The sequence below is a fragment of the Azospirillum picis genome (genome assembly GCF_017876115.1).
In the GTDB taxonomy this organism is placed as follows: Bacteria; Pseudomonadota; Alphaproteobacteria; order Azospirillales; family Azospirillaceae; genus Azospirillum; species Azospirillum picis.
The window spans coordinates 1-57,671 of record NZ_JAGINO010000028.1; the positions used below are offsets into that span (position 1 = coordinate 1).

The 57,671-nt window shown below is 66.4% G+C and carries 42 protein-coding genes and 1 pseudogene (1 of these 43 running past the window's edge); 24 read left to right on the plus strand and 19 right to left on the minus strand.

The window, feature by feature from the left end:
• From J2850_RS27225 to J2850_RS27245, 5 genes are all read left to right on the plus strand, one after another.
• Positions 1–185, plus strand: a 185-nt coding sequence (locus J2850_RS27225; protein WP_209989265.1) for a hypothetical protein, incomplete at its 5' end; no start/stop codon positions are given.
• Positions 186–574: 389 nt separating this feature from the next.
• A complete protein-coding gene (locus tag J2850_RS27230; protein WP_209989268.1) occupies positions 575–2,272 on the plus strand; it encodes a monovalent cation:proton antiporter-2 (CPA2) family protein in 1,698 nt (565 codons plus the stop codon).
• 197 nt (positions 2,273–2,469) lie between these two features.
• On the plus strand, positions 2,470–2,610 hold the full coding sequence (locus J2850_RS27235; RefSeq protein ID WP_209989270.1) for a hypothetical protein: 141 nt from the start codon (positions 2,470–2,472) through the stop codon (positions 2,608–2,610).
• A gap of 38 nt (positions 2,611–2,648) precedes the next feature.
• On the plus strand, positions 2,649–4,466 hold the full coding sequence (locus J2850_RS27240) for a hypothetical protein (protein WP_209989273.1): 1,818 nt from the start codon (positions 2,649–2,651) through the stop codon (positions 4,464–4,466).
• 141 nt (positions 4,467–4,607) lie between these two features.
• Entirely contained in the window at positions 4,608–5,459 is an 852-nt protein-coding gene (locus tag J2850_RS27245) for a DUF3891 family protein (RefSeq protein WP_209989276.1), read from the plus strand.
• Positions 5,460–5,508: 49 nt separating this feature from the next.
• Here J2850_RS27245 and J2850_RS27250 read toward each other — a convergent pair whose 3' ends face one another.
• A complete protein-coding gene (locus J2850_RS27250) occupies positions 5,509–8,880 on the minus strand; it encodes a PAS domain S-box protein (RefSeq protein WP_209989278.1) in 3,372 nt (1,123 codons plus the stop codon).
• A gap of 385 nt (positions 8,881–9,265) precedes the next feature.
• On the opposite strand from J2850_RS27250, the gene J2850_RS27255 reads away from it, so the two are divergent.
• The 4 genes from J2850_RS27255 to J2850_RS27270 all read left to right on the plus strand — a co-directional run bounded on the left by J2850_RS27255 (position 9,266) and on the right by J2850_RS27270 (position 13,726).
• Complete coding sequence (locus tag J2850_RS27255) at positions 9,266–9,931, plus strand: HAD family hydrolase (RefSeq protein WP_209989282.1); 666 nt, start codon at positions 9,266–9,268, stop codon at positions 9,929–9,931.
• A 639-nt stretch (positions 9,932–10,570) separates the two neighbouring features.
• Positions 10,571–11,650, plus strand: a complete 1,080-nt coding sequence (locus J2850_RS27260; RefSeq protein WP_209989285.1) for an aldose epimerase family protein — start codon at positions 10,571–10,573, stop codon at positions 11,648–11,650.
• Between the two features lie 53 nt (positions 11,651–11,703).
• Positions 11,704–13,203: a pyruvate kinase gene (pyk, locus tag J2850_RS27265; RefSeq protein ID WP_209989465.1), complete on the plus strand. Its 1,500-nt coding sequence runs from the start codon at positions 11,704–11,706 to the stop codon at positions 13,201–13,203.
• Between the two features lie 178 nt (positions 13,204–13,381).
• A complete protein-coding gene (locus tag J2850_RS27270; protein ID WP_209989288.1) occupies positions 13,382–13,726 on the plus strand; it encodes a hypothetical protein in 345 nt (114 codons plus the stop codon).
• Between the two features lie 52 nt (positions 13,727–13,778).
• Here J2850_RS27270 and J2850_RS27275 read toward each other — a convergent pair whose 3' ends face one another.
• Positions 13,779–14,807: a helix-turn-helix domain-containing protein gene (locus J2850_RS27275; RefSeq protein WP_209989290.1), complete on the minus strand. Its 1,029-nt coding sequence runs from the start codon at positions 14,805–14,807 to the stop codon at positions 13,779–13,781.
• A gap of 257 nt (positions 14,808–15,064) precedes the next feature.
• Between J2850_RS27275 and J2850_RS27280 the strand changes: the two genes are divergently transcribed.
• Complete coding sequence (locus J2850_RS27280) at positions 15,065–15,379, plus strand: hypothetical protein (protein WP_209989293.1); 315 nt, start codon at positions 15,065–15,067, stop codon at positions 15,377–15,379.
• 840 nt (positions 15,380–16,219) lie between these two features.
• Here the strand turns inward: J2850_RS27280 and J2850_RS27285 are convergent.
• Positions 16,220–16,384, minus strand: a complete 165-nt coding sequence (locus J2850_RS27285) for a hypothetical protein (RefSeq protein ID WP_209989295.1) — start codon at positions 16,382–16,384, stop codon at positions 16,220–16,222.
• 209 nt (positions 16,385–16,593) lie between these two features.
• On the opposite strand from J2850_RS27285, the pseudogene J2850_RS32385 reads away from it, so the two are divergent.
• The 4 genes and pseudogenes from J2850_RS32385 to J2850_RS27300 all read left to right on the plus strand — a co-directional run.
• Positions 16,594–16,824 (plus strand): annotated as a pseudogene (locus tag J2850_RS32385) (SwmB domain-containing protein); the annotation flags it as partial.
• A gap of 576 nt (positions 16,825–17,400) precedes the next feature.
• Positions 17,401–18,816, plus strand: coding sequence for a hypothetical protein (locus J2850_RS27290; protein ID WP_246513625.1), 1,416 nt, complete (start codon positions 17,401–17,403; stop codon positions 18,814–18,816).
• Positions 18,817–19,317: 501 nt separating this feature from the next.
• Entirely contained in the window at positions 19,318–19,701 is a 384-nt protein-coding gene (locus tag J2850_RS27295) for a site-specific integrase (RefSeq protein ID WP_209989299.1), read from the plus strand.
• Between the two features lie 313 nt (positions 19,702–20,014).
• Positions 20,015–20,317, plus strand: coding sequence for a hypothetical protein (locus J2850_RS27300; protein WP_211114036.1), 303 nt, complete (start codon positions 20,015–20,017; stop codon positions 20,315–20,317).
• A gap of 464 nt (positions 20,318–20,781) precedes the next feature.
• Here J2850_RS27300 and J2850_RS27305 read toward each other — a convergent pair whose 3' ends face one another.
• The gene (locus J2850_RS27305; RefSeq protein WP_209989304.1) at positions 20,782–20,931 is read right to left on the minus strand and encodes a hypothetical protein; all 150 of its coding nucleotides are present in this window, start codon (positions 20,929–20,931) and stop codon (positions 20,782–20,784) included.
• A gap of 495 nt (positions 20,932–21,426) precedes the next feature.
• Between J2850_RS27305 and J2850_RS27310 the strand changes: the two genes are divergently transcribed.
• Complete coding sequence (locus J2850_RS27310) at positions 21,427–22,188, plus strand: helix-turn-helix transcriptional regulator (RefSeq protein WP_209989306.1); 762 nt, start codon at positions 21,427–21,429, stop codon at positions 22,186–22,188.
• 23 nt (positions 22,189–22,211) lie between these two features.
• Positions 22,212–22,754, plus strand: coding sequence for a bifunctional DNA primase/polymerase (locus J2850_RS27315; protein WP_209989309.1), 543 nt, complete (start codon positions 22,212–22,214; stop codon positions 22,752–22,754).
• Between the two features lie 525 nt (positions 22,755–23,279).
• On the opposite strand, the gene J2850_RS27320 is transcribed toward J2850_RS27315, so the two are convergent.
• The 5 genes from J2850_RS27320 to J2850_RS27340 all read right to left on the minus strand — a co-directional run bounded on the left by J2850_RS27320 (position 23,280) and on the right by J2850_RS27340 (position 26,950).
• Positions 23,280–24,467 (minus strand): tyrosine-type recombinase/integrase, encoded by a 1,188-nt coding sequence (locus J2850_RS27320; protein ID WP_209989312.1) that lies wholly within the window; start codon positions 24,465–24,467, stop codon positions 23,280–23,282.
• A gap of 239 nt (positions 24,468–24,706) precedes the next feature.
• A complete protein-coding gene (locus tag J2850_RS27325; protein ID WP_209989315.1) occupies positions 24,707–24,922 on the minus strand; it encodes a hypothetical protein in 216 nt (71 codons plus the stop codon).
• Between the two features lie 42 nt (positions 24,923–24,964).
• Positions 24,965–25,426 (minus strand): IS66 family transposase, encoded by a 462-nt coding sequence (locus J2850_RS32390; RefSeq protein ID WP_425514140.1) that lies wholly within the window; start codon positions 25,424–25,426, stop codon positions 24,965–24,967.
• 235 nt (positions 25,427–25,661) lie between these two features.
• Positions 25,662–25,901: a hypothetical protein gene (locus J2850_RS27335; RefSeq protein WP_209989320.1), complete on the minus strand. Its 240-nt coding sequence runs from the start codon at positions 25,899–25,901 to the stop codon at positions 25,662–25,664.
• 317 nt (positions 25,902–26,218) lie between these two features.
• Positions 26,219–26,950, minus strand: coding sequence for a helix-turn-helix domain-containing protein (locus J2850_RS27340; protein WP_209989322.1), 732 nt, complete (start codon positions 26,948–26,950; stop codon positions 26,219–26,221).
• A gap of 404 nt (positions 26,951–27,354) precedes the next feature.
• Here J2850_RS27340 and J2850_RS27345 point away from each other — a divergent pair, with 404 nt between their 5' ends.
• The 3 genes from J2850_RS27345 (at position 27,355) to J2850_RS27355 (ending at position 34,756) form a co-directional block, all read left to right on the plus strand.
• Positions 27,355–27,729, plus strand: a complete 375-nt coding sequence (locus tag J2850_RS27345) for a hypothetical protein (protein WP_209989325.1) — start codon at positions 27,355–27,357, stop codon at positions 27,727–27,729.
• A gap of 321 nt (positions 27,730–28,050) precedes the next feature.
• Positions 28,051–33,045: an AAA domain-containing protein gene (locus tag J2850_RS27350; protein ID WP_209989327.1), complete on the plus strand. Its 4,995-nt coding sequence runs from the start codon at positions 28,051–28,053 to the stop codon at positions 33,043–33,045.
• A gap of 10 nt (positions 33,046–33,055) precedes the next feature.
• Positions 33,056–34,756 (plus strand): DUF4236 domain-containing protein, encoded by a 1,701-nt coding sequence (locus tag J2850_RS27355; protein WP_209989330.1) that lies wholly within the window; start codon positions 33,056–33,058, stop codon positions 34,754–34,756.
• Between the two features lie 46 nt (positions 34,757–34,802).
• Here J2850_RS27355 and J2850_RS27360 read toward each other — a convergent pair whose 3' ends face one another.
• Positions 34,803–35,816, minus strand: a complete 1,014-nt coding sequence (locus J2850_RS27360; RefSeq protein WP_209989334.1) for a helix-turn-helix domain-containing protein — start codon at positions 35,814–35,816, stop codon at positions 34,803–34,805.
• 187 nt (positions 35,817–36,003) lie between these two features.
• Positions 36,004–36,402 (minus strand): hypothetical protein, encoded by a 399-nt coding sequence (locus tag J2850_RS27365; protein ID WP_209989337.1) that lies wholly within the window; start codon positions 36,400–36,402, stop codon positions 36,004–36,006.
• Positions 36,403–36,566: 164 nt separating this feature from the next.
• Here J2850_RS27365 and tnpC point away from each other — a divergent pair, with 164 nt between their 5' ends.
• The 5 genes from tnpC (at position 36,567) to J2850_RS31895 (ending at position 40,294) form a co-directional block, all read left to right on the plus strand.
• Positions 36,567–37,199, plus strand: a complete 633-nt coding sequence (gene tnpC, locus J2850_RS27370) for an IS66 family transposase (RefSeq protein ID WP_209989340.1) — start codon at positions 36,567–36,569, stop codon at positions 37,197–37,199.
• 162 nt (positions 37,200–37,361) lie between these two features.
• Positions 37,362–37,544 (plus strand): IS66 family transposase, encoded by a 183-nt coding sequence (locus tag J2850_RS32395; RefSeq protein WP_425514141.1) that lies wholly within the window; start codon positions 37,362–37,364, stop codon positions 37,542–37,544.
• Between the two features lie 275 nt (positions 37,545–37,819).
• Complete coding sequence (locus tag J2850_RS27380) at positions 37,820–38,005, plus strand: hypothetical protein (protein WP_209989345.1); 186 nt, start codon at positions 37,820–37,822, stop codon at positions 38,003–38,005.
• Positions 38,006–38,325: 320 nt separating this feature from the next.
• Positions 38,326–40,050 (plus strand): recombinase family protein, encoded by a 1,725-nt coding sequence (locus tag J2850_RS27385; protein ID WP_307354559.1) that lies wholly within the window; start codon positions 38,326–38,328, stop codon positions 40,048–40,050.
• An 88-nt stretch (positions 40,051–40,138) separates the two neighbouring features.
• Positions 40,139–40,294 (plus strand): transposase domain-containing protein, encoded by a 156-nt coding sequence (locus tag J2850_RS31895; RefSeq protein WP_209989347.1) that lies wholly within the window; start codon positions 40,139–40,141, stop codon positions 40,292–40,294.
• A gap of 389 nt (positions 40,295–40,683) precedes the next feature.
• Here the strand turns inward: J2850_RS31895 and J2850_RS27395 are convergent, their stop codons facing one another.
• The 8 genes in view from J2850_RS27395 to J2850_RS27430 are tightly spaced (at most 13 nt apart) and all read right to left on the minus strand, a layout consistent with a single transcriptional unit that may run on beyond the window.
• Entirely contained in the window at positions 40,684–45,081 is a 4,398-nt protein-coding gene (locus tag J2850_RS27395; RefSeq protein ID WP_209989350.1) for a capsular polysaccharide synthesis protein, read from the minus strand.
• Entirely contained in the window at positions 45,078–48,812 is a 3,735-nt protein-coding gene (locus J2850_RS27400; RefSeq protein WP_209989352.1) for a DUF6519 domain-containing protein, read from the minus strand. The genes J2850_RS27395 and J2850_RS27400 overlap by 4 nt, the downstream gene beginning before the upstream one ends.
• Positions 48,813–48,825: 13 nt before the next feature.
• On the minus strand, positions 48,826–51,093 hold the full coding sequence (locus J2850_RS27405; protein WP_209989356.1) for a hypothetical protein: 2,268 nt from the start codon (positions 51,091–51,093) through the stop codon (positions 48,826–48,828).
• The gene (locus tag J2850_RS27410; RefSeq protein ID WP_209989359.1) at positions 51,090–54,041 is read right to left on the minus strand and encodes a baseplate J/gp47 family protein; all 2,952 of its coding nucleotides are present in this window, start codon (positions 54,039–54,041) and stop codon (positions 51,090–51,092) included. The genes J2850_RS27405 and J2850_RS27410 overlap by 4 nt, the downstream gene beginning before the upstream one ends.
• Entirely contained in the window at positions 54,038–56,539 is a 2,502-nt protein-coding gene (locus J2850_RS27415; RefSeq protein ID WP_209989361.1) for a putative baseplate assembly protein, read from the minus strand. The genes J2850_RS27410 and J2850_RS27415 overlap by 4 nt, the downstream gene beginning before the upstream one ends.
• Positions 56,536–56,901, minus strand: a complete 366-nt coding sequence (locus J2850_RS27420; RefSeq protein WP_209989365.1) for a GPW/gp25 family protein — start codon at positions 56,899–56,901, stop codon at positions 56,536–56,538. The genes J2850_RS27415 and J2850_RS27420 overlap by 4 nt, the downstream gene beginning before the upstream one ends.
• A 3-nt stretch (positions 56,902–56,904) precedes the next feature.
• Positions 56,905–57,225 carry a hypothetical protein gene (locus tag J2850_RS27425; protein ID WP_209989368.1) on the minus strand — a complete coding sequence of 107 codons (321 nt, stop codon included), beginning with the start codon at positions 57,223–57,225 and terminating at the stop codon, positions 56,905–56,907.
• Positions 57,226–57,238: 13 nt separating this feature from the next.
• Positions 57,239–57,671: the 3' portion of a phage baseplate assembly protein V gene (locus tag J2850_RS27430; protein WP_209989372.1), read on the minus strand. Its footprint extends 77 nt past the window's final position; 433 of the gene's 510 nt are visible here — the last part of the coding sequence; its start codon lies beyond the right edge, outside the window; it ends in the stop codon at positions 57,239–57,241.

The window sequence follows — 57,671 nt, forward strand, 5'->3', positions numbered from 1 at the left end:
CACAGACGATCCTCGATTGTGCCAAGCCCCTTCCAGAACCAGCACCACCCAGGCCGCAACGGCTACCAACTGCCGCCGCCTGCGCATCCCTTCTCGATTTCACGATCTACAATGTCCAAGATCCATCCCCGAACCAGACGCACCACCGGACCGGTAAACCGGTTCACGACGGTCTGCGTTTCTGATCGGAGGAGCGCCGACCGACCGGCCCGCGCTGGCAGGCAGCTTTTCTAGCTCTTTCAGTCGATAGGGTCAAGCCCTTTTTTCGACCGCTTCGCCGACTGGTCGGTAAAGCATTGAACCGGAACGCACCCACCCCCCATCGATCGGGGTACCCTGCCGCCGCCGCATCCTCTTTCGAGGTGCCGGCATCGGCCGAGGGGCGGGTGTATACGCAGCCCCGCGCGCCTCGTCCAGCGGAAAATTATGCTGTTTTGAAAAATAGGCCCGGCAGCCGCGCGGGATTCACGGTGACGGTTATTTTCAAAACAATCCGCGCCCCGTGGACTTGCGGGACGGCCTGGCAGCGGATCATACAGGGGCGCCCTGTCCTCCCGCCTCCTCATGATCGGCCATGCACGACCCGTCCCTCCTGCTCGACGTCCTTTTCCTGCTGCTTGCCGCCATCCTGGTGGTGCCCCTGTTCCAGGCGCTCCGCATCCCGGCCGTCCTCGGCTATCTGGTGGCCGGCGCCATCCTGGGACCGCACACGCCCGGCCCCGTGGTCGACCTTGCGGTGCCGCAGGTCCTGTCGGAGTTCGGCGTGGTCTTCCTGCTCTTCGCGATCGGGCTGGAGCTGCCGGTGTCGCGTCTGCGGGCGATGCGGCACTACATCTTCGGCCTCGGGCTGATGCAGGTCGGCCTGACCAGTGCGGCCATCGGCACCGCCGCCTGGATGTTGGGCCTTGCGCCGGAGGCATCGATGATCATCGGCGGCATGCTTGCCTTCTCCTCGACGGCAACGGTGCTGAAACTGCTGGTCGAGCGTGGGGAAACGGTTGCCCGCTTCGGGCGCATCTCGGTTGCCGTGCTGATCTTCCAGGACTTGGCGGTGGTGCCGTTGCTGACGCTGTTGCCGCTGCTTGCCGATCCCGACGCCAGCATTCCGCTGGCGCTCGCCTTGGCCGGGGTCAAGGCGGTGGCGGCGATTCTCCTCATCATGCTGCTCGGCCGCTTCGTCGTCAGGCCGGCCTACCGCTTCATCGCCTCGGCCGGCAATCCTGAGCTGTTCACCGCAACCAACCTGTTCGTCGTGCTGGCGGTCGGCTGGCTGACCGCCGAGGCCGGCATGTCGATGGCGCTGGGCGCCTTCCTGGCCGGCATGCTCCTCGCCGATACGGCCTACCGCCATCAGGTCGAAGCGGACATCGAGCCTTTCCGCGGCCTGTTGCTCGGCCTGTTCTTCATGACCGTCGGCATGTCGCTCGATCTGCCGGCCATGCTGGAGGAAGCGCAGGCGATCGCCGCCCTGACCGCCGCCCTGCTGGTGGGCAAGAGCCTGCTGCTGTTCCTTCTCTGCCGCCTGTCGGGGCTCGGGGTGGCAACGTCGCTGCGCATCGGGCTCCTGCTGTCGCAGGGCGGCGAGTTCGCCTTCGTGCTGATCGGCAAGGCCGTCGGGCTCGCCGTCCTGGACGGGCACACCGGCCTGCTGCTGTCCTCCTCCGTGGCGCTCAGCATGGCGGTGACGCCGGCCATCGGCGCACTGGCCCAGCGGCTGGCCCAGGCGATGGAGGCACGCATGGGCGCCGAGGCGTTCGGCATCGAGACGAGCGACCTGAAGAGCCATGTGCTGATCGCCGGCTACGGCCGGGTCGGCAAGGCGGTGGCCCGCCTCCTGACCGAGCATGACATCCCCTACGTCGCGCTGGACCTGGAGCCGCAGCGGATCGCCGCCGCCCGCGCCGACGGGCTCCCGGTCTATTACGGCGACGCCAGCCAGGCGAGCGTCCTGCGTGCCGCCGGCATCGAGCGGGCGCGCGCCGCCGTCATCACCCTCAACCGGCCAGAGGCCTCGCAACGGGCGGTCGAGGCGATCCACGACGCCGCGCCGTCCCTGCCGATCATCGCCCGCGCCCACGACCTCGGACAGAGCGCGACCCTGGTCGAGGCCGGCGCCAGCGCCATCGTGCCCGAAACCATGGAAGCCAGCCTGCAGCTCGCCGGCCTCGTCCTGCGCAGCGCGGGCATCGATGCCGCCGCCATCGAGAGCAGCCTGAAATCCTGTCGCGACGGCAACTACGGCGCCTTGGCCGAGCTGGCGAGGAAGGACTGAGGCGGGCCGGTGCCGGATGAGGTTCGTTGGCGGTAGGACGGCAACGCACGGGAACACTCCCATCCGGCAGGTGGCCGGCAACGGCATGCCGGATGGGGGATCGCGGACGGATCCCGCAACCTTGCGTCGATCACCCTGTTGACGAAGGCGCGACAGCGACACGATGCAACAGACACGACACAAGGAACCGATCGACCATGAACGGCCCCTCCCGGAAAGTAGGCACTGAACTCCCGAAGGCCGGCACCTCGCGGGGGCTCGGCCGGTCCAACATGTGGTGGATCCTCGGCGTGCTCGCCGTGATCGCCCTGCTGCTGCTGTTCTTCCCCACCTGGTGACGGCCGGTACCGGCAGCGAGAGGACGGCAGCATAAGCGATGCTGGTCTACGGCGACCTGGAGTGCCACGAGGATCCGCAGGAGCGCATCCGACGCATCCGCTCCGGCCTTGCCACCATCCCGCCGGCGATGGGCTTCGGTACAAGGCCGACCGCTGCCGGCCATGGCGGGTTGGTGGCGCTTTTCATCGAAGCGGCGGAATTGGCCCAGGGGCTGGCCGATCACGGGTTCGAGGCGGCGGGGGAGGATGCCCCTACCCCGCTGCAGGATGCGGCGATGGCGCTCGTGATGGCCCTGGCGCTGCGGGTCGCCGCCTCCTGGAGCGCCTTCCCGGTGAACGGGGCCGCAGCGATGGCAGCCTTGGAGCGCCTCTCCCGCCTGTCCCTTCCCCCCCGCATCCGCATGCGCCGGGCCGAGGGCCACGCTTTCTACGCCCTCTACCCCGAAGCCTATCTGGCGGCGGCGAAGCGGCTGCCGCCGCGCTTCCACCAAGCCCCGACGATCATAGGCCTGCGCAGCATCGGCACCGGCCTGGCCGCCATGGCGGCGGTGGCGCTGAACGCTCCGCCGCCCGTCACCCTCCGGCCCACCGGTCACCCGTTCCGCCGCGAACTGCGCCTTTCGTCGGGCCTGCGCGCCTCCCTTCTCGCCGATCCCGATGCCCATTACGTCGTCGTCGACGAAGGCCCGGGCCTGTCCGGAAGCTCCTTCGGCGCAGTGGCCGACTGGCTGGAGGCGCAGGGCGTGGCGTCCGGCCGCATCGCATTCCTGCCGGGACACGGCGGCGACCTTGGGGACCGAGCCTCCGACGCCCACCGCCGGCGCTGGGCGCGCGCCGCCAGGCCGGTGGTTGCGTTCGAGGAGCTTTTCCGCTCCGCCGACGGCCCGTTCCCGCCGCTGGAGCAGTGGTTCGCCGACCGGCTCGGCCCCCCCGTCTCTCCATTGAAGAGCTTGTCGGGTGGGGCATGGCGGGCCTTCCACGACGCGTCCCCCCCGACCAATCCGCAGCAGGAGCGCCTGAAATTCCTGCTCCACACCGCCCAAGGGCGCTGGTTGCTGAAGTTCGCCGGACTCGGGCGGTCCGGCAAGGCGGTGCTGGAGCGCGCCCGTGCGCTGCATGAGGCGGGATTCACTCCCGAGCCGGTCGACCTGCGCCACGGCTTCCTGGCGGAGCGCTGGCTGGAGGATGCCCGGCCGCTGGCGGACGCTCCGCCCGATGCCCTGCCACATCTTGCCGCCTACCTGTGCTTCCGCGCCCGCCATTTCCCGGCCGTCGGCGAGGCCGGAGCAGGCCTGCGCGACCTCCTGGCGATGGCGCGCACCAACATCGCGGAAGCGATGGGCGACGATGCGGCGAGCGCGCTCGACCGCTGGGAGCCGGACCTGATCGACGACCTTGCGGCCGCCCGCACCCCCGTCGTCACCGACAACCGCTTGCACCTGTGGGAATGGCTGCGGCTGCCGGACGGCCGGCTGGTAAAGACCGATGCCCTCGACCATGCAGCCGCCCATGACCTGATCGGCTGCCAGGATATTGCCTGGGACGTCGCCGGTGCCATCGTCGAATTCGGCCTGACGCCCGCGCAGGCCGATGCTCTCTGCATCAGCGTCCGCCGCGAGGTGCCGCTCGACCTGCGGCTTCTGGAGGTCTGCCTCCCCTGCTACATCGCGTTCCAGATCGGTTACTGGACCTTTGCCGCCGCCTTAGACGAGGGGGCCGCCGCGCAACGGCTGCGCTACGAGCAGCAGTGGCGCCACCGGATGGCAGAAGCGGTTTCACCCGTTCCGGCGGTTCAGTCCGCTTACGCCGCCCAGCGCGGCGAGCCGCCGGCATCCTGCGGTGCCGACGTCTGCTGACCTGCAACCACGCCTTCCGGGGTGTACCATGGGCAATGCCGGCTGCTGGGCCGCCAGCGGAGCCGATGACCAGGGTGGGGCTGGAAGCGATGGCGCCCGCCGGATGCAACCCCATTCCCGACCAGATGCCGGAGGACCGACATGCTGTTCCGCCAGGACCGCCAAGACCCGGACACCGTCATCGCCATTCCGCAGCCGAGCCACGCTTGGCTCGCGGGACAACTGCTGCGGGCCTGGGGGAACGACGCCTTCGATCCGCCCTCGCCCCGCGAAGAGGTCTGCCTGGGCGCCGAGTTGCACGACATCGGCTGGTTGTCCTGGGAAGCCGCGCCGACGCTGAACCCCGACACCGGCCGCCCGCATGGCTTCCAGGATCTGGGTCCGGAAATCCACACCGGCTTGTGGCGCGACGGCGTGCGCCGCGCGCTTGCCTTCGGGCGCTACCCGGCCCTGCTGGTGTCGCTGCATGCCGACACGATCTACACCCGCTTCTACGACTTCGACAGGGCCGAGCCGCAGGAAGCGGCGCTGGTCCGCCGCTTCCTCGACGAGCAGCACCACTTCCAGCAGGGCTGCCTGGAGGCCCTTGCAGACCCGCGCCATGCCGGTTTCGCGACCGCCGAGACGGCGGACCGCAACCGGCTGTTCGTCGCGGCAGTCGACTGGATGTCGCTGAACATCTGCTGGGGCGTGCGGGAGGTGGTGCCCATCCGCGACGTGCCGGCGGCGGGCGGACGCCAGGCGGAGTTGCGGCTCGGCCCCGTCATGGGCGAAGACGCCGACGGCTGCCGTTCCGGAGGCATCGGAAGAGATGCCGGCGAGGCGCTGTGGCTCGACCCCTGGCCTTTCGCCGGCGACCGGGTCGAGGTGCTCTGCGAAGGCCGCCGCCTGCGCGGCCGCTTCGAGGACGAGACTGCGATGCGGCAGGCGTTGGACAGCGCTCAGTCTGTCACCATTACGGCGGTGCTGACGCCGCGGCCGGGCGGCTCCTGACGGCGGGAGCGATGGAAGAACGCCCGCCCAGACGGCCGCGGTCCCGGCCTCATCCCCCGCCCGGCGCCCCCGCTTCGCTTTCCCGCAGTGCCGGCGGAAGCGCTGGCGGCGGAAACGTTGGCGGCGGAGCGGCGAGCAGGGTCTCGTGCAGCGCCTGCAGAAGGGCGTCGATCCGGTAAGGTTTGGACAGCAGGCGAATCCCCTCCGTCCGCGCGACGTCCTCGCTGTAGCCGGTGGTGAGCACCACCGGCAGGCCGGGCCGGGCCGCCACCGCCTCGCGGCAGAGGTCGACGCCGTTCAGGCGCCCCGGCATCACCACGTCCGAGAAAAGCAGATCGATCTGGACGCCGGCCGCCAGAAGCGCCAGCGCCTCGTCCGCCGTCGATGCGCGCAGCACGGTCCAGCCGGCGTCATCCAGCGCGGCGGCGACGGCGGAGGCGACCACCGGATCATCCTCCACCATCAGCACGCGGGCACCGCCGGCGAGCGGTGCGGCCGCATGATCCACTGCGGCGGAAGCCCTGGGAGCATCCTCCGAAACCCTGAGCAGCAAGGTGATGGTGGTGCCGGCGCCCGGCTTGCTGTCGATCCAGACGGTGCCTCCCGCCTGGCGGGCAAGCCCGTACACCTGTGCAAGCCCCAGCCCGGATCCTTTTCCGACCTCCTTGGTGGTGAAGAAGGGATCGAAGGCCTTCGCCAGGACGTCGGGCGGCATGCCGCACCCGCTGTCGGTGACCGACAGCCTGACGAAGTCGCCTTCCAGCCCGGCGGCCTCCGGCTGCGGCGGGGTGCCGGGACCCAAGGTCACGTTGGCCGCGTCGATCACCAGACGGCCGCCATCCGGCATGGCGTCCCGGGCGTTCACCGCCAGGTTGATCAGGGCCAGTTCGAACTGCGTCGGGTCGACCTCGATCGCGCGCAGACCAGGGGCGAAGCGGGTCTCCAGCCGGATATCGGCACGCAGCGCGCGCTCCAGCAGGCCGGACATCGCCAACACGCGGTCGCGCAGGTCGATGGGTTCTGGGCGCAGGCTGCCGCTGCGGGCGAAGCCCATCAGTTGCTGCACCAGCTTGCCGCCACGCTCAACCGCCTGGATGCCGGCCTCCAGCAGCGGCTTCACGCGCGGCTCGGCACTGCGGCGCCCGATCATCGTCAGGCAACTGCTGAGGGCCTGCAGCAGATTGTTGAAATCGTGGGCGACCCCGCCGGTAAGCTGGCCGACCGCCTCCATCTTCTGCGCATGGCGCAACTGGTCCTCGGCCCGCCGCAGCGCCGCGGCGGCGTCCTTGCGCGCCGTGACGTCGCGGCCGACGGCATGGATGAAGCGCTCATCGGGAACCGCGGTCCAGGAAATCCAGCGGTAGGAACCGTCCTTGTGCCGGTAGCGGTTCTCGAACCGCATGGTGGTCAGCCCGGCTCCCAGGCGCCCGACCTCCGTCCGCGTCGCCTCGATGTCGTCGGGATGGACGAGATCGATGAACGCGGCCCCTTCCAGATCTTCCGCCGACCATCCGAGCAGGGATGTCCAGGCCGGGTTGACCGCCGTCACGACGCCGTCGAAGCGTGCCACAAGCATGATGTCGGTGGACAGGCGCCACATGCGGTCGCGATCGGCGGTCCGCTCCGCCACGCGCTGCTCCAGCGTGGCATTCAGTTCGCGCAGCGCCTCTTCCGCCGACTTGCGGTCGGTGATGTCATAGCAGACGCCGAGGACCCTGGTCCCGGCCTCCCCCTCCTGCGCCCGCGTGGAACTGTCGCCGGTCGTGGCCTGGGTCGTGGCCTGGCCACGCCGGGCGATCCAGCGCATCTCTCCCTCATCCGGCCGAATGATGCGGTATTCGATGTACCCCATCCCATCGGTCGGCACCCTGCCGCCCTGAAGCGTGGTCAGCCGCGGCCGGTCCTGGGGATGGATCAGTTCGACCAGTTCGGCCAACGGCACGAGCGGTCGCGGCGCGATGCCCCACAACCGGCAGAATTCCGGCGAAACCGCCAGGAAGCCGTCCCCCCGCAATTCGAAGGTGCCGATTCCGCCCGCCTCCTGCGCAACGCGGAGCCGCTCCTCGCTTTGGCGGCGGGCCTCCTCCGCCTGCCTGGCTTCGGTGACATCGCTGCCCTGGACGAAGATCCCGGCGACCCTGCCGTCCGCGTCGCGGATCGGCTGCATCACGAAGGTGACGAACCGCTCTTCCGCCTTCCCGCCGGGATGCCGCGTCAGCCGGACCGGCATGGCATGACCGACATAGGGCTCTCCGGTGGCGAAGACGTGGTCGGCCAGTTCGAAGAAGCCCTGCCCGTCGATATCGGGAAACGCCTCGCGCAACGGCCTGCCGATGATGTCGCGCCGGCCTACGAGATCGAAATAGGCGTCGTTCGCCATCTCGTAGACATGGTCGGCGCCGCGCCAGACATACATGAAGCCGGGAGCCTGACGGAACAGCTCGCGCAGGCGCCGGCCTTCCGCCTGGAGATGCTGGTTGGCGCGGCGCAGGTCGGCCTCGGCCTGCACGCGCTCCAGCGCCGACCATGTGCGCTCCGCCACCTCCATCGCCAGTTCGATCTCGTCGTCGCGCCAGTGCCGCGGAGCAAGGTCGTGGACGTAGAGCACCGCCACCATCCTGCCCAGCTTGACCAGGCTGACCGTGATGGAGGAATGGCACTCCGGGTCACCGAAGGGAACCAGACGGCCATGGGCCGCGGTCCTCGGATCGCTGCAGGAGTCGGCGATGGCCAGCGCCTCCCCCCGCCGCAGCGCCGACAGCAGGTCCGGCGCGACCGCCGTCAGGTCATGCGTGCCGGCGTCGGGCTGGACCGTCCCGTCGCTCCAGCTCAGCATCGTGGCGACCCGCCCCTCGGCCTGATCGACGACGCCGTAGCCGACGCGCCTGGCACCGAGATACCGGCCCAGCGCCTCCTCCGCGGCGGTCACCACCTCCAGCGGGTCGGACAGTTCGCGAAGCCGCTGCTCCAGTTCGACGTGGAAGGCCATGCGCTGTTTGGCCAGCACGGAGGCGGTGGTCTCGATCACCGCGCAGAAAACGCCCGCCACGACCCCGGCGTCATCGGCAAGCGGAGTGTAGGAGAAGGTGAAATACGCATCCTCCCGATAGCCGTAGCGCTCCAGCGGCACCAGCAGATCCTCGTGCCACAGCGCCTCGCCGGCATAGGCGCTGCCGACCAGCAGCGATACCTGCGGCCAGGCATCAGACCAGATCCGGGCCATCGGGCGGCCCAGCGCCTCCGGATGCCGAGGGCCGAGAATGGGGGGATAGGCATCGTTGTAGAGGAAGGTGACCTCCGGCCCCCAGCCGATGAACATCGCCTGCCGCGACCGCAACATCAGGGCAACCGCGGCCCGCAGGCTCTGCGGCCATGTCTCCGGCACCCCGAGCGGCGTCGCGGCCCAATCATGGGCACGCATCCGCCGGCTCATCTCGCCGTCACCCGGGAAAACGGAGGCGATCGCGGGATCCTGCGAAGGATCGGACGGCGGGGTCATCGGCGGGAAGCGGAGAAAGCGGATATCCTATGGCCTTGAACGTCCATCGAATGCCGGTGGCTCGGTGAGTTGCAGAGTGCGGGATTATCACATGGCCTCTTGCCGGCTGTAGCTGACCGATCGACCTATGGATTGCAGCCATATGGGCGCGGAACGCCCTGCGACCGTCACCCGGCCGCGGCCCGTCCTGCCGTCCGCGCGCTCCCATGCCTAGGAAGGACGCGCAGCCGGGCGGGCGGCGGTTTCCTTTCCAATTCGGCGGCGCCTGTGCATCCTTGCCACCACCTTACCGGAACCGGATGCCGACATGACCCTGCCCTGCACCGCCGTCCTGTTCGATTTCGATGGCGTCATCGTCGAGTCGAACGCGATCAAGCTGACGGCCTTCCTCGCCCTCTATTCCGGATCCGGACGCGACGTGGAGCACGCGATCGCCGACTTCTACCACCGCAACGGCGGGCTGCCGCGCGAACGCATGCTCCACCATTTCGATCAGGTGCTGCTGGGCCGGCCACGCGACGACGCGCGGGTGCGGGAGATGGCGCTACGGGTCGGCGCGATGGTGGAAGACGCGGTCTCCGCCTGCCCGGAGGTGCCGGGCGCACTCTCCTTCATCCGCCGCCACAGTGCCGCAAGGCCGCTGTTCATCGCTTCGGGTACGCCGGAACCGGAGTTGCGGCGGATCGTCGACCGCCGCGGCTGGTCGCCGCTGTTCGCAGAAGTGGCCGGCAGCCCGCGGCACAAGACCGATGTGGTCGCCGACCTGATCGCCCGCCACCGCCTGGAGGCCAGCCGCAGCGTCTTCGTGGGCGACGCCCTGACCGACCTGGAGGCCGCCGAGGCCAACGGCCTTGCCTTCATCGGCATCGTGCGTCCGGGGGCGGAAAACGTCTTCCCGCCCGGCACCCGCATCGAACCCGACCTCGCCGCCCTCGACACCGCCATCATGGACGCCGTCGGCTTCAGCAACTGACCGATGTGCGCAGCCGGCAACGTCGCAGGCATCCGCCCGCACCACTGCCGGCGCGCTCGCGCAGCGGACGGTTCCCGGCGCGGCGGGATGACGGACAATCAAGGAGCCCTGCCGTCCTTGACTGGACCGGTGACGGGGCCGCGACACGCCATTGCCTGTTGCAGGACCGCTGCGCCAGGGCGCGCTTCAGTCGAACGCTCGACACCTGCAGGACTTGCCTTGCGCCGTGCGTGCCTCGTCCTGGCGCCACGATTGTGCCGCGATGGACTCATGGGCCCGTTCTGCGGGCTTCGACCGCGCCGGCCCGCCGATCATTCTTCCAACATTCCCTGTCTTCTTGTGAAGGGCAGGCATTTCGCGCCATGCAGCGCTGGAGTGATCGACGCACCATTGCGGCAGCCGCCCCTTCCCCCAATTCCCCGGCGCCGCTGCGGCAAACTGTCCGTCATCCCTTGCACACCCCCGAACCGGTTTGCCAGCACCTCTAATATATTAGTATAATAATCCCGTTGCTTCCAATGAAGGCGCATGACCATGACTGCCGATCCATTGGAAACGGCGCTGCTCCTGCGGATCGTCGTGATGCTGGGGCTGCTGGTCCTCGGCTTCCTGTAATTCCACAACGCAAGGGTTCCGGCCATGGCGGGCTATTCCGATCTCGATCGCGGGAATTTCCGCACCACAGTCGACGGCAAGCAGGTGGACCTGTTCACGCTGCGCAGCCGGACCGGCATGGTGGCGCGGATCACCAACTATGGCGCCAAGATCGAGCAGATCCTGGTGCCTGACCGCCAGGGCGTCCTCGGCGACGTGGTCCAGGGCTATGACGGCATCGATGCGGTCATGCAGGGCCAGCCGTCGATGGGCTCCTTCATCGGCCGATATTGCGGACGTATTCCCGGAGGCCGCTTCACGCTGGACGGCGTGGCACAACAGGTGGCCGTGAACAGCCCGCCGAACTGCCTGCATGGCGGCCAGCGCGGTTCGCGCTTCCGCGTCTTCGACGCCCGTCCGATCGACGATGCCAGCCTGGAGCTGTCCTACGTCTTCCAGGACGGCGAGGAGGGCTTCCCCGGCACCTTGCCGCTGCGCCTGGTCTACAGCCTCGGCGACGACAACGCGCTGACCATTTCCTGGACCGCGACTGCGGCCGACCGCACCACCGTCGCCAACTTCACCGACCATACCTTCTTCAACCTGTCCGGCGACGGCGGCTCGTCGATCCTCGACCATGTCGCCACCATTCCCGCCAGCCGCTATCTTTCGCTCGACGCCAACGGGGTGCCGACCGGGGAGTTGGTCGACGTCGCCGGCACGCCGCACGACTTCCGCGAGCCGGCGGCCTTCGGCGCCCGCATCGGCGCCGATGACCGCATGCTGGCGCTCGGCAAGGGCTACGACCTCCACTATGCATCCGACCGGCCGGCCGGCGGCGGCGAGCCGGCCCGCCAGGCGCTGGTCGTTCATCCCGCCAGCGGCCGGACGCTGGAGGTCCTGTCCACCGAACCCGGCATCCAGCTCTACACCGGCAACGCGCTCGAGGGGAAAACACCGCGCGACCTCGGCAAGGGCGGCACGCTCTATGGCCGCCACAGCGGCTTCTGCCTGGAGCCGTCGCGGTTCCCCAACGCCGTCAACATCCCGTCCTTTCCTTCGACGGTGCTGCGGCCCGGCGAAAGCTATGCCGGGTCCATCGTCTACCGTTTCGGCGTGGCGTAAGGCGCCGGCCGCAACCCTCCTTCGGAGCCTGCCATTCCATGAGCACCGATCCCATGACCACCGAGATGCCGATCCGCCGCTACCGGCAGACCAAGATCGTCGCCACCCTCGGCCCCGCCTCCTCGACGCCGGCGATGATCCGCCGCCTGTTCGAGACCGGCGTCGACGTCTTCCGCCTGAATTTCAGCCACGGCAGCCACGAGGACCATGGCGACCGTCTCCGCGCCATCCGGGCGCTGGAGGCGGAAACCGGCCGCCCCATCGCCATCATGGCCGACCTGCAGGGCCCGAAGCTGCGGCTCGGACGCTTCGCCGATGGGCCGGTCGCGCTGGCACCCGGCCAGCTCTTCCGCCTCGACCTGTCGGATGAGCCGGGCAACGCCCGTCGGGTCGGCATGCCGCACCCCGAGATCTTCGCCGCCCTCGTGCCGGATGCCGAGCTCCTGCTCGACGACGGCAAGGTGCGGCTGCGGGTGACCGCCTGCGGCCCAGACTACGCCGAGACGGTGGTGGTCTCCGGCACGCGCCTGTCCGACCGCAAGGGCGTCAACGTGCCGGGGGTGGTGCTGCCGCTCTCGCCGCTGACGGAAAAGGATCGCAGGGACTTGGCCTTCGCCCTCGACCAAGGGGTGGACTGGGTGGCGCTCAGCTTCGTCCAGCGGCCGGAGGACGTGGCGGAAGCGCGACGGCTGATCGCCGGCCGTGCCGCCCTGCTGTCGAAGCTGGAGAAGCCCCAGGCGATCCAGCATCTCGACCATATCGTCGAGCTGTCGGACGGCGTCATGGTCGCACGCGGTGACCTGGGCGTGGAGATGCCGCCGGAGGACGTGCCGTCGTTGCAGAAGCGGATCATCCGGTCCGCCCGTGCCGCCGGCAAACCGGTGATCGTCGCCACGCAGATGCTGGAATCGATGATCGGCGCCCCCGCTCCCACGCGGGCCGAGGCGTCCGACGTGGCGACCGCCGTGTTTGACGGCACCGACGCGGTGATGCTGTCGGCGGAAACCGCCTCGGGCGAGTATCCGGTGGAGGCGGTGTCGATCATGGACCGCATCGCCCGGCGGGTCGAGAACGACCCGCTCTACCGCGCCATGATGGACGCCCAGCACGCCGACCCGGAGCAGACGGCGTCCGATGCCATCACCGCCGCGGCCCGGCAGGTCGCCCACACCATCAGCGCGGCGGCAATCGCCACCTACACCACGAGTGGCTCCACCACGCTGCGCGCCGCCCGCGAACGGCCGGAGGTGCCGATCCTCTGCCTGACCGCAGCCGCCTCGACCGCGCGGAGGCTGGTCCTGGCCTACGGCGTCCACGCCGTGCTGACGGAGGATGTGCAGAACTTTTCCGACATGGTGCACAAGGCGTCCCGCCTCGCGCATGTCCATGGCCTGGCCACCGAGGGCCAGCGGCTGGTGATCACCGCCGGCGTCCCCTTCGGCATGCCGGGCTCGACCAACATCCTGCGCATCGCCTGGGTGGAGGCCCCGGCCCGGCCCGAGCGTCGGCAGGACAGCACGGTCCGGCAGCCCCGCGAACTGGCGGACGCCTGACCTCCACCGGCACGGCCCGCTCCCGCGGGTCGTGCCGCCGCCTGCGTCGCTCCCGACCATCGTTCCCGGCCATCGCCTCGGACAACCGCCTTCCGGCCGCATCGGCGCAACGCCGTCCGGCCCCGGCTGTTCTGATGAGGGCCCGTGTTCCCCCAAGGGCCAGATCCGGAGAGAGACCATGGCAAAGACCACCACCGACCACGACGAGATCCGTCGCTGGGCCGAAAACCATGGCGGCAAGCCCGCCGTCGTCCGCAGCACCCATGACGAGGGCAAGGAAGGCGGCGGGAGAAGCGGCCGCAGCCGCAAGACCGGGGTCGGCCTGCTGCGCCTGATGTTCCCGAAGGCGCGGCAGTCGCACCACGATGAATTGGAAGAGATCGGGTGGGAGGCGTTCTTCAAGCAGTTCGAGGAAGCGAAACTCGCGCTGCTGTACGAAGAGGACTCCAATTTCAACAAGCTGGTCGGTCGTGAAACCGCCGAAAAGCGCGACCACGGCGACAACAAGGCCGCCCGGCATTGAACGAGGCCGGCCCCGCGGCTTGGTAAGGCGGCGGCCTCGGCAGGCGGAAGGATCAGGCTCTCAACCGCCGCAGCCAGTCCGGAAACCCGCCGTCGATGCCACCATCGGTCCCGGCGTCGCCTGCCGCGGTCCCTCCGGCTCCCGCAAGGCGCGCACCGTAAGCCCCGGCGCGCGCCTCCGACGGGGTGCAGCCGAACGCCCGGCGGAAAGCGCGGCTGAAGTGCGCCTCGCTGCCGAAGCCGAAGGAGAAGGCGATCTCACCGATCCGGCGCGGGTCGGCGGCATCGGACAGGCACTCGCGGACGCGAAGGAGGCGGCGCCCCAGGATATAGCGGGCGACCCCCTGGTGCGGTTCGAACAGCGTGTACAGCGCCGAACGCGACAGCCCCAGGGCCAGACACAGCCGGTCGGCCGACAGGCAGGGATCCGTCAGGTTCGCATCGATGTAGCGCCGGGCCTGCATCATCAAGGTGGCCGCGATCTGCGGCCTTGCCTGCACGAGCGCGTCGTGGCTGGGAGCGAGGCAGGCCGCGACCATGTCGCGGATGGCGCGCGCGACCTGCGGCGCCTCCCCGGTCGTCGCCGATTGCACGGCGCCGGCAAGCGACCTCATGTGGTCGGCCAGCAGCCGTCCCATCACGCCGCCCGGCCGCGTCCCGTGCAGGGCGTCGGCCCGCGGCAGCATGCCTGTCATGATGTCGCGCGGAATGATGATGCAGGCGCCATCCAGCCGCATCGGCGGCAGGTTGATCGGCTGCCCCATGTCCTTGACCAGGATTTCGTCCGCCGGATTGCCGGCCACGCCGGCACTGTCCAGCCGTACGATGAAATGGTCCATATGGTCGGAGCGGATCTTGCCTGGCGACCGGTGATAGGACAACGCGTCCACATCCATCGTCCCGACGATGAGCGGGCCGAGATGCGCGCTGGTCGCCGTACCGGAAAAGCGCCGACGCGCCTCCTGCCCCATCGTGGGGATCTCGTAGACCGTGGTCATCGCCTCCCGCCAAGCGCCGAAGCGCTCGTTCTCGGGCAGGAAACTGGTCGAGAAGCGCCGGAACGGTACGGTCTGGGTGGCCAAGGAACGATCCAGCCTTGTTCAGTATACCAACTTATTTCCCGATCCCGGCCCAACCGTCAAGGTCCGCGCCGTCAGGTCGGCAACGGCGGCTTCCCTATGCGGGATGCCGGCGCCATCGGAGCGAACGTGCCGAACAGGCAAGGAAAATTCCATTTCCCCACTTGTGAGATCTTGATCTGCCAAGGCTTCGGCGTTACTGCGGGTCGACGGTGTGTCCAACGGAGGGCGATCACGGTGGATGAAGGACTGGCGGAATAATGGAAGTCATACTCAAAGCCAATACCGAGAACATTCTGTCAGTGGACGAGACGCGGGCTCTCGCCGCGTATATTCAAGCTCTTCAGCAACGGCTGGAAAAGGCTGAGGCGGAAGTCGCAGCGTTGAACGACGCCGTCAGCAGCGCCAACCAACGGGCCCACGAAGCAGATGCCGCGGCCATCCGCATCCGTGCCGCACTAGGCTGGGCAATTGCCGAACTCACTGGCGTCCTAACCAGCAAGATGGAGGATGGCGAGCCCATTGTCCCCGAAAATATCGAGGGGAAGGTACAAGAGCACGATCCCAGAAGCTGACAGGTCATAGAAAAATATGGCCAAGCAACGCTCTTTCCTGTGCCACAGCTTGCAGATTTGCTTTCTCCACTCCGCCTCAACCCAAACGGCGTGCCTTGGCTCTTGCGATGGTTTGCTCATCATCACCCGGAGCGGGGAGAGTCAATACGATTGCCCGAGAGGTTGCCAACCTTTCGATGCGACCCGACTTTGCTTTGGTAACATGGGGAACGCCTACCATCAGGCTCAAAACCCTATGCGCAGCATATGAGTCAAATCCTCAACGCCAATGCAGCCGCGACATAAAGTTCGCCGACATCTCTATGAATACTCTGTGGAATTTGTAGCCTTTGGAAGAAGTTGCATTCTCTGAAGTATTAATCTTTTCTTCTTCAATATCTCCTGCATTCTCCCATATCTAAGAGCGCCTATCAAAACCCCGATCTGACATGTTGAAGCCGTTGATCTTCCTCAGCCTCAGTCCGGTTTTGATCCGCACTCTAAGGCTCTATGAAGACCATCATATTGCCAACGATTCTCGCAAAAGACCCCGCAACATGATGCAATTTTCGCTATTCTGTTCCTTAACAGAATACAGTCGGCATAAATACCATCAATTCCCCCCATAGAGATTTCATTAAATTTTCATGTGCTATGGCGGCGTTACGTAAAATCGGGATGCGATTTGCGCCACTTTTTTTATGACAGAAATTCGCATCTTACAAAGATCACCTGCCGCAGAAAGGTACGGTTCCAGACTGCCAGCAAAGCCCGTCACTCTCCCCGCCGCAGCTTATCCTTGGCCGCACTGGCAGCGCTCGCGCCCATCCAGTAGAACACCAAGGCGGCGGCCATTCGTGGTCAGCACCCCAGCATCAGCGAGGCGTTCGGATCCGCTTGCGCGGCCGGCGCCAACAGGACGCAGTACAGCACGATGCCGAAGGTAACCAGCACCACGAGCGGATCAGCGGCGCCCCCCCCCAAGGCGATCCGGCTGCCGGCCTTCGCCAGTTCAACCGTCTGCAAGCGGGTGCTCCGCATAGTGCGACGTTCATCACCTTCAGTTTAGTAAGATCACCGAACCACATGCTTCAGGTGGTCACATTTCGTCACACAAGGCAGCATCTCGATTCGCTATTCAATAGTATCATTCATGTTAGTTATCTAGATGAACGATGTGCCGCCTCCCTTAGGAGGCGGCAAGATTCACGCTATACTTTATTAGGGGAATAACCGTGTCGGCAGCTCTAACACATCTCTATTCTTTTGTTAGCGGCAATACCCTAATAATGGATTATGATGTCGATGTAAGTACTACTAATCCGCCGGCCGCAAGCGCCTTTACTGTTAAAGAATCTGGAAATGTAATTCCTGTTGTTGGAGTTGGGCTTTCCGGTAAGAAAGTTACATTAACTTTACAATCTGCAGTTACTTCAGGATCTGAAGTTACTGTCGCATATACGGATCCGAGCGCGGGGAATGACACGAACGCCATTCAGGATACCAGTGGACACGATGCAGATTCACTCCCAGATACCTCTGTGGATAATCCAACCATCGATATAAAAAGTAATGCATTTACGCCACTACTAATACCTCTTCATGGCTATACCGGGCAAGTCTTTACGGCTACAGGCACGAACCTTGATTCCGCAACTATATCCTTTCGATCTCCGATTCTTTCTCCACCTGTTAATTTCCGAGTTCTTCTTGTTGGATTGAACAAAAATGGCGATCAATACAATCCATCGGGCGTTCTTTCAGAGAGCGGTATTATTAATCCGGAGATAAATCTTTCCGAAACGCAAAATCTTAGAACGGAATTTAACTATTCTGGCCTTGTAATAGGTGAGCAATATGCTGTTGTCATTGACGGCGTTGATGGAATTAACGTCGTAGGAAACACCACTTTTACGTCCGCAAATACGTACAGCGGCGGGTTTTTAATAACTTACAACCACTCCGGTAACGCGACGAGAGCTGATGACTTCACGGCAAACTGGACTGAGGATCTCACGGCCGATCTTGGCGTGAGGCTGACTATGTCGGGTGGCAGCAACCCTTCTTCGCCTCCTCCTTCATCTCCTCCCAGCACCGACACCAGCAGCACGGTCGACGGAGTGACGGTCAACTCCAGTCTGGTATACAACGGCGACGGCACAGCCTCGACCATTCTCAAAGTACCGGTGGTCACCACGGAGCGCAGTGAGAGCGTCGGCAACAATGCCGTTGCCGACATCCCGCTGGCGAGCAGCGGCGGCAGCACGGTGCTGACGGCGCAACTGCCGGCCGGCTACGGCCTGACCGCCAGCGGCTCGGCAACGCCCAAGGCCGCTGGCAGTTCGCTCACCGACTTGATCCGCGAGATCAAGGCCCACACGACGGCGGGCTCGACCGACCAAGCCCAGCTTACCGGCGGCGGCTCCGGCTTCCTCCAGGGGCTGTCGGCCGACACCCCGTTGCTCGTCCAGACCATCTCGCCAAGCGTCGCCTTCCGCAGCACAACGGCGCCAGCCTCCCCATTGGTCATCAGCGGCACCCCGGCTGCGGCCGGCGGCCCGCAGACCGCCCTGGTGATCGACGGCCGCGGCCTGCCGACCGGCAGCACCATCCAGCTCCAGAACGTCGACTTCGCCGCGGTGATCGGCGCGGTGACGGTGACCGGCGGCGACGGCTCGCAGACGGTGTGGGGCGACGGCGCCAACCAGACCATCCTCCTGGGCGCCGACGACGACACCCTGCATGGCGGCGGTGGTGACGACTTCATCGGCTCCAAGACCGGCAACGACGTGCTCTACGGCGACGACGGCAACGACACGGTGCAGGGTGGCGAGGAGCAGGACCGGCTCTTTGGCAACACCGGCAGCGACCTGCTGTTCGGCAATACCGGCGCCGACACGCTGTTCGGCGGCCAGGGCGAGGACCTGCTCCACGGCGGGCGCGACGACGACCGGCTGTCGGGCGACCTCGGGGCCGACACGCTGAACGGCGACCAAGGCAATGACGTGCTCATTGGCGGTCTCGGCGACGGCAGCCTGGCCGATGCCGGCGGCGACCTGCTGCTCGGCAACAGCGGTGCGGACCTGCTGTTCGGCAATGCCGGGGCCGACACGCTCTATGGCGGGCAGGATGCCGACACGCTGTTCGGCGGTCTGGGTGATGACCTGCTGTTCGGCGACCTCGGCGACGACGTGCTGGCCGGCGACCGCGGCGCCGACACGCTGAGTGGCGGGGCGGGGGCCGACCTGTTCGTCTTCGCAAGCGGCAGCGGCAAGGACGTGATCACCGACTTCAACGCCGCCGAGGGCGACCGGCTGCGGCTGGCCGACGGCCAGGGTTACAGCCTGCGCAGCGACGGTGCCGGCAATGCGGTGATCGTCTTCTCCACCGAGGACGAGGTGGTGCTGCGCGGCATCAGCCAAGCACAGGTCCAGGCCGGCTGGTTCATGGGCGCCTAAAGCCTTGTAAAGGCGGGAAATTTTTACAAAACGCTTTGAAAGGCCACCTCGGTTAGAGGTGGCCTTTTCGATTTACCGCCGCAGCAGCCGCCTGTCCTTGATCGCGCTGAGGGTCACCACGCCACACCCTTGACCTTCTCGAAGGTCCGGTAGGCACCCAGGCACCTCACCGAGGGCGGCATTGTCGTCCTGCCGCCAATTCCGAAGGACGCGCAACCCATTCTGACGCGCAAGCAGGCGGCCAAGCTGCTCTGGACTGCTTGGCGCCGCCACCAGACTTGGCGGCGCCATTATTTCCAGCACGAGAAAGGCGGCGAACTGATCGGCAATCTATATCTGCCGCTGTTCAATCTGATCGGGCTCTATCATGGAGCTCGGAAAGAAGCGACCCTCAGCCTTCGATAGCAGCCGAACACCGAGGGAAGATATGTCGGCCTCGACCGGGGCTTCATCGACTTCAACCCGGTCAGCCGGGTGCAATCGAGGAAGAGGCGGGTCCGATTGCCTGATTACCTGATTGCCGCGCGGCTTCTGCCCTGGGTCCGCATCGCCAGAAAAATCACGCGACAATGTGCGATCGCGTGCAATGGCATGCCGATCACCGACGTGAAGACGTCCTTTACCACGGCGACGAAGGTGGCTGGATTGCTGGGAGTGCATCCGTACACCCTGCGGCATGCCTGCGTGACTTTGCTGCCGCGCGACGGCCTGGATGTGTGGCAGGTCAGCGGATTCGTCGGCATATCTCCGCAAACGGTCCAGCAGGTCTACGGACATCACGCGCCCGAACCCATGGCCGAGGCGACGACGCATGGCGCGGTCGGGTGGATACAGAAATTTTCACAAGGGCCAAAACGAAAAGGGCCTAGCCGCGGCAACGGCTAAGCCCTTGAATTCGTTGGCGGACCCGACGAGATTCGAACTCATGACCTCTGCCTTCGGAGGACACTGCCTACGAGCGATTCACTCGCCATATCAGCGCACTATGAACGTTACGCCTGCGTTATGATGGAACGAGGAACAAGGAGGAGCAACGGCTAGCGCGCAATCTTGCGCGCGGTGTGCGCGTCAAGATAAATCTCTCACGATGCCGCGTGACAGTCCGCGTGTCGCTTGGGGATCACGCGGGGCGCCGCCTAGATCAGAAGGAAGCCGCGTGGTAACCTGACGCCAGACCCGATCAACGGAGAACGGAGTGATGGACTGGCAGCCAATCGCGACAGCACCGCGCGACGGGACGCGTATCCTTGTTGCCGGCTCCGACAGGCTTCGTGCGGCCCTAGCTAAGCGCCTCCTTCCGGAAGTTCTCTGTTTTTTCGCGCATTGGTTGTACAATTCTGGGGTGTGGGTTGACGACGCCATGAATTTTTTGAACGATGAGGACTTGACCCATTGGTCGCCAGCGCCGGCTCTACCGCCCAACACCGCTCATCAGCGAATGCGCGATGCTGCAGCGATCGAGCGCTACAACGCCGACAGCAAGATCGCCGCCCAAGATTGATCGCTGGACTCCGCGCGTGGTCTAGCGCATGACGACCCCCCGACCGAGGAGGACTAATGCTGCGGCTGTGCGGGAGCGCGATAGAGCTCGCTCTGGCGATTTGCCACGCGCTTGAGCGAAACGGTTGGCGCGATGTCGTAGACATGACCGTTAGCGTCGCTGACGACCCAAGACGCTATGAGCTTGTCTCGATCACGCAGCCACATCCGCTAAATCCGCCTTCTCTGCGGTACGGCTCCTCCGCGGTACGGATGATACAGGCTCAGGGTGCCGCCGTGGCCTGAGGACGTAATCGACGCGACCCGGACCCTGCAGCTCGATGCAAAGACCAAGGCACGCGCAGCGATGATAGCGTCCGGCCAGATGATCGATATCGGCGCGCTGCGGATCAGGGCTTGGTGGCCAACGGATGTAGAGTACCGGCAAATCGATACCGCGATAGCGGCGATCGATAGAGGGGGCTATCACTCATCTGGCTCGTAGATGTCGGGCAGATCTGCTGCAGCTTCCGACATCATCTCTTCAATCGCGGCGTGGGCTGCGAGAGCCAACGCCGTCGCCTCTGCGTCGCCGACACCGGACTCAGCCAGCGCGGCGAGCAGCCGGCGCACCATCCCCGGGGATCCGACCGCCAGCGCAGAGATCACGCCCCTGACCGCGACGATGTACGTCGCCCAGCGAGGCCGGTCCGCGGCCGTGATCCACTCGTCAGGGTCTTGCCCCTGTGCTTCACACGACGCGACGCACGCGCGCACTAGCACTGGATCAGATGCATAATGCGCCGTCCCGATCCGCAGCTCATCAACCCGACGCCCCATATTCGACCACCGCCGCCGCCGTTGCGGTGGCTAGATGGGTCTACTGCCCTTGATCGTACCCATTCCAGTCATTGCGACATCCCGCCGCACCGATCGATAGAGTTCCGACGTCGGAACTTGGCTGACGGCTAACGCTCGGCGCTCATGCCACGAGAGGGAAATATTGAGCCCCCTGCAGCTGGTGGAATTCCCGGTAGGCGTTCTGAAATTCCCGACGCTTTCCCTACGCATTCCCTCGACCAAATCAACCCGCCGTGGTGTCATGACCCAGCAACAACCTGGAGCCCGGCTATGGCAATGGTGTCCGTGATACGCGGCGAGGTAAGACGTCTGCGCGAGGAGCGTGGCATGAAACAAGCTGACCTCGCCGAGATGGCCAGGGTCGACCCGAAGACACTGCGCACCATGGAGATGGCGACAAGACCGGTACGGGAGGATCTTGTCCGCAGCGTCGCCAGAGAACTCGGTGTCACGCCTGGGTGCCTGATCGAGAGCCGTGCGAATGCTGTGAGCCCGATCTACGACGAGGCCGCGCTCATATTGCGCGCTCAACCCACCGATGATCTGTTTGATGAGATCCGGCAAGCAGCGTCTGTGCGCTGGCATCTTTCTATTTCGCCGACAGCTGAACAGATCCTGAAACTGCGTATTTTTGAGGGCCGCATCGAGGCCATACGTAGTCTCGACATCGTACACGCGGACGGCAAGCTCTCCAGCCAACTCGATATCCTCGCGGCGCGCGAAGAATTGAAGACCTGGGTAGACGCCCTATGCGACGAAGGCATCAATCTGTTGTCTGGGAGCTACCTGTTTTGGGAGTACGATGAGAGCTTCTACAACCATCGCACGGTAAATTATTCCAGCATTAGGATTGTCCAGCTTGCACTATCAAACGAGAAGCAAACGACGCTAGTCATGAAGCCGGATGTCGGAACAGAGCCGCCCGCGTGGGTTCCTGACGACGGCACGCGCTATCTTCGCAACGGCGCTGAGCTTCCGATCCGCGGCCGGACGCGGGTATTCGCCGACGAAGACGAGGAACTGCCGTTTTGATCCCCGCGCTGGAGGGAGCGCTGATGCTGGCGTCCTTCGGCATTGAGGTCGCCCCGGCATTCGCCATCACGCAGGATGGCTCGTGCGCGTGCCGCAATCCGAACTGCCATCGCCCAGGCAAGCATCCGGTGATCTACGATGATCCAGACACCGGATCAGCTGACGCAGCGACGATCAGATCTTGGTGGGAGAGGCACCCGTCGGCTAACGGACTGGCGCATACGGGCCGCCGTTCACAATTGTTCGTCCTGGACCTTGATGGCGATGTCGGTCTGTCATCGCTCAACCACCTCCAAGAGCGGCATAGCGCCCTACCCGCCACACTCACAGTGAGGTCTGGACGCGGACTACACTTCTACTTCCGCCTCGGGCCGGACGCACCCACCCTGCAGTCGGCATCGGACGTATTTGGCACCGGCCTCGACGCCCGGGGCGAACGAGGGTGGGTGATCACACCCGGATCGTACCACGCGTCCGGCCGACGCTACGAGCTCGCTGACTCCACCACTCCGGCCGCTATGCCTGATTGGCTCTTCGACATCGCGACCAACTTTCGACACCGCTGACGCGACAACTCCACTAGTCGCATCGCGCACTTCGCGGCGCCACGCCCTAGCTTTGCCTAATGGAGCCCTACATGCCAATACGACGATCAATGAGATGGCTCTACCCAATCGACTGGGCGCAGATCAGCCGCAACGTCCGGTTCGCGCGAGCAGCTGGGCGCTGCCAGAAGTGCGGCAGGCCTCACGGCCAGATCATCCGTCAGCTGAGCGACGGCCGCTGGCTCGACGTCGAAAGAGGCGCATGGCGCGATGATTTGGGGGGAGTCGTACCTGATCCTCATTGGCTAGATCTGATGAGCGCCATTGAGCGGCGCGTAGTGCTGGCCACCGCCCATCTTGATCACGACCCAGGGAACAACCACCCATCGAATCTCGCCGCACTCTGCGGGCGGTGTCACCTCGAGCACGACCGTTCAACCCACCGTCTCCAGCGGCTGCTCACGCTGCGCAGGCGGCGTGCGCTAGGGGATCTGTTTGATGGTCCATACCGCCAGGATCTGTAGTTCCAACGTCGGAACTGACCCGTTACGCCTCTTCAACTTCCTTTGGCTTCTTTGCCCTTCGACGCGCCCCGACGTCGACCGCCGCGGCCGCGCGCGCGAGGAATTCCGGTGAGTGGTGTCCGTAGACCCGCCTGACCATCTGCACCGTATCGCCGAGATAGCGAGCGACCTCTTCCTCCGCGACCCCGCTCTGGATCATCCAGGACGCGGCCGTGTGGCGCAGATCGTGCGGGGAAAACTTGTGGCGGACCAGCGGATTGCCATATTTCGACACAACCGGATTCCCGTCTTTGTCAAGAACAGTGTACGTGAATCCGGCGCGCACGCACGCCTCACGGAAGCCCTTCTTGACATCGACGACTGGGCCTCCGCGGTATTCCACGACGTAATCCGTCGTTGCGGCCTCCCTGGCGTCCATGAGGACTTGCCGGAGTGTCGGCGTCATCGGAATGCGGGCACGACGCTTCTTTGTTTCTTCGACCTGACGCCCATCATCGTCTTCAGATACGCGAAGATCGATCAGCCCACGCTCGAAGTCCACGCGGTCCCACGTGAGCTCAAGTATCGCACCCTTGCGCGCAGCGGTGGCGATCGCAAGGTGAAGATAGACGCGCATGTGCTGGCTGGCCGCGGCGTCGAGCAGCGCGTCGAACTCGTCGTGCGTCATCCAGCGGTTCTTGCTGGCCGGCGTCCGCGGCATCTCGATCGGCGGGTACGCCTCAATGATCCGCAGATTCACGGCCCGATTGAGGGCCGTCCTCAGGACAACCAGCTCTTTGCGGATGGTGCCATTCTTGATGCCCGCACGCCGACGCGATGCAACGTAGGCATCATAGATGCCCTCGGACAACATCGGGATCGTCAGCGGCCCGAAGTGCGGGCGCAAGCGCGCGACGGCAAACCCAAGCCGCTCGTGCGCTTTGATCTTGCCCTCGCGGCTCTTGATGTAGTCATCAAGGAGCCGGCCGACCGTCAGCTCTACACCGTGGGCTGCGTCTCCTGCTGCCCCCGCGACGAGCCCCGCGACGAGTTGCGCGCGGAAGTCTTCGGCCGATCGGCGATCCGTCGTCCGCGTTGATACGCGCTGGCTGCGGCGGCTTTCGACGGTGTATGAGACGTACCAGGTGAGATTTCCGCGGTCGCGGAAGGGCTGGACGAGCTTGATCCGATCGGGGTCGATTCCGCGACGGGGGCCGGCGGCGTCAGACATGATGCTTCGAACTCCTCAACCATTGCGTGCGGGATACGGATCAAGTCACCGATGCGTAGCACCCTCAACTTCCCGTCTCGAATCAGATTGCGGACGTGGGCACTGCTGCACTCCCATGCCTCCGCCAAGCCCTGGATTGTGTAGTGCCGTGCAGGTTCTGCCATCTAATGAACTCCCCTATCGATAGGAGCAGGTGTCCCTGCGGGGGATATGGTGCCGACGATCGGCGCCGCCCGGGATCAGAGATCAAGCGTCGCAAGGTGGCGGATCCGGATCATCACTCGATCCGCATCGAGGCTATTGAGATCGACATCGATAGAGATCCTCACGCTGCGGCAGCCGTCCCGCTCGATCATCTGTAGGGCGTCCTTAACGGCGGCCTGCAGCGTCACGCGAACGCTGCCCTGGATCGACGGGCGGTCATCAGCCCGGCCGAACGCATGTGTTTGCATCATGACGTCTGTTTCTGCTCTGTACCTTGTGAGGAGCATATGGATTCAATTGCGCGCAGCGTCACCTCGGCCATGCGGCCGGGTTGATAGCCCCGACGTCATTCGAAGTGTGGCAAACTGGCACCCCGCAGAGGCTGCCCAGCGCTGGCGCGGCGCAGCGCAAGCCGCGACAGCACTGGGCAGCCACGCCAGAGGCGCTAAGTCTGTCATGCGCTGAGCCGGCACGACCTCCAGCACCTCCAAGACATCCTCGCCGATGCAGCGCAGCGCCCCGCCGCAACCCGGGCAGGCGGCGTAGGGTGGTGCCAGTTCTTCATCCTCGCGCGGCAGATGGCCGGGCAACGGTTTCCTGATCGGGTGAACGCGCTCGGCGGGTGCTGCCGGCATCGACGGGGCCGCCGCCGCGTGCTCCGTCTGATGCTGTTCCAGCTCCTCGATCTGCAGTTCGAGCTGGTCGTCGCTTCGCCCCAGCTTCTCCGAGCTCTGGCCGAAGGTGCGCCGGCGCAGCGTGGCCGGTGATGATCTCCACTCTCGACATCAAGCGAGCCTCCGTAGGCTCTCTCTTCGCCGATCACCTCATCCCTGGCAAGGCGGCGTTCCGCAGCGCTTACGCCGCAGACTGGTAGGACGCGTAGCACGTCATTGTCGCTTCCCTTTCCGCGCCGCAAGGGCGCGGGACATTGGGGTCACTGCCCCATGCCGTTCGGCGTAGGTTCAGCGGCGACCGCGTGATTTCGAGAGATCAGGTGAGGTGGAGGCGGAGCCAAGCGTCAATCGTGACGCCGCTCGGGTCGAAATCGGACCAATTGCAGAAGCCGTTGCCGATCCGCTCGATCGGGCAGCGGATCGCCTGGGACTGGTTGAACACTGCCCAGCCGGCAATCAGCCGGTGCCTGATTTCCTCGGGGGCGCCGACGATGCCAAAATTCTCCGCTTCAATCAGCTCGCACGCAACCTCCAGCGCGGCGGCTTCTTCGAGCATCGCCGCGATGACCCGTACCTCTACTTCACCTAATATATCCAGGCTCACCCGTGGCGGCGCCATTTGATGATTGCCTCAGTCAATCCAGCCATGGTGTAACGCGCGGTCTCGTGCCGGTCTTGCACGATCCCCATGTCGATCCCTTTCCCAGCTGATCCAACGCGGCGGCACATCCGCTGTACGGCACGGCATACATCATCTCGTTGGTGTAGGGAGACGCACAAGCTGAATGCGGCTGGAGCGGCTAGAAGGCGCTGGCGTTCCAGCAATTCCAGCCACTTCGTGAGATATCGACCTCCTCGGAGGAGAGCGGAGGATCAGAGCGCCTGTGCCCGCCAGACGATGCGGCCGATGACAGCGCGCCCATCGTTGTCGTCCAGACGCATCGCATCGATCCCCTCCTCTGCGGAGACCGCGTAGAGCCCAGCATCCCGGGCGTGCCTGACAGATACATCGATCACGACGTCGTCGCCACGCCGGAGGAGCCCGGAGGACGTAGTGGAGGCGAGCCGCCAGTGCCGCGCATGCGCAGCCAGCACACCGATCCTCTCCTCTAGGTACGCTGTCGGCAGCGACAGCGGAGCGCGGGCGTCTTGTGCAAGCGAGAGTGACCAGCCGCCATCAACCGGCGCCTCGATCACGCGTAGCAGATCGACAACGCCAGCGCCGACTTGACTGGAAACAGCATCGGAGACCGGTGTGATGCGCACGAGCCGGTGGTACGCGTCGCGAACACGCTCCTGAGGCAAAGGCGGTCGGGCACGGAAGTCTGGGATTGGGGCGTCGCGAGTCCAGACCTCATCAAGGCTAAGACCCACCACGCGGGCGATCTCGATCAAAGTATCTCGGCGCGGCTTGGCAACTCGCGGGCTACCATCGGGCCGGATCGTCAGTATGTCCTTGATCAAGCCGACGTTTGGTCCAATCCGGGCACTCAGCTCACGTTGGCTCAGGCCGTGACGGTCCATGTAACCCTGCAAGAGCGTCCGCAGACGCTTCATCTCAGGCGATGCAAGATCCTCAGCCGTGGCGCCCATATCGCTGAGCATGGCGTCCCTCGTTTATTGCCAATCCCCGGGCGAAAACTGCGTGATTTTGTGCCTAGTCGAGCGCATCCTCAAGAGATTTGATGCCTGATGTAATGAGGAGCGCAGAATTTGTTCGATTGCGTCGCGTGCTCGACCGCCAAATAAGAAATGTCGCAGCCGGCTCGCTACAGGCGCCCCAGTTCGTGCAGGCATTACGCTAAGCCGACAACCAAGTGACGCGGCCACGCCGTCACGCCTTGCCCTGCCACGCCGCCAGATTCCGACGGAGTGACGACCATGATCTTGCGAGGCTACGGCCTGATTGACGTCGGAGAGACTCTAAGAGATCCACCACTATTGGACGCAACAATGCTGGACGCGGTACGGCGCTCGGATGATGACAACCGGAGACGAGGGAAGACAGCATGAACAGAAAGATGTGGCCCAAAGAGGACCCTGGTGCAGACCTGCTGCGCGCAGAGACTGACGAAGAGTTGCACGACGCGGGGGTGCGTCGGATCGTTACCGTCGCGATGGCCGGCGAAGTGTCCGACCGGGATGAACGCACAACGATCCTCGCATGGGCCATGTGCGACGCGGCAGGCATCGTTGAGAGGCGAGAACTTGACCGATTAGAAAGCATCGCGCGCCGGCTCGCAACTAGCCAAGGCTCGGTGTCGGAGGACGATAAGCGGATCCTGCGTACTTGGTCGATAGAGCAAGCAGCGAGGAGTGCACAGCACTTCGGTCTCCCATCGCCGGTCCCGCCGATAATAGTTGGCGGCCGAATATTCGACTGACGGAGCAACGGCGTGATGATCCACATAGGCTTCGGAGCGGCCGTGATGCTCACGGAAGTCATCGCTGTGGGCCACGGTGCACCAGCAGCCCTTAGCCTGCTGCGTCACGCGAATACCATCACTCTATACTGTCTCGCCATCAGGATTAAGACAGGAAACTCTCTCACAACCCAAAGAACCCACACCACAACGAGCGTTCGTTCGTTAACCTCTTGGGTTTCGAGTTTGTAACTGAACGGCGGCGTCTTCCTGGCATTTACAATTGACGGTAGTCTTGCTAAATCCTGCTTCTGGCTAATTCGATAGTGGTGTTGGGGCATCATGGCGGGGCTCACCAAGACGCAGAAGGATCTGCGCAACGTTCTGCTTTACACGCAGGAGCTGGTCACCTTCAACGAGAAGGTCATTTATGACCTTGCGGCCGAGTCCCATCCATCCTTCCATGAAGGCGCCGTGATCGATCTTGAGGGCGTGGATGCGAACGTCGACCCAGAGATCTGGCTGCGGCTCCGGCGCCTTCGCGAGACGCAGCCACCGCCCACCGACGCCATGTTCGAGGGGTGGGTCAAGGCACAGCCGCATCCGTCGCCGGATAAGGCGCCGACGCTGCTCGACCACCGCATGCTGCGTCTCAGTATCGAGGAAATCTCGGACCTCGCCGAGGCCGGCCTGCTCGATCCAGACGAGGTCATGCGGCCACGCGAGGCCGATGTTGCGTTCCCAGAGGCGATGGACGCCATCCTGCGCACCGCGCGGATGCCCGAGTTCCGCGAGGCGTGGCGCGCGTACGTCGAGGGCCCCTGGGCGAAGTGGGCCGAGGTGGAGAAACCCCGCCGCCGTAGCATTGAGGTCTACAACCGCCTCTACAAGGTGCAGCAGGCCGTCACAGCGGCTGGCGAGGACAACGCCATCGAGCTCGTCTGGGGCATCGGCGTCGCGCGCTGGCAGCGCGAGAGCATGCGCATCAGCGCGCCGCTGCTAGAACAGCTGGTCGAGTTGGAGCTGCTTGAGGACGGCACGCTCACCGTCGGGCCGCGCCAAGTGCCACCATCCTTGGCGCTGAAGCCGTTCCATGCCCTGGAAGTCGAGGGGTCGAAGGCCCTTCAGCGGGATGCCGGCGCCCAGCTGGAGCGCATCGTCGAGGACCCGGACATCGCCTTCTCGCCGTTCGAGCGGAAGGTCTTCGAGCCTCTGCTCAAATCCTGCGCCGCACGGTTGTCGGCCACCGGCATCTACCTGCCCGACGAGGCCGGGCGGGATCCCGCCGACCGCTCGCTCCCGTCCATCAACGGTGTTCTGCGCATCAGCGACACCTGGGTCCTCTATGTTCGCCAGCGCGCGGCCAACTTCCGGCAGGAGGACATCCAGAAGCTGATCAAGCGCGTCGAGGAGGCCGAAGCCGAGGAGGATCTCCCCACGGCCGGGCTGCAGTTCGTCAAGCCGCCGAACGATGAGCGCCTTTACGACGACGGCGGCCTGAACCTCGACGACGTGTCCTGGCGCCTGCCCGACGCGGTCGCCCGATCCCATGGCGGCAGGGGCGGCCGGGCCAATGACCAGGGCTCCGGACCGGAGCCCGACTTCTTCTTCCCCCTGCCGTACAACGACGATCAGCGCGATATCCTGAAGCGCCTGCGCGAAGCGGACGGCGTCGTAGTCCAAGGGCCGCCCGGCACCGGCAAGACGCACACTATCGCGAACGTGATCTGCCATTTCCTGGCAACTGGCAAGCGGGTGCTCGTCACGGCCAAGAACGCGGAGGCCCTGACCGCCCTGCAGGAGAAGCTGCCGCCCGGAATCCGCGATCTCGCCATTTCGGTCATCCACAGCGACCGGGAGGGCGCGCGGCATCTGGAACAGGCTGTTCAGGTCCTGGCGAACGAGGCCAAGCAGATCAACCCGAAGCTGGTCAGCCAGAGCATCGTCGACAACCAGCGCCTTCTCGCCGACATCCGCGACCGCATCGCCCAGATCGACGCGGAGTTGCTGTCCTACGCCCGTCGGAACCTCGAAAAGGTTGAGAGCGCTGGGGAGAGCGTGCTGCCCATGGAGTTGGCGAAGAGGGTCGTGCAGGACCGCGCCCTGCACGCCTGGTTCGAGGACCGCTTGGACCTCGACGCCCGCTACGCTCCGCGCTTCACCGACGCCGACATCGCTGAGGCGCGGGACATCCGCCGCCACTTGGCTGGGGACCTGGCCTACGGCGCGGCCGCCCTGCCCGACCCCGGCGCCCTGCCGGACGTGGCCCGCGTGCTGGCGGCGCACGGCGAACTCGCCCGAGCCAAGGAGCTTGAGGAGCAGGCGCGCTCCGGCCAGGTGCCCTACATGGCGGTCGGTTCGGTGGAGCAGGCGCGCGCCGTCCAGGTATGGCTGACCGACTACCGGACCTTCTTTGAGGAGGTCCGGGCTGAGACCTGGATGGTCGGCACGTACCAGATCCTCCTCGGGGTCCGGCGATCGGACGAAGCGGCCCAGGCGGCCCTGCGGCGGGCGCTCGACCAGTGGGCGAAGCTCTACGCCGAAGGACGGGAGCTCGCCCTCAAGGGGATCGACACAGGCGACGCGCCGCTCGACGATCCGGCGTTCGACGCGGCCGTCGCCGCCTACGCCCGCGGCGAGAAGCCCTTCGGCCTGTTCTCGTTCGGCAAGGGCGCCCTCAAGGAACGCCTCGCGCGGGTCCTGGTCGGCGGGAACCCGCCCGCCGCTCCGGAGCATTGGCAAGAGGTGCAGGCCACCCGGACCTGGCAGCGCGAGGCGCAAGCCTTCTTGCGCCATTGGGCGTCCGTCTGCGGCAGCCTCGGCCTACCGCCGGTTCCGACCGACTGGGAGCGCGGCCGCGGCGAACTCCTCCGCCTCGGGCGGCTGATCGCCGCGCTCCTGCGCTTCGCGTCCGAGGCCCAGGCCAGCCTCGAGACGCTCCAGACCCTGTTCCCCTACGGCCTCGACGCCCGCGCCGTTGTCTACGAGGGTGAGATCGCGCGCGCGCTCGACGCCCTGGCGGCCAACCTGGAGAAGGCGGACTTCGCCGACGCCCAGGCGGCCCGCGGGCAGTTCGAGGCGCTTATCGAGGGGCGGCGCCTGCCGTTCCACGCCGGGTTGGCTGAGTTCGCCTCGATGCTCGGCGACGCCTCCGTCGCCCCGAACGACCTCGCCGAAGGGTGGCGCCAAATCCGGACGGAAGCGGAACGGCTGTCGCTCCTGCGCCCGTTCCGCGCGCGGCTTGACGAGATCGCCGACCTGGTGCGCCGGTCCGGCGCGCCGTCGTGGGCGGACAAGCTCACCAGCGACCCGGCGTTCGACGGCGCGGACCGGTGGACGCCGGAGGCGTGGCGGAACAGCTGGGAGTGGGCCAGGGCCGATGGCTTCGTCCGCAGCATCGGCGACCGCGCCGCCATTCAAAAGCTGGCCGATGAGCGTTCAGAACTCGAAACCCGTCAGCGGGCTATCCTGGCCGAGGTTGTGCGGCTTCGGACGTTCCTCGGGTTGAAGCGCGCGCTGACCGGACGCATCGAGGCCGCCCTGGCGAAGTTCGCCTCGGCGATCGCCAAGCTGGGCGCCGGGACCGGCAAGGCGGCGGGCCGCCACCGCCGCGTCATCCGGGACGCCACGCTCGACGCCGCGGACGCGGTCCCGTGCTGGATCCTGCCCGAATGGCGGGTGGCCGAGCAGCTGCCGGCTACGCTGAACGCCTTCGATCTGGTGATCGTCGACGAAGCAAGCCAGTCCGACATCACCGCCCTGCCCGCCGTCCTGCGCGGCCGGAAGCTGCTGATCGTCGGCGACGACAAGCAGGTGAGCCCCACTCCCATCGGCCTCGACGAGCGCACCATCATCCAGCTGCGCACAACCTACCTGACGGACTTGCCCTTTGCCGACCAGATGGACCCGGCGACGTCGCTCTACGAGCTCGGCAGCATGGTTTTCCCTGGGAAGGCGGTGCTGCTGCGCGAGCATTTCCGCTGCGTCGAGCCGATCATCCGCTTCTCCGCACGGTTCTACCAGAACCTGCTGGTGCCGATGCGCCTGCCCAAGGCGACAGAGCGCCTCGATCCGCCTCTCATCGACATCCTGGTGCGCGACGGCGTGAAGACGGGGGATATCAACAAACGGGAGGCCGACGTCATCGTCGACGAGGTGCGGCGCCTGTCCGAAGACCCCGCCTACGAGAAGCGCTCCATCGGCATCATCTCGTTGATCGGCGACAAGCAGGCGAAGCTCATCTACGACCGGCTCATGCGCGAGTTCGGGGCGGAGGTCATCGACCGCCACCGGATCATGTGCGGCAGCGCCGCGACGTTCCAAGGGCAAGAACGCGACATCATCTTCCTGTCGATGGTGGCGTGCCCCAAGACAGCAATGATGCAGAGGACGCGCGCGTACGAGCAGCGTTACAACGTGGCCCTGTCACGCGCCCGCGACCGGCTCGTGCTCGTCCGGTCCGTCACCTCGTCGGATCTGAAGCCCGGCGACCTCAAGCTCCAGGTCATTGAGCACTTTCGCAACCCCATGGGCGAAGGCAAGGTCATCGTCCGCAAGGACGTGCTCGACGTCTGCGACTCCGGCTTCGAGAAGGAGTTCGGCGCGCGCCTGCTCGACCTCGGATACCGCCTCCGGCCCCAAGTGCCGGTTGGCGGCTACCGCATCGACTTCGTTGTCGAGGGCGCTGACGACCGACGGCTGGCGATCGAGCTCGACGGCGACGCCTATCATGGCCCGGACCGTTGGGCCGAGGACTTCCGGCGTCAGAAGTCACTCGAACGGCTGGGCTGGACCTTCTGGCGGTGTTGGGGCTCGGAATGGACGGCCGACCCCGATGGATGCTTGGCTGACCTGAAGCGCACACTCGGCGCAATGGGGATCGAGCCGCTCGGCGCCGAGCCGCCGCAGGGGGCCTGGACCGAGTTCCGCGAGGTCGAAGCCGCGGTGCCGTCCGAGGCAGAAGCGGTGGCAGCCGAACCCGACCCGGAAGCAGAGGTAGGCGAGATCGCCGCCGCTGCGGCCCGCGCCGAGGCGCGGCCGGAAGACGTGGCAGCCGAGCCGCTGGATCCGCTCGCGTCGTCCTCGGCTGCACCGCCCGTCAACGCCGGCGACCTCGTGATCGTGCGCTACGACGACACGCCGGACCGGACCGTCCGCGTCCGCATCAGCGAGACGGAGCATGCCCCGGAGGTCGGCATCATCCGCGTCGGCGACCCGTTGGCCAAGGCGCTGCTCGGCAGCACGCTCGAAGACGAGTTCGAGGTGGACCTCGGCGGCGGGAAAACCCGGCTCGGCATGATCGAGCGCATTGAGCGCACCCCAGTGGCGGCAGTCTGAGGAAGCGACGATGAGCGTGCGCTTTCGCAAGTCGATCCGGCTTTTCCCCGGCGTGCGGCTCAACCTGAGCGGCGGGCGCATCAGTACGACCATCGGCGTACCGGGGGCGTCGCTGAACCTCGGCTTGGACGGCCAAGCTCACGTGACGCTCGGCATCCCCGGCACCGGGCTGTCGTACCGGGCCAGGATCTCCCCTCCGCCGCAGGCGCCCGCTCACCGGGTGCCCGCCCCGCGGTCGCCCGAGCCGCAGCCGTTCCGCGTCCGGGAGCACGGCCTGCCCTTTGACGCGCCCTCACAGGCGGAGCCCCTGCCGGGCGAAATTCGCAGCGCGGCGATACGGAGCCTGACCAGCCCGAACCTCATTCGGCTGAAGACGCTGGTCAACGAAGCGGCGGATCGGCGGCAGAGCCTCCAGAGTACGATCTCCAGCCGCAGGTTCTCCGTTGGTATCGCTGAAAGGCGCCTGGCGTTCGCGAAGACCTTCATCGTCCGCCTCTTCTCCCGCGGCCGCATCGCACGCCTGGAGGAGGAGATCGAGACCGGACGGCTCGAAATCGAAGCCGCGGCGAAGGAAATGGAACTCACCAGCATCCAACTGGACTTCGCCTTCGACGGGCGTGTGCTGCGCCTCTTCGAGGAACTCCGCGAGGCTTTCAACCGTCTCCGGCGAAGCGCACGGGTCTGGGACGTCACCACCGAGAACGCGACGAATCGATTCACTGAACGCACCCTCGCGTCCAGAGCGATGACCCGGACCCTCGTCACCTTCGGTACCGCCCGGACGGACATCGTCAAGGCCGACTGGGAGGCGCTGCGGTTCGGGAACGCGAACGGCGAAGACCTTTACCTGTACCCCGGCTTCGTCCTCCTCAAGGAGCGCAGCGGCGACTTCGCGCTCGTCGACATCGCGGACATGCAGATCCAGGCCGGCGCCGTGCGGTTCCACGAGGAAGAAGGCGTGCCGCACGACGCCACCGTCGTCGGAACCACCTGGAAGAAGACCAACAAGGACGGTTCCCCCGACCGCCGTTTTCGGGACAACTACCAGATTCCGATCGCCCATTACGGCGAGCTGACGATCCAGAGTAGGAGCGGGATCAACGAGGCCTATATGTTCAGCAACGCGGGCGCGGCGGCCAGCTTCGCTTCCGCCTTCGCCACGTACCAGGCGGCGCTCGCCGCGACAGCGGGCGGCGTGGCAGCGCCGTCTGACGACGGAGTCGACTGCGGAGCGGTCGAAACCGCGTTTGAGGTCGACGCGGACGGCGATGCCCCGGACCGCGGCCCACCGTTCCCCGTCCTCGACGCCGTGTTCCTGGCGCTGCTCGCCATCGGCGCCGGCGCCTGGTTCGTCGGGCCGCGCCTCTGGCATGACCCGGCGCCGGTCACTGCGCTCACCGCGCCGGCGCCAATGGCGTCCGAAACGACAGTGACGCCCGCCGCGCTCCCTCCGCAGGGCGTGGTGGCCGCAAGCGTCCCAAGCCCGGCCGCTCCCGCGCCCAAGGCAGTTGCCCGCGAGACGGCCGAAGTGCGCGCCCAAGCTGCGAATGTCCGGAGGGACGCGGGCGCCAACGCGCCGGTTCTCCGGACCGCGCGCAGGGGCGAGCGGTTCTCCGTGTTCTCCCAGAAGGAAGACTGGCTTGAGATCGGCGACACGCAGCCCGCAGGGTGGATTCACCGCAGCTTGGTCGAACTACCGACGGCGAGGTGAGACAGGGACCAAAGGGCCTGCATCGGCGTCCGCTGCGATCATTCCATCACTCCTCCTCCTTTAATGGAACTTCCTCGAAGACGAATTTCGGCTTTCTCGCGTTTTGCTCTCGAATGATAGCGATACGACCTGCGCTCAGCCCACAGCTGTGCTCTGTGATAATTTCCCTTTGACGCCTAGGTTGTACGGACACGGGGCGCCGGAGCATCGGACTGACAACAGCGCGGCCAAGTCTATTGAGGCGTTCAATGATGTCATTGGCCGGTTGGCACCCTTCACCATCGATCTTCTTGAGCAACTCCGCCACAGACTCAATGCCGACACGTTCGATAGTATCCTCAACGACTTCACGCGCTTTCTCCCGCCTCCACCCAGGCGCGGTTGCCAATCTTTGATAGCGACTTACCAATTTACTAATGCTCAACTCTGTATTTTCGCTGGCTGCATCCAAGTCCTTAATGGATGAGCGACTGGCTGAACTCGGGTAACGCTGGGTCCACGCGGCCTGTCGGTCTATCACGGGGATGATTCCATTCCTGCTTACCATGGGTCTTTCCAAGGTTCCTTGGGGTCCGATTCCAGAGGGAATGGCTCCGGGAACCGCACCACCCTCCTCGGGAGTCGGACCACCCTCTTCGGATACCGGACTTGAAGCTTCAACTGCCGGACCAGTGGACTTGACTTGTCCGGCAGTAGATGTTTGGCCCAGAATTAACTCGAAGCTGTGGCTGGTGTGCGACCCGTCTTTGCGTCGGCGGGTAATTTTTGTTATTAACCCCGCCAACTCAAGTTGCCGAATGCCACGTCGAACCGCGTCCTCCCCGATATGGGCAAGACGCGCAATATGCCTGATGCTCGGAAAGCACCATCCATTATTCGAATTATAAGCAGTAGCTAGAACCGCTGCGACTAGGATCGCAGAGCGCGGATGATTGCCTACACGTGTCTCGCTTGTACTGTCCGAGCGAATAAGCGCACTTTCGTAATCAGCAGCCATAGCCAATTCGAGCCATTGAAGTCGCTGCCCTTGGGTAAGAGTCTTCTTGAGCACGTTGAGCATGGGAACCTCGACGTTGGGCCGCAATCGCGGTGCTCCGTTGCCACAGAGCGATCAACGTGAGGATGGGCATTCCAAGGGATTGGCTCCGCCATCCAGCAGTCTAAGGACCAGACCCTGGAGCTTGAGCTAGAATGCCACCCTACCGCACTGCAACAGATATCCCAAGCTTGTCCAGGCCGGACCGCAATCAGATGCAGCAGCAACATATGCAGAAAGTAGCGCTCCCCAAGTCATAAACCAAGGTAAACTTTCGCAAAGCGACCAAGGCGTCGTAAGGGCTCCGACATTGAACCTCGGCAGCAGCCGGCCCTGCCCGCCGTACGCCGAGCCATTCTCGCGCATAATCATCAAACCACATCGATTCGACGCCACTTCTGTCGGTGCTGGCTCGTCCCGGACAGCCGCCAGTAGAACTGCCAAAATTGTTTTTGGCGACGGCACGTTCTGCGGCGTCCTCAAAGACGCGGACGATGGCGTCGAGCATCGCGGTGTCGTCGCATGCCATACTGTCCATGTCGGCAATTCGGGCCACCACGGTGGCCGCGACCCGCTCCTCCACCGTGTCCTCGGCGAAGGCGTACCACACGGTCGCTCGCTGGCCGTCGCGTACGCCTCCGGTGAGCGCCGCCTTGGCAAAGTAGGGCCCGACGTCTGAGTTTTGCGTTGTGCGTCATCGCGCGGACACAAACGAGATGGAAACGTCATGGCTTATCAACGGGTGGAGGATCTGACTGGGATGGAGCGGCTGCGGTGCTGGAGGTCGTTCCGGCGCGGTTGCGCGTCCGCCGCTATGTGCGCCCCGTAATGGCCTGCCAGTGCTGCGGCGACATCAGCCAGACGCTGCCGCCCGTGCCGCTGCCCAAGAGCAACGCCGGCGCCAGCCTGCTGGCCGACATCGTGCTGGCCAAGTACGACGATCACCTGCCGGCCTACCGGCAGGCCGAGCGCTTCGCCCGCGAGGGGGTAGAGTTGCCGCGCTCGACGCTGACCGAGTGGCTCGGCCGCACCGCGGTACTGCTGACGCCGCCGGCCGAGCGCATCGCCGCCCACGTGTTCGCGGCCTCCAAGCTGCACGCCGACGACACCCCGGTGCCGGTGCTCGCCCCCGGCGCCGGCAAGACGCGCACCGGACGGCTGTGGGTCTATGCGCGTGATGACCGCGCCAGCGCCGACACCGCCTCTCCAGCCGTACTCTACCGCTACACGCCCGACCGCAAGGGGGAGCATCCGCAGCGTCAGCTCGCAGGCTGGACGGGCGCGTTGCAGGCCGACGGCTATGCCGGCTTCAACGCCTTGTACGAAACCAAGGGGGCCGATCCGCTGGCGATCAGCGAGGTGGCCTGCTGGGCGCACGTGCGGCGCAAGTTCTTCGACGTCCACTAGGCGCACAAGGGAGCGGCGGCCAAGGAGGTGCTGTAGCGCATCGGCCGGCTGTATGCCGTGGAGGAGCGCGTGCGCGGCCAGCCGGCGGCCTAGCGTGCGACGACGCGGCAGGCCGAGGCAGCGCCGGAGATCACCGCGTTGCGCATGCACCTGTAGCAGCTGCTGGGCCAAGTTTCGGACAAGTCCGCCCTGGCCGAGGCGATCCGCTATGCGCTGTCCCGCTGGCCGGCGCTGACGCGATACCTCGCCGACGGCCGGCTGGAGATCGACAACAACATCGCCGAGCGCGCCATGCGCGCCGTGGCCATCGCCCGTCCATTGTGCCCATGCCGGGCAGGATGTTGACGTTCATTACCGCTGGCATCCGCTGCATGGCCGTCGCGTTCGGGTGATGTGGAGCGAGGCGCGCTCCATCGGCCGTCTCGTTTTCGTCGAGGCGGCGCCCGGCATCATCACAGTGTTGCCGGAATGGATGCTGGACCCTGTCATCTGCTCCTACATGGAACTCGGTACGCCGCGGGTCGCCGTGGAAGCGCTCATCAACCCTCAGCGTCAGCTGAGCGACGGCGTATTCAGGCGAAGCTCTCCGGGCGATGCGATCATCGTCCCGGAGGAGCGACATGAAAATGCCGTCAGCATCAACACGACGGGCCAAGACCCGGCGCCAGTTCAGCATGGCCTTCGACACCGCAAGGCTGCGGACGATCAGCCCGGCCGACCGCGCCGCGGCGGTGGTGCAACTGGCCCTTCTCCTGATGGAAGCCGCAGGTGCCGGAACCGGGGAGCATGACGATGGCGAACCCTGATCTCCTGCCGCCGTCGGTGCTCAAGCGCAAGGCGGTGGTCTACGTCCGCCAGTCCTCCCCGGCGCAGGTCCAGACCAACCTGGAGAGCAAGCGCCGGCAGTACGAACTCGTCGACGCGGCCAAGCGCCGTGGGTTCCGCCGGGTCGAGGTGATCGACGACGATCTGGGACGCTCGGCCAGCGGCACCGGTTCGAGCGGCTGGTGGCGGCGCTCTGTGCCGGTGAGATCGGTGCCGTGCTGTGCCTCGACGCCTCCCGGCTCGCCCCAACGGCCGGGACTGGCACCATCTGCTCGAACTCTGCGGGCTCGTCGACGCCAGGGTGATCGACCTCGATGGCGTCTACGATCCGGGGCGGCCGAACGATCGGCTGCTGCTGGGCATGAAGGGCAGCATGAGCGAGTTCGAGCTGGGAGTGCTGAGGACCCGGATGCTTGATGCCGCCCGCAGCAAGGCGCGGCGGGGCGAACTGCGCATCAGCGTGCCGATCGGCTACGTCTGGCACCGGGAGATCGGTCTGGGCTTCGATCCCGATCTGCGAGTCCAGGAGACGATCCGCCTCGTCTTCGCCCGCTTCCGGGAGTTGGGCAGCGCACGTCAGGTCCTGCTGTCGCTGGCGGCGGAGGGGGCCTGCTTCCCGCGGCCGTCCGACGGCAAGAGGCTGGTCAGCTTCGACTGGACGCCGGTCCGCTATCGCAACGTCATCAGCGTGCTCAAGAACCCTTTCTACGCCGGCGCCTACGTTTACGGAAAGAGCCAGCACCGCACCGAAATCGTCGAAGGGCGGGCGCGGAAGAGCTATGGCCACGGCAAGCCGCTTGAAGAGTGGGAGGTTCTGCTGAAGGATCACCACGAGGCCTACGTGGACTGGGAGGAATTCGAGCGCAACCAGACCCTGCTCGCCGCCAACGCCTACGGCCGGGCCGGCGGCGCGAAATCGGGGCGTGGGGGCCGCGCCCTGCTGATCGGCGTCCTGAGCTGTGCCCGGTGCGGACGGCGCTTGACCGTATCGTATCGCGGCCGCCAGCCCAGCCAGGCCATATACCGTTGCGAACGTCCCCACCAGATGCTGGGACTGCCACGATGCCTCGGGTTCGGGAGTTCCCGGGTGGATGAGGTGGTCGCCGGCGAACTTCTCCGCGCCGTCGAGCCGATAGCGATCGAGGCCGCGCTGGAAGCCGAGCGGAGGCATATGGAACACCAAGCCGAGCGACGGCGGATGGCAGAACTGGACCTGCAGAAGGCGCGCTACGAGGCGTCACTGGCGGAACGGCGCTACGCCGCCTGCGATCCCGACAACCGGCTGATTGCCGCGCAGCTGGAAAAGAACTGGGAGGCAGCGCTTCGGCGTGTCGAGTCCTGCGAGGCCCGGGTCGCGTCCGTGTCGGCTCCTGTTCCGGTGGCCGAGGTTCCGGATTTCGCCGGACTGGCGGACGATCTGCAGGCCGCCTGGAACGCGCCGGCGGTGACCACGAGGGCGCGCCAACGGCTGCTCCGAACCCTCATCGTCAACATCATCGCCGACGTCGACGAGGCGGCGCGCGAAGTCATCCTCACCATCCACTGGCAGGGCGGTCAGCACTCGCAGCTGCGTCTCACCAAACCGAAATCCGGCGAGCACGGCTGCCGGACGCCGGAGGAGGCGATGGCGGTGATCCGCAGCATGGCGACGCGCTGGTCGGATGCGGAGATCGCCGCGCAGCTGAACCGGATGGGCATGCGCACTGGGCAGGGAAAATCCTGGACCGCACACCGTGTCGGCTCGCTGCGCCGGGTCCGTGGCATTCATGCCTACCGGTCTGCGGAGGAGGATGGCGAATGGTTGACCCAGTATGAGGCTGCGGCGGCGCTCGGCATTTCGCGTCACCGCCTTGTCCGGCTCATCAATGCTGGCCTGATCGTCGCCGAGCAGGTCGTGCCCGGCGCTCCCTACCAGATCCGTGCTTCGGACCTTCAGGATCAGCGTGTCCTTGCCGCGGTTGGACGCAAAGGCGAGCCGCGCCGCCTCGGTTCCAAGGATCAACTTTCAATGTTTCCAGATACTTGAAGAAGAGGGGCATAATGAACGCATCATCGCTCTGGGGCGGAAGAGCTGGCTGTTCGCCGGCTCGGACGGCGGGGGCGAGGCCGCGGCCGTGTTCTGCACGCTCATCGAGACCGCCAAGTGCAACGGCCACAACCCGCGCCTCTGGCTGACCCGCGTCCTGGAGGCCATCGGGCGCGATCGCGACCTCGCCGACTACAATGCGCTCCTGCCCTGGGCGATCCCGCCAGAGCCTGCCGAAGCCTGAAGGGCATTTCCCGGCCGCTTACGATTGATGCCCCCACGCTCGACATCAGCCTGACGCACGAGGAAGTCCTTCCCGTCGCCGAAGCCCTGAAGGCCAAGGGCATTCGGTTCATTCTGGTGATGGGGTGCGACAGGGCGAACGTCCTGCAGCGCTACAACCGCTGGCCCTTGGTGCAGAAGCCGTTCACGGAAGACAAGCTGGCCGGCGGACTTGCAAAGGTCCTTGCCACCTGACCGGCGGCTGGACCGCAACGGCAGTGACGATGACCGGTGTCGGCGTGGGTCGCGATGGAATGTCCAATACGCAGGTCCCCCCATGGCCAACCGGCATCGGCTCATCGGCGACGACGCCTACGCCGACGCCATCCCCGACCTGCACCAGGGCCGAGGCTATTTATATTTCCCTTCTCCCCCCGCCATGGACTGAAATAGCGCCAGCCCGACGTCCGCCAATCGCCAAAGACCAAGGCTCTTATCAACGAAACAACCGCAGGATTCGGTGCATTTCTCATTGATGACAGCCAAGGGGGGTGGCAGCGAAAACGGCGCGGCTTGAAGATTCAGGGGGCGCCACGTGCCGGTTCGCACGTCCCGGTTCTCCCTCCTATCAGGAAAGGTCGTGATGAGAACATAGCGCGATCTGCTGTCCACAATATTGCGGAGAACTCGCAATGCGTCATCATGGGACAGGTGAACCAGGCAGTCCCTGCATAGTACCACATCGGCAGTTGGCAGCGGATCGCCAATGAGATCCAGAGCCAGGAACTCGCGATCTGGCGCCATATGTCGCTCACGGTTCCGGAGGATCAGGCTCTCTAGCGGATCGACGCCAATGTAAGTCTCGATTCCGAGGCGGACGCGGTCCATCCAGTGAAAGTCGCCGCACGGTACATCGAGCAAGACGCGCGCGTGGAGATGCTGCAGAAGGAGGGGCAAGGCCCGCCTCACCTCTACCGTCTGGTGCAGGGAGGCCCCCGGTCCGCTGACTGATTCCTGGCCCTCGGCCGCATGATTGGCGCACAGGCGCTCAAATGCCTCCGTGATCGTGCTGCGCCAAGGCACAGCGGCGCACGGGCAGTTCCCGCTCGAGCCGCCTCCAGACCGGCGGTCACTTTCCACCGAGGGACCGGCGTTATTGCGGGAGCAGCGCAGCAGAAAGGTGAAGAAGCTGTCCATTGCCAGGAGTTCGGCTCCAGGCGCGCTCTTCTGGTGACGGATGACATTCTGCTGCGAGAGCATATAGCACCATGCGAGGGGGTCCAGCCGGCGCTCATGCTCGGCATCCTCGGCCAATTGGAAGTAGACTTCAGGGCGGCTCCAGCATACCGGCTGCACCGCCTCAACCGGCAGTTCCAGGCATGGCTCGTCAGCGCCCTCCAGCACGTCGGTCAATGGTTCATTGCCGAGCGCAATCCAGGACAAGGGGCGGCGAGCGCGCAACCTCGTGCAGAGGTTATTGTAGAAACGTGCTGCTACGGCACTGCCCGGGCGTGCCGCGAGAAAGGCATTGGAGAAGAGGCCCTGGCGCTCTCGGTGAGCAATGATATCGAACCGGTCCAGTTGCGCGAGAAGCGGGGTCAGGTCCCTCATGATGATGCAGTCTGCGTCGATCCACAATCCGCCGAACCGCATCAGGAGGAAGGCGCGCACGAAGTCCGACCGCTGCGCCACGTGCAGTCGGGACAGGTCGAGGTCGCGATCCCTATCCCACAAGGCCTCGAAATCGCGCGGCTCGATCACGCGGAGCGACAAGGCATGGCGCCGCATGGTCTCGATGCACTTGGCGATCCATTCCGGCATCGGCCCTTCCCAATAGGTCCACACGGGGACTTCTCCGGAAGCCGGTCGAGCGCCCAGCAGCAGGCTCAACGGTTGGACCATCGTCGGGATCTTGTCCGCGTCCGCGCCAGCCTGCGTTTCCCAAGGGCGGTGCCAGACCGGCAAGCCACGTCGATGCCATGCGGCGACCTGTTCGGGGGTCCGGGCGAGAATCCAAGCCGCTCCATCGGGGGTCGAAGGCCAAGCGACATTCGGATCGGTCCCGGTCGAGACTACAACGACTGGGCGGTCGCGGCGCGCAGCCGCGACTGCAGCGATCGCCGAGTCCCCGTCGGCAAAGACGACAAGAACCTCGGCAGCGATGCCATCGAGCATCGCTGCTAGTCCGTCCGCAGTTGCCTCCGACACCGCCACGGAGCATTCATAAATCTTGTCAAGCCTCTGCGACCATTCCGATGCCAACCCTGATGCCCGAGGAGCATCCGCGACCGCCACGAGGACGATCCGCAACTGCGGCGGCCAAGGCGGCGGCGCCTTTGCGGGACGGGGAAACAGTCGGTCCAGTTCGGCCACCGAACGGATCCGCTGGATCCGACCGAGCAGTTCGACATTCCGGGTATAGTTTGGGTTCCTGCGCCAAGGCTGTGATGTAGCGCCCCCTTCCGCATGGAACAGGTGCCATGCAACTTGGTTCGCTTGACGGGTCGCGCCGACTCGGCCGACAAGCGATGCTTTGTGTACCCAGGCATTGTCCTCACCGCCCCAGCCGAGGAAGCCCTCGATCATACCGCCGTGGCGATGTAGGAACGACGCACGGATCAGGCCTGCTCCGCCAATTGCTCCCCCTCTGATTGGGCTCAGCGTTCGCACGGGGCGACATTCGGCCGGCCTCCGCGTTCCCGCCTGGACCTCACGGCTCTGAGCCTCGTCCAGGTACTCGATCCTTGTGAAGGGAAAGAAGAAGTCCAGCGCCTGGGTTCTGAACTCCTCCTGCGCGCTCACCAGGAAATCCTCGCCGAACAGCAGGTCGCCGTCGCACCACAGGATTTCCGGCCGACGTGCCAACAGGCTTCCGGCGTTGATGGTGCGGGCCTTATCGAAGGGTCCTGCAGAGGCGATGAAGAGATGGTCCGTCTCCCACCGCCGCGCAACCTCCAAGGCCGTGGGCGCCAAGCCCATTTCGGCGACGATGATCTGGTCCACCGCCGGGGACTGGCGCAACGTGGCCAGCACCGTAGCCAACTGGCCTAGCCGCCGCCATCCACTAAAGGGAATGACGACCGAGAGGCCCTGCTCCCGCTGGATGCGCAGCGCGGCTGCGGGCACTGCCAGCGCCTCCGTGATGGACTTGTGCATGGGGAGGTGCCTCCTCGATCGGTTGGCGCGGTCGACCGCCTGCTCCACGGCCTGCAGCCAATGCCGCTCCCACTGTGTCTGGAAATCCCAGTGGGCTTCGAACCATGCCCGGTTCCGACGCCCCTTGGCGGCCAGGGTTTCCGGGCCGGATTCGATCAGTTCCGACAGTACGGCCGCGAGGGTGCCGCGACTCGCCTGCACGAATGGAACCTCGGTCGCATCGCCTGCACAGTGGCGGAATGCATCGGTGACACCGGGCAGCAGCCCGACGCCGTTGACCACCACGCAGCCGCAGGCGAGCCCTTCCAGGCTGTTGCGGTGATAGCTGCCGGTGACGCACTCATCGATGACGATGTGGGCGGCCCGTTTGGCTGCGAGCGCCTCGGCATGGCTCAGCTGCCGGTCCTTGATGGCTTTGACCTGAATCCCATGGCGTTTGCCGAGGTCGTCGAGGATCCCCGTGGTTGTCGCATAGCCTTTGCCGTGCCAGTAGAGGCGGTGACCTTCCGGATAGCTCTCGTGGCGGCCCGAAGGCGTGTAGGCGACCGTCACAACCTCGTTCTTCGTCTCGGGTCGGAATGCCGCTTCCCAGAACGGAATTGGATTGGGTACGATCTGCCAGCCGGCAAACTCCGGCAGCGTCGCCTGATACTGGCCGATGACGACGCCGGGAAACCCCTTCTCTATCAGCGCCCGGTCGACATTCCACATGTAGTTGTGAGCCATCACCAACGCCGGCTTGCCGTGGATGATCGACGCGTGCCGCGCGTCGACCTTGCCATTATGAACGATTATCAGATCAGCCTTGTCCAATGAGGCCATCGCTTCGCCGGGACGGGCGTTCCACTCGATGTCGCCGTCGAAGACGACGCCGTTCCCATAGTTGTTGCGAGCCCAGACGCATCGCGCACGGTGCGGTGTACGCGCGGCGATGCAGCGTGCGAGGATAGCAGGCACGCCGGCGACCGGCATCGTGGAGTACGATACGATCTCCAACGACTTCCCGCCTATCATGGTCTCCCGATCGTGCCCCGGAGCGTCGAGGAAGGACTCGAGCGTGCACTTCGGCAGCGCGGTGAGGCGGCTTTCAGCGCCGAGGTTCACGATTTCGACGCCGCGCGGGGCCCAGTGGGCAGCCAGCTTTGCATACTCCCGGTCGATCTGCGCGAGTTCGCGAGCGAGGGGATGCCGCCCCGTGGCCCCGAAGAAGTGATGGTCGGTGAAGTCCACGCCAACCAGTCCGACACGCCTCGCTCCCATGTGCAAGGCGAGGCATAGCGCGACATATGGCGAGTTGCGCGTGTGCGGCAGCGTTTCCGGGTCGCTCAAGTCGGTGCCGCCGTGGGGACCAAGGCGGAAGCGGACGACGTCGGGGTGCGTCAGGCCGAGGTCGAGCTGCGTGAAGATCGCGCGCGCGCGGCTCTGCTCGACGTATCGGAAGCGGTCGGCGGCGAATTGGTGTCGAGGGTTGAGGACGACGAGATAGGTGGGGTCGAACACGCGGCCGACATCGTTGACGCCAATCGTGAGGAAGCGGTCGGGCGCCGTGAGTGACAGGAGCGACCGCCCGCAACCACAGACGACCACGGTCGCGCCGCTATGGCGGTCACGATAGTCGGCGAAGCGGACCAGCCGTTTCTCGCTCGTCCTCATGGCGGCTGGATGCTCACTTGGTTCGCGGCGTTGGTGGAGAGGCCCCCGGCCGGTGTCAGGAGGTGCAGGAACCCGATCTTATTGAAGAATAAGGCGAGATTCCCCACCGCGGTGGCGCGAACCGCGATCATGGCGCCGTATATGAAATTGTCGCCGGGAGCGGTGGCGAGGAGGCTGTTGTTCGCGAAGTTGAGGAACGCGCTCGCGAAGACGTTCTGGCCCACGGCAAAGTTGTTGCTGTCGAGAACTGCCGTTTGGAACAGGCCGCGGGCCTTGCGGTTGACCAGTGTTTCGGCGATATCGCCACCGATGGTGAGGAGCTGGAGGTCGTTGCGTGTGAGCTGGAGTGAACTCGTGTTCGCCTCCAGCCTCGCTTCGGGATGATCAGAGAATGCCTCGATATAGCGCCTCACGTCGCCCCACCGCGGAAGCCCGTAGAAGCTGAGGGGTCCGGCAAACCGGCTTCCGTCAATCCGGCATGCGCCGATCACTTCTTCGATGACCACCGATGCCGGCCAGGCGGCGCCAACCACGCAGCAGCCGATCGCAAGGTCGCCCACCTGAACGACGTGCAGGCACGGTTCGTGCCCCTCGACCTGCTGCCTCGTGATCGAGACCGTCGAAAGGGACACATTCCGGTTCTTGCGCAGGAGAACGCCCTGGTCCTCGCTCAACGCGAGCTCGAGGTTTCGGAGCTCGAGCGCCAAAAATCCGCTGAGGGCGATCCCACCGTTGACCTCGACGACCGCCGTTGGCCCGCAGCCGTGGATGCTCAGACGGGCCTCGCCGTTTCCGTCGAATTCGAGCCCGTCAATCCCATGGTGGCCGGGCAAGAAGCAGACGCACGCCGCACCCTGGCCTATTTCGAAGAGTTGCGCGAGTAATTCCCTGCTGAGCTTCTCAAAATCGCCTCCCGGCCCAATGGTGACCTCGCACCCGCCCCCGCTGGGGACCGGCTGCCGCACGGCCGCCGTATACTCGAGCCGCTGCAGCTCCGTGCCGCCCGCGTCCCTGACTCGCACCGTTGCGCGCTGCCCGCCGCCCGCGCCGAGACGCCAGTCGAAGGCTGCATAGCCGTCGGCGTCGGTCACGCCCGGCCCGACGATCGCGCCTCCGCCCTCCTCGACGCTCGCGGCAAGAGCGACACCCGCGATCCCATCGCAGCCGTTCGTGACGCGCAGCCTCAGCCGGTATGGCAGGTCACTGCCCGCATCCCCTTCCTGTCCGTCGCCCGAGACATAGAGGACGACAAGCGTCGTGGTCGCGCAGTAGACGATCACCTGTCCCGGGACAGGATCTCCGTCAGCGTCGAGAAGGCTCGCCCGGGTGCGCTGGAAGCGGTCCCTTCTCGTCGCACCCGGCCCGAGCGACCAGCGGCACTCGGCCAGGCCGGACGCGTCCGTCGTGACCTCGTGCGTGGCGGCGAAGCTGCCCGTCCCGTCTCCGACGCCCCCGCCCCCGCTCTCGACCTCGAAGCGGATCCTCGCCCCCTCGACGGGCAGGTTGCCGCGCGCGACGCGGACAGTGAGAGGCTGCGCGAGGACCGCCCCGGGCGCGGCGTCCTGCCCATCGCCGGAGACGTAGTGAATCATCTTGAACGCGGTGAGCGGCGGGAACAGCTCGCGGCAGTCGCCGACGACGGTGATTGTGCCGTCCGGCCCGACCTCGACAAGGCCGAGACGGCAGTAGGTATCGGCGATACCCGCCGGCTCCCGCGCGACCGGATCGCCATGCTCGTCCCGTGGCCACTCGACGTCGCCGGTGATCGTGCGGGCGGGGACGATCCAGTAATCACCTGGGCGGTAGTTTCCACCGGGCGAAAAACGGACCTCGACTCCGTCCTCCAACGCGATCCAGACATCCTCCAGGATCGGAAGCGCGTGGCCCAAGATGAGGTTCGCGCCGTGATCCCAGCGCCGCAAGACCGGGTGGCGCTCAGGGTCCAGTCCAATCGAGCCGGAGGGCACCCCGGCGAGGACGAGTTCCAGCGGGTCGTCCCCGTTGGCGACATACTTATGGAGCGTTCCCGCGCGCGCCGTGAGCTCGGCGACATCGTCGGTCAGCTCGACGCAGTCGTGCACCGCGACGTCGAGATTGGCGTCTCGCCCGCGTGCCGCAACGCGCACCGTCGTCTCGTTCGCGGTCGCATCAACTGATACAGAGACCACGGCATAGCCGACGGACCCGTTCTCGCGCGACCATTTGAAGCTGGGGCTGGCGCCGCCTTCGTGCACCTCAATACGGTAGAGCTGGTTTTCGAGGCGTCGGTAGCCGGTCGTCGCGGCAATCTCGCAGAGGCTAGTCACAGTGAGTTGCGGCTCGGCACGAGCCGCGAGCCGCGGTCGCGCCGTGCTGGTCAGCACTTCCCATTCTGGAATCGTGGAATCGCAGGTGACGACGAAGGGGCTCGTCGCCGCTAGCACCAGCGCGCGCACCTGACACACCATCTGCGCCCGTGTCGCCGTGTCCGGTCCGCCGAGCGCAATCTCCCGGATCGAGGGGGCCGCGAGCGCGGAGACGTGCCTCTGCCAAGCGTTGAGATAGAGAAGATGCACTCCCGGCGCAAGCCGCTTGCCGGTGCCGCCGTCGGCTTGGTGCGCGAACGAGCCGCGCGTGTCAAGCTCGCAGAGGACGCCGTCAATGTAATAGCGGCCCGGGGAGATGGAGAGATTGACGGCGGGGAGCACGGTGACGGCGCTCGCCGGCGAGCCACCGCCGAGCCTGACGGTCACACCGCCGTCGCCGACCGCCCAGGCGGGCTCCGCGCCGAAGACGGAGAGGCCGCGGAGTGCCGTGTCGACACCGATGTCCTCCGCCAGCCACGTCTCGCCACCGTCGGACGTGTGGAGGATGGTGCCACCAACGCCAGCGGCCCAGCCCTCGTTCGCGTCGCGGAATGCGATTGCATGGAGAGTAGCCGCGGATCGGGTGGAGCAGACGGTCCAATTCGCGCCCCCGTCAATGCTCCTGAGGATTGTTCCGCGCTCCCCCGCGACCCACGCGCGCGTAGTGCCGATCCGCGCCAGCGCGCGAAGATGCGCGGTCGTTCCGCCGTCGACGGCGGTCCAGGTCTCACCACCATCTCCTGTCGAGAGGATTGCGCCGTGATTTCCGACAGAAAGGCCGTTCAACGTGTCGGCGAACTCGACGGCATAGAGCCGGGCCGCCCCGGTCTCGACCCGCCTCCAGCTCGCCCCGGAGTCAGTCGTGAAGACGACCGTCCCTCCGTCGCCGACGGCCCAAGCGTGGCTGGTGCCGACGGCGGTAACCCCTCTCAGCGTCCGCACCGTTCCGGCGTTCGGCGCCGTCCATGTTGTACCCCCGTCCGTCGTCCGTCGTACGAGACCAGCGTCGCCGACCACCCAGCCCGTTTCGCCGACGCTCGCGGCCGCCCGCAGATGCTCCGCCGTGCCGAGATCCGCGAGTGCGAAATCGACGCCGCCGTTGTCGGTCGCGAGAAGCGCACCGTCCTCAGCGAGAACCCATGCGTTGTCCGCATCGAGCGCGTGGACCGCGAGCGCGTTCGTCTCCGCGACGAGCGCGTATCCGGCCGCACCCATCGGGCCGCCGCAGGGCCCGATCATGCCGTGCGCCTGTGTCTCGTCCCGATGCCGCGTGATGTCGGCCTGCTCGTTCCAGTCGGCGTCGGTGATGATGCGGCCTTGCTGGAGCCGGACCGACGAGAAGTGCTGGCGGCTGTCGAACGTATCGCGAGAGAGATCGGCTTTCATATCTGCCCCAGCCTCAGTTGACGAAGAAGAGCCCGGCCTCGAGCCCGAAGCGGAGATACTCGTCGAGAGCGTCGCGGAGGTTCGCCTTCCGCTCTGGTTCTTTCAGCATTTCGTATGCGCCCATCTCCGCCCTGCTCTCGGCACCGGTGCGGATCTCGTCGGCACAACGCAGCTCGAGCTGGCCGAAGCCCGGGTCGCCGTACCGGCGCGACACGAAGAGCGGACGGATCCGCGCCTCCACCTCCGCCCGGATCACCGCCTCGGCCGCTTCCGTTGGCGGCGGAAGGCCGGCCTTGGCGGCGGTCGATCGCGCCGCCGCAATCCGCGTGCTCGCCTCGAGGTCGGGCTGGCAGCGGTAGCGGCGCGGTGCGGCGGATCCCGGCGGCACGTAGCTGAAGCGCAGGCAGCCGGTCTGCCGTCGCGCGGCGTCGATTCCGGCCGCGAAGATGCAGTCTGAGGCGCTCACCGACTGGACGCGGACGGGGCCGAAGATGCTGGTTCGCAGGAACTCGGCCGGCGTCTCCGGCGCGTCGATTCCGAACGCGGGCGAGCCCTCCTTCCCGATCAGGCTGTCGGCGGCGGCGAGCCGGGCGATGGGTCCGGGAATGTCGATCGCCGGCAGGATGGAATGATCGACCGTAACGGTCATCCGCGCGTTCCGGCCCGCCGTGACACGGAGGCCACTGCCCCCCGGCACCAGCGTCGTGTGGGCAAGCCTCAACTCCCCGAGTTCGCCGGCAGCGACGACGAGGGCGCCTTCGAGGAGGAGCCCGTTGAGGGCGAAAAAGCCGCCGCGCATCGATCCTGCCGGCTCTGTGCCGCGGACGACGAGATCGCCGACTACGTGTGCGCGGACGCGGTCGGCCGTGAAGTGCCCCGTCCGCCGCGCCACGCTCCTGGGCAACGGCTCGAGCGGCCACGTCCCGGAGACGACGAGAAGCCGTGAACCCTCGCCGATCTCGACCACCACCGTCCCGTCTGCATCGCTGAGGCTGTCCATGAGGACGATGACCCCCGTCGCTCCGGGCGGGAGGGCGTTCCAGGCCGCCGCCGCCTCTCGGAGCGAGGAGAAGATCATCCCACTCCCGTCGTCGGTCAAAAGATGGCTGACTCCCGCCTGCCACGAGGCGTCGTTGAAGCCGCCCTCGGAGGCCGCGCCGAGATCGAGCCCGATCGCGGCGTTCGCGGCGCGCACCGCGGCGCTACGGTCGTACGGCCCGCCGCCCGTGTCGCCGGCGAAGCCGTAGCTCGACTGGACGCGGACCTCCTCCACCGCCAGCGCCTCCGGAAACGCGAGCCGCCCGCGGACGGGATCAACGGCGACCGCCCGCAGTGGCGGCGAGGCGGCGGCGACGTCGTCCGGAATGTCGCAGATGAAAATGCTCTCTCGCGGAACCTCGACCGGTGCCGGCTCCCCTACGAGCCGCACGAAGATCCGGAGAACCGGGTCGTCGGCCGTCATGAAGACGGGCGCGGGCGCGGCGATCCCCCGCCTCAGCCGCTCGAGTTCGGCGTGGAGGGCGAGCGCGCGAAGCTGGCCCGGGACGTTTTCTTCCTCGGCGAGGTGGGTGATCGTCGTCTCGGTCCGCGCGTCGTTGAAGAGCGGCGAGTCGACGCCGGCCGGGTGGACGCTCCACCATGCGCCGTGGTTGCGGGCGCTCGTAAAGTCCGGCGCCTCGTCGCCCGGCAGCCCAGAGCCGAGCCGGTAACTCTTCAGCCGCCAGAGGAAGAGCCCGACGTTCGGGATGTTGTGCCGTCCGCGCCCTGCCGCGATGCGGCGGACGTCGGCTGTGTGGGCGAAGCGGTCAAAGGGGCCATCGGCGAGTTCGGCGGTCACGGTTTCGCGGATGCGCGCGGTGAACGTCGGCGCTAGGCGGACGTGGTTCATGTGCTCGGTCGTCGTGAGCCGCTGCCAGAACTCCACCGCCCGCGCCGGCCAGCCCGTCACGTCCCACGCGAGTTCCTCGAGGACGACCGCCGTGCCCTTGCGGCGACGGTAGGCGATCGTGTTCGCCACATAGGCGCGGGCGCTGACGCCGGCGGACGGCACGGGCCGGATCGCGCGGACGCCGAGGAGGTCTCCGATGTAGGGGACCACCCACTCCTCGCAGGTCTCGATAAACCAGTTGTCGTAGAGCCGTGCCGTATCCGCCTCGATCCGCGTGAGTTCGGCCTCGATCACGCCGAGGAGCGCGCGGAGCGGCTCCCCCTCCACCGCGTCGCGCAGACGGTGGACCGCGGGGAGGAGGCGGTAGAGGCGCTCGGGGGTCAGGAGGCTCATGACGCCATCTCCTTGATAACGATCCCTGCGGGATTGATGAGCAGGAGCTCGGCGGGCATCGCCGCCCGCGCCGCCGCATCCCACCGGGCGGCGAAGGCCGGCACTGCGGTGGCTGCCGGGTCGGAGGGGGTGACGGTGGTCCCGGCGGAGGGGACGAGCTCGTCGAGATCGACGGCGACAACGCCCTCGACACGGTGGATGAGCGCCATGATCTCGGCCGCCGTGACAGACTGGCCGATATCCCTCGCCTTAAACACGAAGGCGTTGCGGAGCGCGGCCGCGACGCTCTCGATGACCTCGCGCACAACGTAACGGCGATGAACGGCGACCGACGCCTTGACGGAGAAGAAGCGCGGCGCGAAGGGGGCTGCGTCGAACCGCTGCGCCGGATCACTGGCCGCCGCGATCGAGACGGCGAGCTTCTCGAGGATGTCCTCTCCCGGAGGGCCACCGGTCGCGCCGGCGACCGTCAAGAACACCCGCGAGGCGCCGTCGACCCAGAGGACGTCGCCGCGCGCTTTGCCGATCCCCGGGAAGGCGCGGGCGTAGTCTTCGTAGTCGAGGAGGGAAACGACGCGGTCGAACGTCAGGAGCGTCAGCGGCGCGTTGCGGCGGGCGTCATCGAGCCGCTCGGGGCCTTCCGCGCCCGACGCGGGCAGCGGATTGGTGACGCCGCGCACCCCGAGCGGTATCGCCCGCAGCATCGTGAGCGCACCGGCCGCTACCTCGCCCTCGGGCCCGATCCCGCTCCGATAGTGGGCCGCGACGTTGAGTGTCCCCGTCGGCAACCGCGCGCCCTCAATGCCGTTGCCGAAAATCACCGTCGTCGTTCCGTTGTCAGCGAAGCGGCTCGTGTAGACGGTCTCGTCAGCGCGCGCACCATAGAGCGAGGACCGCTCGTCCCAGAGGACGCCCGCGACGCGCACCTGAAGCGTGCTCGCGGCGCCTCCCTTCGCGGGGAGGTAGGTGGTCGGCGGCTTCTTCAACGTGAAGCGCTGGTTCGGCACCGAGGCATCGCCGCTGCCGAGCACCTCGCGCGCCGTCTCGCCGTGCGTTGCGTGGACGACGTTGGCGCTGATGCGCAGGCTCGCCCGGACGTAAGAGTTCTCGAGCTCATCCTCGAAGACGAGCGTCGTCCGACCGTCGGTGTGGACGATGTCGGCGAGGATCGCGATCTCCGCGGCATCGACACCCGCAACGTCGTAACGCTCGCCCGTTAGCGCCACCGGCTGGCCGACCGAGAGGCCGAGCACCATCCGGTCGAGCTCGATCGCCGTGTCTCTCGCCGCGATCGGCGCGTCGATCGGAAGCTCGGCGAGATCGAGGCGGCGGCTTGCGACGTGCGCCGTCGCCGTGCGGAAGCGGAAATTGGGCGGAGAGGTGGGCAGAGGATTGCCGTTCGCATCGGCGACGCGAACCTGCATGCCGCGCCCCGAGATGCCGAAGTCAGCGATCGAGGTCTCCCGCGCGTCGAGGACGGTGAACGCCTCGGCCACGACGTCCGGCGCATCGAATACGGCCCAGCTGCCGCGGACAACGTCCGCCACCGCGCGCTCGAGATGGACGAGCGGCGTCGTCCTGCAACCCTGCGAGGTCTCCCAGATCGTCCGCGGGAGCGTTCCGCCCCCATCGATCGTGTCGCCCTTGTCCCAGCCGGTAGGGTAGGCATTGCCGTGTATGGCAGTGGTCCCGTCCGGCAGGAGCTTCCATCGCGGTGCGTTGTTGCCGAAGAAGCCAAGCGTGCTGACGAATGCGAACGCGCCGACCTCCGGCGAAGGGGGCGGCCCGCTGGGCCTAGCGCCGGCGATCGCATCAGAGAGTGCGCCCGCGTCCCAGCGCTGCATCCCGATCATCGCCTGGAGGTCGCTCTCCCGCCACGAGCGCGCGGAGATCGTGCCGGCGATGGAGGCGCTGGTGAAGGGAACGGTTGCCATCTGCGGCTTCGCCAAGTTCACGACGGGGCGAAGGGTGTAGGGGACGAGCCACGTCGCGATCCGCGGTGCGGGCGGGTCGGGCACAGGCTCGGGTAGCGGCTCGAGGTCGATGCGGATCCGCTTCAGCTCCGGCTCCGGCGAAACCGCGGATACGCTGAGGACCAGCGTCCTAAGATCTGCGCCGTTCTTGCCGACGAAGAGGAGGAGATCGCCTCCTTCGATGCCGCTCACCCCCTCGGCGACGTAGATCCGACCGACCTCGAGTGCGTCGACACTCGCCTCGATGGTAAGGCTCGGGTCGAGCCGGAAGAGGCCCGCGCTGTCGAGGTTCGCGTGCAGCCCCACGGTGAGCGGTGGGAAACTCCCGGCGGGACCGAGAAGCGCGAGGACGCGCGTCGTCTTTCCGTTGGTCGCCGTCTCGAGCACCGCCATGTCTGCCGGGCGCGTCAGCCGGGGCACGAGCGCGTTCCATTCGGCGCGGGCGACGATCGCAGCGCTCGTCTCGAACACCTGCGGTATCTGCCCCTGGGCGGGCACGCTCTGGATTGCCGTGCCCTGAGGGATCGTCGCGACCTGCGGCGCCCCGGGCGCATCTTCGACGGTGAAGGCGAGATGCACGCTCGCCGCGACGCCGGGCTTCAGCTCGTAGCCGATCGCCCGGGCGAGCTCAAGGACGGAACGCCGCTCCGTCGCCGTCCGCAGGAAGCCCTCGTTGGCAATCCGCTCCCCGTAGAAGGTGAGAACGTCGGCGACGCACGCCGCCGCGTCCACAAGCGCCACGGTCGGATCGTCGCTCGCCCGCGTGAGAAGCCGCGCCAGCGGGTGCTGCGCGTCAGGAGACTCCCGGTCGCGCCGGGCGAGCGGCAGGCTTTCCAGCATGCGGCGGTAGAAGCCGGGCTGCGTATCGACACGGTAGCCGATCGAGGGAAGGCCGGGGGCGTTCTTCGGCATCGCGGGCTCCTCGAGGCCCTCGCAGCAGCCGCAGGTGTCAAGCCCGCTCGCGTCGATCGTCATCGCGCCTGCCCTTTCGTCTCCACCTCGAAGCGGATGCGGCCGTTCTCCGGGGCGTTTGGGTCGTTGTCGAGCCGGGCGATCTCGAGCCGCTGCATTGCGATGCGGCCAGCTTCAATTTCGCCCGCCGGGGACCGGCCGAGCCGCTGGAACGTGAGCGGCGTCACGAAGGCGACGCCTGTGACGTCCATCGCTGCGGCGATCACCGCGCTGAGGTACACGGGCTCTCCGAACGTGAGGCGGTCCGGATGGAAGAAGCCGGGCTCGCGATCCGACCTGAGGCCCGCACTGAAGCGGTCGAGGAGGCGGCTCTCGATGTCTGTCGGAAAGTAGCCGGGCTTCGCGCAGACGTGCAGGGCGACGTCGAGCGCCACGTAGCGCGGCCCGTCGATCTCGACGTCGTGCCCAGCAAGTCGGTAGCGCTCGACATGCGCGGCGAGCGCCGCCTCGAATGCCGGATCGATCGTCTCGCTCCCGCGCCGGTCGACGGTGATGAACATCGTGTACCAGCTTCCCGTCCAACGGCGCGTCGCGACGGCCCTCTCGACGCGGGGATCGCGCTCCACGACCTCGGCGTAATCCGCCTCGGTAACGGCGCGCTCCTGCCGGCGGAAGGCCTCCGGCGCATCGAGCCGGGCCTTCAGCATCGGCTCCGCATCGACCCCACCCGTTGCCGGCAAGGGATTGCGTACGCGCGAAATGCCCCCGAATGCGGCGACGGCATGGCCGATCGCCTCGGCCCCGACATTCCCGGCCACCCCGTTGCCAACGCGGATGCGTGCCGTGAGATCTTCGCCCGGACGCGGCGGCCGGCCGTTCACGCCGTCGCCGAAGCGCAGGAAGGCGCGGCCGTCGTTCTCGACCTCGACAACAAGGTCGTTCGCCGCCCCACCGCTCGCGAGAAGGTCGCGGCGCACGTTCCAGCGCCGCTGATCGCTGCCGCTCCGCACCTCGAGCGCGGGGCGCACGTCCGCCATCTCGCAAACGAGGGCCGCGCTCGCCGCCTTGCTGCGGTCGATCAGAACCACTTCGTCGCTGCCGGGCACGCGCACGCGCCCCTGTTGCGTCAGCAGAGCGACCGCGGTCGAGGCGAGGCGGAAGCGGGGAGTGCGGCCGCCCGCCAGCGGCTCCGGCCGCTCCTCCCGCGCCACCGTGACGCCGTGGTCCGCGAGCCCAACGTTGCCCGCCACCGCCGCCATCCCGTCCACCAGCGCACCGCCAATCCGCTTCGAGAGGCAGAGCGGGAACGGCAGCGCGTCCCCCTCCCCCCATTCGATCTCGACGAAGGCCTCGCCGGTGACGGGATCGCGCCGCGGGGATGATACCCCGCGGACGCCGCCCTTCATCCGCGCCTCGGGATCGACATGCGTGAGGCGCACGGCGTGGCGCCTGAGGCGGTCAGCGTCGACCTTTTCTCCGGTCGTCGTGCTCTTCATCGCCTCGAAGATCAGGATGTCGCCCGCGCGAAGGCGAAGGCGGTTACCGGGATCGTCGCGCAGGAAGGCGAGCGTCGCGCCCTTCGGCAGGCAGCATTCGTCGTCGCTCCACGTGTGGAAAGCGATCCCGTTGTGAGCGCTGAAGAGCGTGACGGGCTCGAGAAGCTCGAACGGCTGCGCTCCCGCCCGGAGGCCCGTATCGGCGTCGTCCTGCGAGACTGCCGGGCCGAGCCCCGGAACCGTGGTGAAGACGAGCGTTCCGCCGAGCCCTGTCTCCGGGTCGCATCCGTTGAGGACCTGCCCATCGGCGGCCGGCTCGACCTCGAAGGCGACGAAGGTCCGCGCGTTGCGGCCGTCATGGAACGGATAGTCGAGGAGGCGCGTGTGGCGGCGGACGGAGACCCGCTGGCGCGCGGTGCCGAGATAGGCCTCAGTCCCGACCGCGTCCTGGAAGTAGGCGATTTCGTCGGCCCGGTAGGCGATCGCTTCCGCGAGCGTGACCCAGAGGTCGGCCGCGCTCCTCTCACACCACTCGGGCATCAGCACGGACATACGGTCGAGGATCAGCCGGCGGACGGTCGCGTAGTCGCGCGCGAAATAGTCGACCGCCGGACCCGCCGCGGGATCCGGCGGGCACGTGGCGGCCGGACGGCAGTCGAAGTCGCTCGGGCAGTCGGCCTTGAAGCTGAACTCGATCTCGGCGAGCGCCGGGTCGATGCCGTCGGGTGGCACGCCGGTGCCCGCAGAGGCGACGAGGCGCAGGCGGTAGCGCGAGAAGTCGCCCGCTGTTGCGACATCGACCGTCAGCACCTCGTTCTCTGGCGCGATGGCGGTGACGGCGGGGTTGCGCACCCGCGCGCCGCCGCGGATCTCCACGTTCGCGGGCGTGAGCGGGGCCGCCGGCACGAGGTCGAGCGGATGCACGAAGTGTACCCTGAGCCGGCGCTGCCCCGGATCGACCTCGAGGAAATGGATGCCGTTGAGGAGGACCGCCGGGCTCCCCGCCGCCGCCTCGCGCAGCGCCACCACCCGACCGGGGGCGTGGCAGAAATACTGCCCAGTCATGCTGGCACCTGCTTGGTGAAGCGCGCCGCGCCATTCCGCTTCGTGCGCAGCACTGCGTAGCGTACCAGGACGGTCATCGTCGCATCGGCGCTCGACGCGCTGACCCCCTCGATCCGCACGAGGTGTCCGAGCTCCTGCTGCAACGCACCGTGGACGAGCGCCTGGACGGTGGCAGCGAGCTCCGGGCTGTTAGGCGCGAAGACGAGCTGCATCAGGCCACAGCCGAAATCGGGACGGTTCACGCGCTCCCCAGGGGTCGTGAAGAGCACCTGTTCGATGAGGTCGTGGATGTGCGCGTCCTCGCTCTCGGCCTCCGCCGTGCGGCCCCGGCCATCAACGCGGTATGGAAAGGCTACGTTCATCGTTCAACTCCCGATCACGCGCGTCTGCGCGACCGTCGGAACGAGCGGCGTACCGGTCGGCGTGCAGAGGGACTGGCTGTCGAGGAGGATGGCCGGTTGCCCCGCGACGAGGACGCGCGTCGCCGCCATCACCCACTGCGCCGTCACGCAAGGTCCGTTGCCACCCGGCGGCACGAAGGAGCAGCCTGCGACGGCGTACGGCGACGCCATGGTTGCGACCGGTTGGCCGGAGACGAGCACCCGCGGGTTCGGCGCCGTCGGCATCGCCTGCCCGCCGTGGCTGCACATCACGGTCGCGCCAAGGTGGAGGAGCGGGCCCGGCATCGGATCGTCCCCGCTACACGATCGTCAACGCGCCGGCGTTGACGTTTACGGTGGGCCCGGTCATCACGATGGACGCCCCTTTGCCGTTCTGGATGTAGATGCCGGTGTCGTTGACGATCAACGTCGCCCCGGTTGAGCTCTTCAGCATGATCCCGCCGGTCGGGCCCGGCAGGTCGCTGATCGTGAGGCCGTTCTGAAGCGCCGTCTGCATCGTGATCGCCTGCACGGCGGGCGGCGTCGCACGGGCGAGCGCGGGAACTTCGGCCGCGCTCCCCCAGAAGCAGCCGACCCAGATCGGATAGTCGGGATCACCCTGCTCGAACTCGACCCAGACGCCGGAGTTGATCATCGGCAGCGCGAACATCCCGTTCTGAAGGCCCGCGAGCGGCACGCACGGCAGCGCCCAGGTGGCGGGCGCGAAGCCGGCGACGTCCGGCACCTGCACC

Bases quoted from the DNA above. Each gene is read 5' to 3' on its own strand.
- J2850_RS27300 (WP_211114036.1), top strand. From the start codon at position 20,015: ATGGACTGGCAGCCAATCGCGACAGCACCGCGCGACGGGACGCGTATC.
- J2850_RS27325 (WP_209989315.1), bottom strand. From the start codon at position 24,922: ATGATGCAAACACATGCGTTCGGCCGGGCTGATGACCGCCCGTCGATC.
- J2850_RS27335 (WP_209989320.1), bottom strand. From the start codon at position 25,901: ATGCTCGAAGAAGCCGCCGCGCTGGAGGTTGCGTGCGAGCTGATTGAA.
- J2850_RS27350 (WP_209989327.1), top strand. From the start codon at position 28,051: ATGGCGGGGCTCACCAAGACGCAGAAGGATCTGCGCAACGTTCTGCTT.
- J2850_RS27425 (WP_209989368.1), bottom strand. From the start codon at position 57,225: ATGCCGGGCCCGCTCCTCCACCTTGGCGCGACCGTGATGTGCAGCCAC.
- J2850_RS27270 (WP_209989288.1), top strand. From the start codon at position 13,382: ATGGCAAAGACCACCACCGACCACGACGAGATCCGTCGCTGGGCCGAA.
- J2850_RS27360 (WP_209989334.1), bottom strand. From the start codon at position 35,816: ATGCTCAACGTGCTCAAGAAGACTCTTACCCAAGGGCAGCGACTTCAA.
- J2850_RS27245 (WP_209989276.1), top strand. From the start codon at position 4,608: ATGCTGTTCCGCCAGGACCGCCAAGACCCGGACACCGTCATCGCCATT.
- J2850_RS27405 (WP_209989356.1), bottom strand. From the start codon at position 51,093: ATGAGCCTCCTGACCCCCGAGCGCCTCTACCGCCTCCTCCCCGCGGTC.
- J2850_RS27380 (WP_209989345.1), top strand. From the start codon at position 37,820: ATGAAAATGCCGTCAGCATCAACACGACGGGCCAAGACCCGGCGCCAG.
- J2850_RS27250 (WP_209989278.1), bottom strand. From the start codon at position 8,880: ATGCGTGCCCATGATTGGGCCGCGACGCCGCTCGGGGTGCCGGAGACA.
- J2850_RS27230 (WP_209989268.1), top strand. From the start codon at position 575: ATGCACGACCCGTCCCTCCTGCTCGACGTCCTTTTCCTGCTGCTTGCC.
- J2850_RS27290 (WP_246513625.1), top strand. From the start codon at position 17,401: ATGTCGGGTGGCAGCAACCCTTCTTCGCCTCCTCCTTCATCTCCTCCC.
- J2850_RS27395 (WP_209989350.1), bottom strand. From the start codon at position 45,081: ATGAGGACGAGCGAGAAACGGCTGGTCCGCTTCGCCGACTATCGTGAC.
- J2850_RS27345 (WP_209989325.1), top strand. From the start codon at position 27,355: ATGAACAGAAAGATGTGGCCCAAAGAGGACCCTGGTGCAGACCTGCTG.
- J2850_RS27315 (WP_209989309.1), top strand. From the start codon at position 22,212: ATGCTGGCGTCCTTCGGCATTGAGGTCGCCCCGGCATTCGCCATCACG.
- pyk (WP_209989465.1), top strand. From the start codon at position 11,704: ATGACCACCGAGATGCCGATCCGCCGCTACCGGCAGACCAAGATCGTC.
- J2850_RS27340 (WP_209989322.1), bottom strand. From the start codon at position 26,950: ATGCTCAGCGATATGGGCGCCACGGCTGAGGATCTTGCATCGCCTGAG.
- J2850_RS27280 (WP_209989293.1), top strand. From the start codon at position 15,065: ATGGAAGTCATACTCAAAGCCAATACCGAGAACATTCTGTCAGTGGAC.
- J2850_RS27255 (WP_209989282.1), top strand. From the start codon at position 9,266: ATGACCCTGCCCTGCACCGCCGTCCTGTTCGATTTCGATGGCGTCATC.
- J2850_RS27240 (WP_209989273.1), top strand. From the start codon at position 2,649: ATGCTGGTCTACGGCGACCTGGAGTGCCACGAGGATCCGCAGGAGCGC.
- J2850_RS27235 (WP_209989270.1), top strand. From the start codon at position 2,470: ATGAACGGCCCCTCCCGGAAAGTAGGCACTGAACTCCCGAAGGCCGGC.
- J2850_RS27415 (WP_209989361.1), bottom strand. From the start codon at position 56,539: ATGACTGGGCAGTATTTCTGCCACGCCCCCGGTCGGGTGGTGGCGCTG.
- J2850_RS27400 (WP_209989352.1), bottom strand. From the start codon at position 48,812: ATGAAAGCCGATCTCTCTCGCGATACGTTCGACAGCCGCCAGCACTTC.
- J2850_RS27410 (WP_209989359.1), bottom strand. From the start codon at position 54,041: ATGACGATCGACGCGAGCGGGCTTGACACCTGCGGCTGCTGCGAGGGC.
- J2850_RS27355 (WP_209989330.1), top strand. From the start codon at position 33,056: ATGAGCGTGCGCTTTCGCAAGTCGATCCGGCTTTTCCCCGGCGTGCGG.
- J2850_RS27260 (WP_209989285.1), top strand. From the start codon at position 10,571: ATGGCGGGCTATTCCGATCTCGATCGCGGGAATTTCCGCACCACAGTC.
- J2850_RS27310 (WP_209989306.1), top strand. From the start codon at position 21,427: ATGGCAATGGTGTCCGTGATACGCGGCGAGGTAAGACGTCTGCGCGAG.
- J2850_RS27320 (WP_209989312.1), bottom strand. From the start codon at position 24,467: ATGTCTGACGCCGCCGGCCCCCGTCGCGGAATCGACCCCGATCGGATC.
- J2850_RS27420 (WP_209989365.1), bottom strand. From the start codon at position 56,901: ATGAACGTAGCCTTTCCATACCGCGTTGATGGCCGGGGCCGCACGGCG.
- J2850_RS27305 (WP_209989304.1), bottom strand. From the start codon at position 20,931: ATGGTGCGCCGGCTGCTCGCCGCGCTGGCTGAGTCCGGTGTCGGCGAC.